General features: G+C 65.6%; 45 protein-coding genes and 3 tRNA genes (1 of these 48 only partly in view). 38 read left to right on the top strand and 10 right to left on the bottom strand.

Going from position 1 to position 57,671, the window contains the following annotated elements; translation table 11 throughout:
- The first annotated feature begins 11 nt into the window (after nucleotides 1–11).
- Nucleotides 12–1,514 (top strand): NAD(P)H-hydrate dehydratase, encoded by a 1,503-nt coding sequence (locus J2S73_RS13840; RefSeq protein ID WP_306886325.1) that lies wholly within the window; start codon nucleotides 12–14, stop codon nucleotides 1,512–1,514.
- A 20-nt stretch (nucleotides 1,515–1,534) separates the two neighbouring features.
- On the opposite strand, the gene J2S73_RS13835 is transcribed toward J2S73_RS13840, so the two are convergent.
- The gene (locus tag J2S73_RS13835; RefSeq protein WP_306886135.1) at nucleotides 1,535–3,142 is read right to left on the bottom strand and encodes a hypothetical protein; all 1,608 of its coding nucleotides are present in this window, start codon (nucleotides 3,140–3,142) and stop codon (nucleotides 1,535–1,537) included.
- Nucleotides 3,143–3,577: 435 nt separating this feature from the next.
- A complete protein-coding gene (locus J2S73_RS13830; RefSeq protein ID WP_306886134.1) occupies nucleotides 3,578–5,254 on the bottom strand; it encodes a methyl-accepting chemotaxis protein in 1,677 nt (558 codons plus the stop codon).
- 226 nt (nucleotides 5,255–5,480) lie between these two features.
- Here J2S73_RS13830 and J2S73_RS13825 point away from each other — a divergent pair.
- From J2S73_RS13825 to J2S73_RS13785, 9 genes are all read left to right on the top strand, one after another.
- Nucleotides 5,481–5,565: transfer RNA gene (locus tag J2S73_RS13825), tRNA-Leu, on the top strand.
- 132 nt (nucleotides 5,566–5,697) lie between these two features.
- The gene (gene tig, locus J2S73_RS13820; protein ID WP_306886133.1) at nucleotides 5,698–7,080 is read left to right on the top strand and encodes a trigger factor; all 1,383 of its coding nucleotides are present in this window, start codon (nucleotides 5,698–5,700) and stop codon (nucleotides 7,078–7,080) included.
- Between the two features lie 99 nt (nucleotides 7,081–7,179).
- On the top strand, nucleotides 7,180–7,803 hold the full coding sequence (locus J2S73_RS13815) for an ATP-dependent Clp protease proteolytic subunit (RefSeq protein ID WP_306886132.1): 624 nt from the start codon (nucleotides 7,180–7,182) through the stop codon (nucleotides 7,801–7,803).
- Between the two features lie 245 nt (nucleotides 7,804–8,048).
- Nucleotides 8,049–9,317, top strand: a complete 1,269-nt coding sequence (clpX, locus tag J2S73_RS13810; RefSeq protein WP_306886131.1) for an ATP-dependent Clp protease ATP-binding subunit ClpX — start codon at nucleotides 8,049–8,051, stop codon at nucleotides 9,315–9,317.
- A gap of 401 nt (nucleotides 9,318–9,718) precedes the next feature.
- On the top strand, nucleotides 9,719–12,154 hold the full coding sequence (gene lon, locus J2S73_RS13805; RefSeq protein ID WP_306886130.1) for an endopeptidase La: 2,436 nt from the start codon (nucleotides 9,719–9,721) through the stop codon (nucleotides 12,152–12,154).
- A gap of 235 nt (nucleotides 12,155–12,389) precedes the next feature.
- The gene (locus J2S73_RS13800; protein ID WP_306886324.1) at nucleotides 12,390–12,665 is read left to right on the top strand and encodes an HU family DNA-binding protein; all 276 of its coding nucleotides are present in this window, start codon (nucleotides 12,390–12,392) and stop codon (nucleotides 12,663–12,665) included.
- Between the two features lie 457 nt (nucleotides 12,666–13,122).
- A complete protein-coding gene (locus J2S73_RS13795) occupies nucleotides 13,123–14,607 on the top strand; it encodes a SulP family inorganic anion transporter (protein WP_306886129.1) in 1,485 nt (494 codons plus the stop codon).
- Nucleotides 14,608–14,697: 90 nt separating this feature from the next.
- A complete protein-coding gene (locus tag J2S73_RS13790) occupies nucleotides 14,698–15,552 on the top strand; it encodes a universal stress protein (RefSeq protein WP_306886128.1) in 855 nt (284 codons plus the stop codon).
- A gap of 656 nt (nucleotides 15,553–16,208) precedes the next feature.
- Complete coding sequence (locus J2S73_RS13785; RefSeq protein WP_306886127.1) at nucleotides 16,209–24,203, top strand: autotransporter domain-containing protein; 7,995 nt, start codon at nucleotides 16,209–16,211, stop codon at nucleotides 24,201–24,203.
- A gap of 25 nt (nucleotides 24,204–24,228) precedes the next feature.
- Here J2S73_RS13785 and J2S73_RS13780 read toward each other — a convergent pair whose 3' ends face one another.
- The 4 genes from J2S73_RS13780 to J2S73_RS13765 form a co-directional block, all read right to left on the bottom strand.
- The gene (locus J2S73_RS13780; RefSeq protein WP_306886126.1) at nucleotides 24,229–24,699 is read right to left on the bottom strand and encodes a c-type cytochrome; all 471 of its coding nucleotides are present in this window, start codon (nucleotides 24,697–24,699) and stop codon (nucleotides 24,229–24,231) included.
- Nucleotides 24,696–27,143 (bottom strand): heavy metal translocating P-type ATPase, encoded by a 2,448-nt coding sequence (locus J2S73_RS13775; protein WP_306886125.1) that lies wholly within the window; start codon nucleotides 27,141–27,143, stop codon nucleotides 24,696–24,698. The genes J2S73_RS13780 and J2S73_RS13775 overlap by 4 nt, the downstream gene beginning before the upstream one ends.
- Before the next feature lie 90 nt (nucleotides 27,144–27,233).
- A complete protein-coding gene (locus tag J2S73_RS13770) occupies nucleotides 27,234–27,983 on the bottom strand; it encodes a glutaredoxin family protein (RefSeq protein WP_306886124.1) in 750 nt (249 codons plus the stop codon).
- 41 nt (nucleotides 27,984–28,024) lie between these two features.
- Nucleotides 28,025–28,909: a DUF305 domain-containing protein gene (locus J2S73_RS13765; protein WP_306886123.1), complete on the bottom strand. Its 885-nt coding sequence runs from the start codon at nucleotides 28,907–28,909 to the stop codon at nucleotides 28,025–28,027.
- Nucleotides 28,910–29,032: 123 nt separating this feature from the next.
- Here J2S73_RS13765 and cueR point away from each other — a divergent pair, with 123 nt between their 5' ends.
- The 4 genes from cueR to J2S73_RS13745 all read left to right on the top strand — a co-directional run bounded on the left by cueR (nucleotide 29,033) and on the right by J2S73_RS13745 (nucleotide 32,245).
- Entirely contained in the window at nucleotides 29,033–29,434 is a 402-nt protein-coding gene (cueR, locus tag J2S73_RS13760) for a Cu(I)-responsive transcriptional regulator (protein ID WP_306886122.1), read from the top strand.
- An 85-nt stretch (nucleotides 29,435–29,519) separates the two neighbouring features.
- A complete protein-coding gene (locus J2S73_RS13755; protein WP_306886121.1) occupies nucleotides 29,520–29,888 on the top strand; it encodes a copper resistance CopC family protein in 369 nt (122 codons plus the stop codon).
- Nucleotides 29,889–29,894: 6 nt separating this feature from the next.
- Nucleotides 29,895–30,857, top strand: a complete 963-nt coding sequence (locus J2S73_RS13750) for a CopD family protein (protein ID WP_306886120.1) — start codon at nucleotides 29,895–29,897, stop codon at nucleotides 30,855–30,857.
- Entirely contained in the window at nucleotides 30,854–32,245 is a 1,392-nt protein-coding gene (locus J2S73_RS13745; protein WP_306886119.1) for a multicopper oxidase family protein, read from the top strand. Before J2S73_RS13750 ends, J2S73_RS13745 begins: the two co-directional genes overlap by 4 nt.
- Nucleotides 32,246–32,275: 30 nt before the next feature.
- On the opposite strand, the gene J2S73_RS13740 is transcribed toward J2S73_RS13745, so the two are convergent.
- Nucleotides 32,276–32,352 (bottom strand) — tRNA-Val (locus J2S73_RS13740).
- A 468-nt stretch (nucleotides 32,353–32,820) separates the two neighbouring features.
- On the opposite strand from J2S73_RS13740, the gene J2S73_RS13735 reads away from it, so the two are divergent.
- From J2S73_RS13735 to J2S73_RS13620, 24 genes are all read left to right on the top strand, one after another.
- A tRNA-Asp gene (locus J2S73_RS13735) sits at nucleotides 32,821–32,897 on the top strand.
- 414 nt (nucleotides 32,898–33,311) lie between these two features.
- The gene (locus tag J2S73_RS13730; protein WP_306886118.1) at nucleotides 33,312–33,677 is read left to right on the top strand and encodes an NADH-quinone oxidoreductase subunit A; all 366 of its coding nucleotides are present in this window, start codon (nucleotides 33,312–33,314) and stop codon (nucleotides 33,675–33,677) included.
- Nucleotides 33,668–34,249 (top strand): NuoB/complex I 20 kDa subunit family protein, encoded by a 582-nt coding sequence (locus tag J2S73_RS13725; protein WP_306886117.1) that lies wholly within the window; start codon nucleotides 33,668–33,670, stop codon nucleotides 34,247–34,249. The genes J2S73_RS13730 and J2S73_RS13725 overlap by 10 nt, the downstream gene beginning before the upstream one ends.
- Before the next feature lie 48 nt (nucleotides 34,250–34,297).
- Complete coding sequence (locus tag J2S73_RS13720) at nucleotides 34,298–34,897, top strand: NADH-quinone oxidoreductase subunit C (RefSeq protein ID WP_306886116.1); 600 nt, start codon at nucleotides 34,298–34,300, stop codon at nucleotides 34,895–34,897.
- A gap of 11 nt (nucleotides 34,898–34,908) precedes the next feature.
- Nucleotides 34,909–35,322, top strand: a complete 414-nt coding sequence (locus J2S73_RS13715) for a GFA family protein (protein ID WP_306886115.1) — start codon at nucleotides 34,909–34,911, stop codon at nucleotides 35,320–35,322.
- 4 nt (nucleotides 35,323–35,326) lie between these two features.
- Nucleotides 35,327–36,511 carry an NADH-quinone oxidoreductase subunit D gene (locus J2S73_RS13710; RefSeq protein WP_306886114.1) on the top strand — a complete coding sequence of 395 codons (1,185 nt, stop codon included), beginning with the start codon at nucleotides 35,327–35,329 and terminating at the stop codon, nucleotides 36,509–36,511.
- A 105-nt stretch (nucleotides 36,512–36,616) separates the two neighbouring features.
- Nucleotides 36,617–37,858: an NADH-quinone oxidoreductase subunit NuoE gene (nuoE, locus tag J2S73_RS13705; protein ID WP_306886113.1), complete on the top strand. Its 1,242-nt coding sequence runs from the start codon at nucleotides 36,617–36,619 to the stop codon at nucleotides 37,856–37,858.
- A 2-nt stretch (nucleotides 37,859–37,860) separates the two neighbouring features.
- Entirely contained in the window at nucleotides 37,861–39,162 is a 1,302-nt protein-coding gene (gene nuoF, locus J2S73_RS13700; protein WP_306886112.1) for an NADH-quinone oxidoreductase subunit NuoF, read from the top strand.
- A gap of 9 nt (nucleotides 39,163–39,171) precedes the next feature.
- Complete coding sequence (locus J2S73_RS13695) at nucleotides 39,172–39,504, top strand: pentapeptide repeat-containing protein (RefSeq protein WP_306886111.1); 333 nt, start codon at nucleotides 39,172–39,174, stop codon at nucleotides 39,502–39,504.
- Nucleotides 39,505–39,507: 3 nt separating this feature from the next.
- The gene (nuoG, locus tag J2S73_RS13690) at nucleotides 39,508–41,607 is read left to right on the top strand and encodes an NADH-quinone oxidoreductase subunit NuoG (RefSeq protein WP_306886110.1); all 2,100 of its coding nucleotides are present in this window, start codon (nucleotides 39,508–39,510) and stop codon (nucleotides 41,605–41,607) included.
- A 34-nt stretch (nucleotides 41,608–41,641) separates the two neighbouring features.
- On the top strand, nucleotides 41,642–42,349 hold the full coding sequence (locus J2S73_RS13685) for an aspartate/glutamate racemase family protein (RefSeq protein ID WP_306886323.1): 708 nt from the start codon (nucleotides 41,642–41,644) through the stop codon (nucleotides 42,347–42,349).
- Between the two features lie 22 nt (nucleotides 42,350–42,371).
- Nucleotides 42,372–43,421 carry an NADH-quinone oxidoreductase subunit NuoH gene (nuoH, locus tag J2S73_RS13680; RefSeq protein WP_306886109.1) on the top strand — a complete coding sequence of 350 codons (1,050 nt, stop codon included), beginning with the start codon at nucleotides 42,372–42,374 and terminating at the stop codon, nucleotides 43,419–43,421.
- A 1-nt stretch (nucleotide 43,422) separates the two neighbouring features.
- Nucleotides 43,423–43,854, top strand: coding sequence for a GFA family protein (locus J2S73_RS13675; RefSeq protein ID WP_442320079.1), 432 nt, complete (start codon nucleotides 43,423–43,425; stop codon nucleotides 43,852–43,854).
- Between the two features lie 108 nt (nucleotides 43,855–43,962).
- Nucleotides 43,963–44,454, top strand: coding sequence for an NADH-quinone oxidoreductase subunit NuoI (gene nuoI, locus J2S73_RS13670; RefSeq protein WP_306886107.1), 492 nt, complete (start codon nucleotides 43,963–43,965; stop codon nucleotides 44,452–44,454).
- 79 nt (nucleotides 44,455–44,533) lie between these two features.
- Complete coding sequence (locus J2S73_RS13665; RefSeq protein ID WP_306886322.1) at nucleotides 44,534–45,148, top strand: NADH-quinone oxidoreductase subunit J; 615 nt, start codon at nucleotides 44,534–44,536, stop codon at nucleotides 45,146–45,148.
- Nucleotides 45,149–45,197: 49 nt separating this feature from the next.
- Complete coding sequence (gene nuoK, locus J2S73_RS13660) at nucleotides 45,198–45,506, top strand: NADH-quinone oxidoreductase subunit NuoK (protein WP_306886106.1); 309 nt, start codon at nucleotides 45,198–45,200, stop codon at nucleotides 45,504–45,506.
- A 7-nt stretch (nucleotides 45,507–45,513) separates the two neighbouring features.
- Nucleotides 45,514–47,454 (top strand): NADH-quinone oxidoreductase subunit L, encoded by a 1,941-nt coding sequence (gene nuoL / locus J2S73_RS13655; protein ID WP_306886105.1) that lies wholly within the window; start codon nucleotides 45,514–45,516, stop codon nucleotides 47,452–47,454.
- The gene (locus J2S73_RS13650; protein ID WP_306886104.1) at nucleotides 47,454–48,965 is read left to right on the top strand and encodes an NADH-quinone oxidoreductase subunit M; all 1,512 of its coding nucleotides are present in this window, start codon (nucleotides 47,454–47,456) and stop codon (nucleotides 48,963–48,965) included. The genes nuoL and J2S73_RS13650 overlap by 1 nt, the downstream gene beginning before the upstream one ends.
- 37 nt (nucleotides 48,966–49,002) lie before the next feature.
- On the top strand, nucleotides 49,003–50,436 hold the full coding sequence (nuoN, locus tag J2S73_RS13645; protein ID WP_306886103.1) for an NADH-quinone oxidoreductase subunit NuoN: 1,434 nt from the start codon (nucleotides 49,003–49,005) through the stop codon (nucleotides 50,434–50,436).
- A 3-nt stretch (nucleotides 50,437–50,439) separates the two neighbouring features.
- A complete protein-coding gene (locus J2S73_RS13640; protein ID WP_306886102.1) occupies nucleotides 50,440–51,255 on the top strand; it encodes a biotin--[acetyl-CoA-carboxylase] ligase in 816 nt (271 codons plus the stop codon).
- Between the two features lie 2 nt (nucleotides 51,256–51,257).
- Nucleotides 51,258–52,925, top strand: a complete 1,668-nt coding sequence (locus J2S73_RS13635) for a ribonuclease J (protein WP_306886101.1) — start codon at nucleotides 51,258–51,260, stop codon at nucleotides 52,923–52,925.
- 35 nt (nucleotides 52,926–52,960) lie between these two features.
- A complete protein-coding gene (gene mce / locus J2S73_RS13630; protein ID WP_306886100.1) occupies nucleotides 52,961–53,365 on the top strand; it encodes a methylmalonyl-CoA epimerase in 405 nt (134 codons plus the stop codon).
- A 318-nt stretch (nucleotides 53,366–53,683) separates the two neighbouring features.
- Nucleotides 53,684–53,971, top strand: a complete 288-nt coding sequence (locus J2S73_RS13625; protein ID WP_306886099.1) for a DUF1467 family protein — start codon at nucleotides 53,684–53,686, stop codon at nucleotides 53,969–53,971.
- Between the two features lie 46 nt (nucleotides 53,972–54,017).
- A complete protein-coding gene (locus J2S73_RS13620; protein ID WP_306886098.1) occupies nucleotides 54,018–54,995 on the top strand; it encodes a linear amide C-N hydrolase in 978 nt (325 codons plus the stop codon).
- Nucleotides 54,996–55,032: 37 nt separating this feature from the next.
- On the opposite strand, the gene J2S73_RS13615 is transcribed toward J2S73_RS13620, so the two are convergent.
- From J2S73_RS13615 to J2S73_RS13605, 3 genes are all read right to left on the bottom strand, one after another.
- Nucleotides 55,033–55,347, bottom strand: coding sequence for a DMT family transporter (locus J2S73_RS13615; protein ID WP_306886097.1), 315 nt, complete (start codon nucleotides 55,345–55,347; stop codon nucleotides 55,033–55,035).
- 96 nt (nucleotides 55,348–55,443) lie between these two features.
- Nucleotides 55,444–57,372, bottom strand: a complete 1,929-nt coding sequence (locus tag J2S73_RS13610) for an ABCB family ABC transporter ATP-binding protein/permease (protein WP_306886096.1) — start codon at nucleotides 57,370–57,372, stop codon at nucleotides 55,444–55,446.
- A gap of 253 nt (nucleotides 57,373–57,625) precedes the next feature.
- Nucleotides 57,626–57,671: the final stretch of an efflux RND transporter permease subunit gene (locus J2S73_RS13605; protein WP_306886095.1), read on the bottom strand. The gene runs 3,206 nt beyond the window's last position; only the last 46 of its 3,252 coding nucleotides appear in the window; its start codon lies off the right edge, out of view; the stop codon is at nucleotides 57,626–57,628.

Genomic DNA, 57,671 nt, shown 5'->3' with positions numbered 1-57,671 from the left:
GCCGGACAGTGATTGAGCTTTTGACGCCGGCGGAGATGGCACAGGCGGACCGGTTCGCGATCGAGCGGGGCACGCCCGGGATCGTTCTGATGGATCGGGCCGGTCGGGCGGTCGCCGACGTGGTGGCCGCGCGGGCGTCCGCCGACGCCCGGATCCTGGTGATTTCCGGACCCGGCAACAACGGGGGCGACGGGTTCGTAGCCGCCGCCGACCTGCGTCGGCGCGGCTATGACGTACGTCTGCAACTGCTCGGTGCCCGGGAGAAGCTGACCGGGGATGCCGCTCTCGCAGCAGACGCCTGGGAGGGGGCGGTCGAAGCGGCCGATACCGAGGCGCCCGGCCAGTGCGATCTGGTCGTGGATGCTCTGTTCGGGGCCGGGCTGGCCCGACCGCTCGAAGGTCTCGCGGCCGATATCGTGGCGGCCATCAACGCATCGCCTGCCGACGTGGTGGCCGTTGATCTGCCGAGCGGCGTCTCCGGCCGCTCCGGACGCGCGCTGGGGCCCGCGGTCGAGGCCGATGCGACCGTCACCTTCTTTCGTCTCAAGCCCGGGCATCTTCTCCTGCCCGGACGAACGCGATGCGGGGAGGTGACGCTCGCGGACATCGGAATTCCGGAGGCGGCCCTCGGCGTCTTGGAGCCGGCCGCGTTCCGCAATGCTCCCGCTCTCTGGCACGGGAGCTGGCGGCCTCCGTCGGTCGACGGCCACAAATACGCGCGCGGTCATGCGGTGGTGGTGTCGGGCCCGATGGCCCAGACCGGCGCGGCGCGCCTCGCTGCCGGGGCTGCGCTGCGGGCCGGAGCCGGGCTCGTGACGGTGGCCTCGCCTCCGTCGGCGCTGATGATCAACGCGGCGCATCTGACGGCCGTGATGGTGCGATCGGTGGACGGCGCGGAAGGCCTGGCCACGCTTCTCGCCGACCGGCGGCTCAATGCCGTGGCGATCGGTCCGGGCGCCGGGGTGGGGCCCGACACGGCCGCCTCGGTACGAGCGATTCTCGACGGCGATCGCGGGGTGGTTCTGGATGCCGATGCGCTGACCAGTTTAGCCGATGCGCCGGCGGAGCTGTTTTCGGCGATCGCCGCCCGACCGGATCGTCCCGTGGTGCTGACCCCGCACGAGGGCGAGTTCGCCCGGCTCTTCCCGGATCTGGCGGAAGGGTCATCGGCTGATGACGGTAGCGACGAGGAGGCGCCATCCAAGCTGGATCGCGCAAGACTCGCGGCGGCGCGCAGCGGGGCGGTCGTGATCCTGAAGGGGCCGGACACGGTCGTTGCCGCACCGGACGGCCGGGCCGCCATCGCCGACAATGCGCCGCCCTGGCTCGCCACGGCGGGGGCGGGGGACGTCCTGGCCGGGATCGCCACGGGCCTGCTGGCGCAGCTGCTCCCCGCCTTCGAGGCGGCCGCCATGGCGGTCTGGATGCACGGCGAGGCCGGGCGGGTCGCCGGGCCGGGCCTGATCGCTGAAGATCTGGCACCGGCTCTCAAGGCGGTGATCGCCCGGATGTGATCATCCGAGCGGAAACGTCGCTAGCAGGAGGGAAGGGAGGCGTCGGGCGGCAGCCGATAGATTGCCCGCTCCTCGCGTGCCCGCAGGGTTCCCGCCTCTTCGAGACGGGTGGATGCTCCGAGCCGGTCGACGAGGCGCTGCATGGAGTCGCTGTCGACGACAATGAACTGTTGCCGTCCGGTGTCGGCGACTGCCTGTATCAGCCTGTTCTGCTCGCATTCCCCGGTGAAGATGACCTTGGCGGCATATTTTCCGGTGTAGAAATAGATCGTGCCGCTGGTCATGTCGGCCCAGACGACCGCCTCGGGCGCAAGCAGGGCGGCTGGAGCGTCGACCGAGTACGAATGGCGCTCCAACTGGACGGTCTGGCCGATGGCAAGCGCTGCCGTGAACGCGGTCACGACACCGGCGGCCCGAAGCGTGAAGCGGTCAGGGGTGGATGCCGCCGCCGATTGGGCGAGCGCGAAGACACAGATGCTCACGCAGAACGCCGCCGTCGGTATCAGATAGGGTGATGCGGCGATCTGATGGGTCGCGAAGAACGCCACCGATACGCCGAAGGACAGTGCCCCGCCGATCGCCGCGGCTGCAGATCGGCGTCTGCTGTGGGCGGGTCCCCACAGCGCCATGGCTGTCGCCGCCAGGATTGCTGCGACAGCAGCCCAGGCGATGGGCCAGGCAGGCGTCTCCAGGAAATAGTAGTGCAGGTTGCGGGCGATCAGCGCCGTGCTGAGATTCGGTCCGGCGGAATCGGCGTCGCCATAGGTTGAGACCAGCGGCGACCCGGCATTGATCGCGTTGGCTGCAAGATGGGGGAGGACGGCAACCGCGAATGCGGCGAGCCCGGCGAGCACGAACGGGAGCCGGCGCGCCAAACCACCGGGCGACAAGGTGCCCATTGCGACCACGATGTAGGCCGCCATCCCCAGGACGATGAAGACGCTGGCCACCCGAATGTCGATCAGGACGCCCGCCGCCAGGCCAATGAGCGCGCCTCCCCACCAGGACGGACGGTCCGGCACACGGGTCGCCCAAAGCAGAACCGCGGTGAAGAGGGCCACGAAACCGATGGTTGGCGGCATGGACGCGCTGACCATCAGTGCGGAGTTGGACAGCGCCATCGCGATCGGAACGAGGCCTGCGATAACCAGGCCGCTCGTCCACATCATCGGCAGGCCAACGACGGCAAAGACACCGAAGACGCCGACCAGCAAGAACAGCGAAAGGACATGAAGAGCCTGAACTTCGCGTTCAGCCGGAAGCAGGGAGAGGAGAAACCCGGTGCCCGGCGGATACTGCAGAATGACGCTGTCCGTACCGGCTTCGTAGTGGTGGCAGTGGGGGGCGATCATTTCGCCGAACTGCTTCGGTGTCAGGCCCGCTTGCTTCGCAGTCTCGATCAGGAACCCGGCCTCCGGGGCTTTGACCCTTGTGTCCAGGCCATCGACCAGGCCGTCGGTCCGGAACAGCTGCTGCTGGCGGGCGTAGCCGAACGGGTCGCAGCCGAAAGGATAGTCGGGCGTGCTGGGCCGGGATGTCAGCGAATAGACCGCGGCGAGGCAACCGAGCAGCACCACGACGGCGACCGCATGAACTCTCGCGTCGTGCAGAATTCTCTTTCCAATCATTTACGCCGCCTGATTTCAGTCCCGGTGCGGACCTCGAACGCGCGTTCTTGACCCGACCCGTTTCGGAAGGGCAAGGGCCGTGATTGAAAAAGGTGGAGAGGCGAGCGGGCCGGAGACCTCCGTCGGCGCACTGGGGCGGCCTCTGCCAGCCGGTTCCGTGGGTTGAGAACCCCTTGTCGCGAAACCCCGGTGGCATTGCCGGAAGCGAAAGTTCCGGTGCGATCGGGCCGTGGTCTCGGCGCCGCGATGGCGGTCTGAATGCAGGGAGAGGCGCTGTGCGTCGCGCGGCGGACCAGACCATGCGCACATTGGCCGGTCGGCGGCGGGGCAGGTGAAAAAAACAAGGGCCGCACGCGCCAATGCGCGATGCGGCCCGGTATCAGGCAATGGTGAGGGGGCGCATTCGTCCGCTCACCGGCGATGACCTCCCAGCTCTTACGAGGCCTTTCGCAGCGAGGTGATGAAGCTGTCGACCTCGGTGCGGAGATCCTCCGACTGCCCCGCGACATGATCCGAGAGACGGAGCAGGTCGACAGAGGATTTGCCGGTCATCTCCGCCGCTTCGCCGACGCCGAAGATGTTGTTGGTGACCTCTGTGGTGCTGGAGGCTGCCAGCTGGGTATTGGAGGCGATCTCTCCGGTTGCCGCCCTTTGCTGGTCGACGGCATCCGCGATGGCTTTGGAGTATTCCTGGATCGACACGATCGTCTGGATGATCGTCTGCATGTGGCCGACCGTCGTGGTCGTTGCGGACTGGATCTCGCCGATCTTGTGGCTGATCTCGTCGGTCGCCTTCGTCGTCTGCTCCGCAAGGCCTTTGACCTCGGCGGCGACCACGGCAAACCCCTTGCCCGATTCACCGGCGCGGGCGGCTTCGATCGTGGCGTTCAGCGCAAGGAGGTTCGTCTGCGAGGCGATGTTGGTGATCAGGTCCACGACTTCACCGATCTGCTGCGCCGCGTCCGCGAGGTTCTGGATGTAGCTGGAACTCTGCTCCGCACCCTTCACCGCCTCCTCGGCGACATGGTTGGCAGACGCAACCTGTTCGGAGATCGCCATGATCGATGCGGAAAGCTCCTCGGTTCCGGCAGCGGCCGTCTGAACGTTCGAGGCGGCCGATTCGGCAGCTCCCGCCACGGCGCTGGCCTGGCGCGTGGTCTCTTCCGCCGCGACCGAGAGGCTGCGCGCGGCGTCTGCGACGCTCGTGGAGGATTCTCCGAAGGTGGAGACGAAATTCTGCATGCGGCCGGCGAAGCGTTCTGCGAGTTCGGCACGGTTGCGGGTGGACGCGGCCACGGCTTCCCGCTCGGCTTCCTGCCGCTTGCGCAGCTCGACTGCCTCGACCAACTCGTCGCGGAACTGGACGAGGGCGTCGTTCATCTCGCCGATTTCGTCGCTGCGATCCGTGTTTCCGATCGCCACGTCATAGTTCCCCTGGCGCAGCGCGTTCATGGTCTCGGTGCTCCGGCGCAGCGGCCGTGCGATGCGGCGGTTGACGAAGAGGCCAGAGGCGATCGTCACCAGAAGGGTCACCAGGATCGAGCCGAGGAGCACCAACACGATCCGCTGCTGCATGGCATCTCGTCGCTCCTGACGAACCGACAGAAGCGACTGCTCCTCCGAGGCGAAGGCCGCGATGTCCGCGCGGAGCGCGTCGAAATATGCCTTGCCGCGGCCCTCGCGCTCGATGTCGCGCGCAGCCTCCTGCGTGGCCGGATTGGACATCAGGGAGATCGCGGTCTCGGCGATGTCCTCGCGCCAGCTCTGCGCCCCGGTCTCGATCTTGGCCAGGCGCTGCTGCTGGGCCGGATTGTCGCTGGTCAGGTCCTTCGCGTCCGCAAGCGCGGTCTGAAACTCCGTGATGCCGGCCTTGTAGGGATCGAGGCTCGCCTCGTTGGCGGTCACCAGATATCCGCGCAGTCCGGTCTCCTGATTGATCATGCTTTCCAGGATCGTGTCCGCCTTGTCCAGCACCTCGTAGGTGTGGATCGTCCAGTCGACGTTCCGCGAAAGGGAGTTGTTGGTGGCGAAGATGATGCCGCCGCCGCCAATCGAAACGATCGTCAGGAGGCAGAAAACGGCCAGCAGTTGCTGGGTGATCTTGAGTTTCATTTTTTCTCTCTCGTGGCGCAAGGAGACTGCAGCGTCCGGTTGCGCAGCCAGCCGGAGTTCTGTTCCGACAAGCTTGCTCGGAGCTTGTTCCGTCCACAGGCATCATTCCGGAGATCTGCGACTGCCCAGCGCCTTCGGAAATTGCGCGAGAACAGTGTCGCCACGGCGTAATTTCTGTGCGAGAAGCGACCGAAGCTGGCGTGGATGTGCGCGAGTAACGAGCCGCGCGGGCGTGGTGGAATTGGTAGACACGCCAGGTTTAGGTCCTGGTGGCGCAAGCCGTGGGGGTTCAAATCCCTCCGCCCGCACCACCTCATTTGGGCGGCTGCCCTTGCAAAAGCGCTTGGGCATCTCTTATGTCACCGCCACTGTTTGCGCGCACATGTCCGCTGCGAACGCCGCTTAACCCGACATTTTGATAGCTCCTAGCGAAGAAGAACAGCATGCAGGTCAAAGAGACGCTCTCCGATGGACTCAAGCGCGAGCTCGAGGTCATCGTACCGGCAACCACGCTCGACGAGCGGCTCGACCGGTATCTGTCCGACATGAAGGACAACGTGAAGCTCAACGGCTTCCGCCCGGGCAAGGTGCCGCTGGCTCATCTGAAGAAGATGTACGGCAAGCGCGCCATGAGCGAGATCGTCGGCGAGGTTCTCAACGAATCCGTCCAGCAGGCGATGCAGGAGCGGGAAGAGCGTCCCGCCACCCAGCCCCAGGTCGACCTGATGGAAGGCACGACCATGGAAGGCATCGTCGAAGGCCAGGCGGATCTGGCGGTGAAGGTCTCCTACGAAATCCTTCCGGAGATCGAACTCGGCGGGTTCGAGAAGATCGAGATCGAGAAGCCGGTCGCCGAGGTGACCGAGGACGAGATCGAGAAGGAGCTCAAGCACCTCGCCGAGCACAACAAGGCCTATGACGCCAAGGGCGCCCCGGCCGCGGACGGCGACAAGGTGAAGCTCTCCTTCGTCGGCAAGCTGGAAGGCGAGCCGTTCGAGGGCGGTTCGGCCGATGACGTCGAACTCGTTCTGGGCGAGGGCCGCTTCATCCCCGGCTTCGAGGAGCAGCTGGTCGGCGTCAGCGACGGCGACGAGAAGGAGATCGCGCTGTCGTTCCCGGAGGACTATCCGGCCGAACAGCTCGCCGGCAAGTCGGCGACCTTCGACGTCAAGGTGACCGAGGTCACCACGCCGCAGGAAGCGGTCGTGGACGACGCCTTCGCCGAACGGCTCGGTATGGAGTCGCTGGAGAAGCTCCGCGAGGCCATGAAGGAGCGCATGGAAACGGCCTACGCCGGTGCAAGCCGGGAGAAAGCCAAGCGTGCTCTGCTCGACGAGCTCGATGAACGCTACAAGTTCGAGGTGCCGGAAAGCCTCGTTCAGAGCGAGTTCGATTCCATCTGGCAGCAGGAGCAGCAGGACCGCGAGCGATCCGGCCGGTCTTTCGAGGACGACGACACCACCGAGGAGGCCGTTCGCGAGGACTATCGCAAGATCGCCGACCGCCGGGTGCGTCTCGGTCTGCTCCTGTCCCGCATCGGCGAGAACGCCGAGGTGCAGGTGAGCGACGAGGAGATGCAGCGGGCGCTGATCGAGCGCGTGCGCCAGTTCCCGGGCCAGGAGCAGCAGGCCTACGAGTACTTCACCAAAACGCCGGAGGCGATGGCGACGCTGCGTGCGCCCCTATATGAGGACAAGGTGGTCGACTATCTGCTCGAGCTCGTGACCGTCACCGAGAAGCCGGTGAGCCGCGAGGAGCTGATGACCGATCCGGACGGTCACGACCATGACCACGATCATGATCACGACCACGATCACGAACACTGAGGCGGCTGCCGGGCGGTAACCATCGACGTTCGATCGGAGCGGCCGCCGGCCGCTCCCAGCCACTATGCGAATTGGGCTTAGCCCTGAACGGGACCTGGCATGAAAGATCCGATTGATACCTACATGAGCACGCTGGTGCCGATGGTTGTCGAGCAGACCAATCGGGGCGAGCGCGCCTACGACATCTTCTCGCGGCTCCTCAAGGAGCGCATCGTGTTCATCACCGGTCCGATCGAAGACAGCGTCGCCGCGCTGGCGTGCGCGCAGCTGCTCTATCTGGAGGCGGACAATCCGAACAAGGAGATCGCCCTCTACATCAACTCGCCCGGCGGCATCGTCACGTCCGGGCTGGCGATCTACGACACCATGCAGTTCATCCGTCCGAAGATCTCCACGCTTTGCATCGGCCAGTCGGCCTCGATGGGCTCTCTCCTGCTTGCTGCCGGCGACAAGGACCTGCGATTCTCCCTGCCGAACGCGCGGATCATGGTGCATCAGCCCTCCGGCGGCTTCCGCGGGACGGCCGCGGACATCGAGCTCCATGCACAGGAAATCCTGGCTCTGAAGAAGCGGCTCAATCAGATCTACGTGAAGCACACCGGTCGTGCGCTCGACGAGATCGAGGAAGCGCTGGAGCGCGATAACTATATGACTCCTGAGAAGGCTCAGGAGTTCGGGCTGGTGGATCAGGTGATTTCCAGCCGCACTGCGCTGGAATCGTAAGACGGCCGGACGGCCGGCCGGATTGCGGGCGGTCGACGGGCAAAGAGGTCCCGTTTCCGCGGTTCTTAAGGATTTCTAAGCCCCGAGCAGGCTTGATTTGCCGACGGGCACCGTGATTGCATGGCTAACAACGGTGCGGTCGAATCCGCAGGTTGAGTTTCGCACCCGATTGCTGTGCGATAGGGACCGGGGGGAAATGGGGCATCGCTCGGTGAGCGGTGCTGATGGACACGAAGAGGTACTGGATGAGCAAGGTCAGCGGCAGCAGCGACAGCAAGAATACCCTCTATTGCTCGTTCTGCGGCAAGAGCCAGCATGAGGTGCGGAAGCTGATCGCAGGGCCGACCGTGTTCATCTGCGATGAATGCGTCGAGCTGTGCATGGACATCATCCGCGAGGAGAACAAATCCTCGCTGGTGAAGTCGCGTGACGGAATTCCGACCCCGTCCGAGATCCAGAAGGTGCTCGACGACTACGTGATCGGCCAGCCGAGCGCGAAGAAGGTGCTGTCGGTCGCCGTCCACAACCACTACAAGCGGCTGAACCACGCCTCGAAGAACAACGACGTCGAGCTGTCGAAGTCGAACATCCTTCTGATCGGCCCGACTGGCTGTGGCAAGACGCTGCTCGCCCAGACGCTGGCCCGCATCCTCGACGTGCCGTTCACCATGGCCGACGCCACCACGCTCACCGAGGCGGGCTATGTCGGCGAGGATGTCGAGAACATCATCCTGAAGCTGCTGCAGGCGGCCGACTACAACGTCGAACGCGCCCAGCGCGGCATCGTCTATATCGACGAGGTCGACAAGATCAGCCGCAAGTCCGACAACCCGTCGATCACGCGCGACGTGTCGGGCGAGGGCGTGCAGCAGGCGCTTCTGAAGATCATGGAAGGCACGGTCGCCAGCGTGCCGCCCCAGGGCGGACGCAAGCATCCGCAGCAGGAGTTCCTCCAGGTCGACACGACCAACATCCTGTTCATCTGCGGCGGCGCCTTCGCGGGCCTGGAGAAGATCATCTCCGATCGCGGCCGGACCACGTCGATCGGCTTCGGGGCCCAGGTGATGGCGCCGGAGGACCGCAAGACCGGCGAGCTGTTCCACGCGGTGGAGCCGGAGGACCTCCTGAAGTTCGGTCTCATTCCGGAGTTCGTGGGTCGCCTGCCGGTGATCGCCACTCTCGAGGATCTCGACGAGGAGGCCCTGGTCCAGATCCTTCGCGAGCCGAAGAACGCGCTGTCCAAGCAGTACGCCCGTCTGTTCGAGATGGAGGGCGTGGAGCTGAACTTCCACGAGGATGCGCTGGCGGCCATCGCGCGGCGGGCCATCGAGCGGAAGACCGGTGCCCGCGGCCTGCGCTCGATCATGGAAGAGATCCTGCTCGACACCATGTACGAGCTTCCGGGCCTGGAAGGCGTGCGCGAGGTGGTGATCTCCCAGGAGGTCGTCGAGGGCAAGGCGCGGCCGCTCTACATCTATGCCGACCGGGCCGAGAGCTCGTTGACATCGGCCTAGGCGGATACGATCGGACGTTTTCGAACAGGCCGCATTTCGCGGCCTGTTTGCGTTCCGGGGCAAACCCGGCGAGGACCCGTTTCCGGCTGCGACTTGAAACACCTAACCGGGTTGTCCACCTATTCGATAAAGCCTGCGGCGTCGGGCGGACGGCATGCCGAATTCGGGTGCCATCCGACTGAGAGTGTCGGGAGCGATCCACAGGAAAGCGTCCCCGTCGAGAATGCCGCAGATCCGGTGGCGCGACTCGTGCATTGTTATCGAAGTGGCGAGTTCGTCTCCGGGATCGACCTGCAATCAGACCCTCTTTCTGGTTCCAGCTCTCGGTCGATGGAAAATGGCTAGAGCGGCGGTCGGGCGTGCCTCCACCCCTGCCGTCCGCTCTGTGAAAGGACGGATGCATGAGCAGCATGGAAAATCAGGATACACGGCGCGGGGACACGGATCAGGTCTATCCGGTGTTGCCACTTCGCGACATCGTCGTGTTCCCCCACATGATCGTGCCCTTGTTCGTGGGACGGGAAAAGTCGATCCGCGCGCTCGAAGAGGTGATGCGGAACGACAACCAGATCCTGCTCGCCACCCAGAAGGAAGCCGGTGACGACGATCCGGAGCCGAGCGCGATCTTCGACGTCGGCACTCTGGCGACGGTGCTTCAGCTGCTGAAGCTGCCCGACGGAACCGTGAAGGTTCTGGTGGAGGGCAACGCCCGTGCGCGGATTTCCGGCTTCAACGACAGCGAAGGCTACTTCGAGGCCGAAGCCGAGCTGATCGAGGAGGAGATCCCCGATGCGGTCGAGGCGCAGGCGCTCGCGCGCTCGGTCGTCAGCGAGTTCGAGAACTATGTGAAGCTGAACAAGAAGGTTTCACCGGAGGTGATCGGCGCGGTCTCTCAGATCGAGGACTATGCCAAGCTCGCCGACACGGTGGCCTCGCATCTCGCCGTGAAGATCCCGGAGAAGCAGGAGATCCTGGGAATCTCCTCGGTCAGCGACCGCCTGGAAAAGGTGCTCGGCCTGATGGAGAGCGAGATCTCCGTGCTTCAGGTGGAGAAGCGGATCCGCTCGCGGGTCAAGCGTCAGATGGAGAAGACGCAGCGCGAGTATTACCTGAACGAGCAGATGCGGGCGATCCAGAAGGAGCTGGGCGACGGCGAGGACGGCAAGGACGAGCTGGCCGAGCTGGACGAGCGGATCAAGAAGACCAAGCTGTCCAAGGAAGCCCGCGAGAAGGCCAATGGCGAGCTGAAGAAGCTGCGCCAGATGAGCCCGATGTCGGCCGAGGCGACGGTCATCCGCAACTATCTGGACTGGCTGCTGGGCCTTCCGTGGAAGAAGCGCTCGCGGGTGAAGCACGACCTGAGGCACGCCGAGGAGGTTCTGGAGACGGATCACTACGGCCTGGAGAAGGTCAAGGAGCGGATCGTCGAGTATCTCGCCGTGCAGAGCCGGGCCAACAAGCTGAAGGGTCCGATCCTGTGCCTGGTGGGTCCGCCCGGCGTCGGCAAGACCTCGCTCGGCAAGTCGATCGCCAAGGCGACCGGACGTGAGTTCGTGCGCATGTCGCTCGGCGGCGTTCGCGACGAGTCGGAGATCCGCGGTCATCGCCGGACCTATATCGGCTCGATGCCCGGCAAGGTCATCCAGTCGATGAAGAAGGCCAAGAAGTCCAACCCGCTCTTCCTGCTCGACGAGATCGACAAGATGGGCATGGACTTCCGCGGCGATCCGTCGTCGGCGCTTCTGGAGGTGCTGGATCCCGAGCAGAACTCGACGTTCATGGACCACTATCTGGAGGTCGAGTACGACCTGTCGGACGTGATGTTCATCACCACGGCCAACACCCTCAACATCCCGGGGCCGCTGATGGACCGGATGGAGATCATCCGGATCGCCGGCTACACCGAGGACGAGAAGGTGGAGATCGCCAAGCGGCATCTTCTGCCGAAGGCGATCCGCGACCACGGCCTAAAGGACGGCGAGTTTTCGATCGACGACGAGGCGATGCGCACGACGATCCGCCGGTACACTCGGGAAGCCGGCGTCCGCAATCTCGAGCGGGAGCTGGCGACGGTGGCCCGTAAGGCCGTCAAGGAACTGGTGATGGCCAACGGGGAGAAGACCTCGGTGACCGTCACCGACGAGACCCTCGAGGACTATCTGGGCGTGCCGCGCTATCGCTACGGCCAGGCAGAACTGGAGGATTCCGTCGGTGTGTCGACCGGTCTGGCGTGGACGGAGGTCGGTGGCGAACTGCTGACGATCGAAGGCGCCATGATGCCCGGCAAGGGCAAGATGACGGTCACCGGCAACCTTCGCGACGTGATGAAGGAGTCCATCTCCGCCGCCGCGTCCTACGTCCGCTCCCGGGCGGTCGACTTCGGCATCGAGCCGCCGATGTTCGACAAGAAGGACATCCACGTGCACGTGCCGGAAGGCGCGACGCCGAAGGATGGTCCGTCGGCGGGCATCGCGATGGCCACGGCTGTCATCTCCATCATGACCGGGATCGCCGTGAAGCGCGACGTGGCCATGACCGGCGAGATCACGCTCCGCGGCAGGGTGCTGCCGATCGGCGGTCTCAAGGAGAAGCTGCTGGCCGCCCTCAGGGGCGGGATCAAGACCGTGATCATCCCGGAAGAGAACGCCAAGGATCTGGCCGACATTCCGGACACGGTGAAGAACCAGCTCGAGATCGTTCCGGTCTCGCGGATGGACGAGGTCCTCGCCAAGGCGCTGGTGCGTCAGCCGGAGCCGATCGAGTGGGACGAGGCAGCGCACGCCAACGATCCGGTCGCGGTGCCGGACGACGACGGCGCCACCATGCGCGCTCACTGAGTCGCGCGGACGCGGTGGAGCCGGCCCGAATCGGCCGGTTGTACCGTCAATGTCCGGAGATCAAGCGCCCGCGGATGAGTCCGCGGGCGTTTTTTTGTGCGCTCGGGCCTCAAGAGTGTCGGATTTCCGGGAAAAATCGTGAGAATACGGTTGCGCCCGGCCTTGATTCGCAGCACCAAGGATGGTGGCTGGGGCGTCCGAATTTTCATGGCTGTCCAATTGGAAAGGGAACGATATGAAGAAGAATGATCTGGTTGCCGAGGTAGCCGAGAAAGCCGAACTCACGAAGCCCGCTGCTCAGAAGGCGGTCGACGCGATGTTCGACACCATCTCCGCAGCCCTGAAGAGCGGCGACGAAGTCCGTATCGTCGGCTTCGGCGTGTTCGCGGTGAGCGAGCGTGCCGCCTCCGAGGGCCGCGATCCGCGCACCGGCAAGTCGATCAAGATTCCCGCCGCGAAGGTGCCGAAGTTCCGCGCCGGCAAGCCGCTCAAGGAACTGGTCAATAGCTGATCGGTATCGGAGACGAGAGTCGCCGGCTTGTCCGCGACTCTCGCCCGTATCCGTTCAATGCCTCGGGATCGATCCGATCCCTCCCAAGGCTTCCGGCCGCCCCACGGGCGGCTTTTTTATGTCCAGCCTTCGTTCTGGCCGACCACTGCCACCGGGATCCTTCGGCTGGTCCCTGAGCCTTCCGTGCGGTTGGAACCTCGGCGCAACAGGATATGGCTTCCGGTTCGATGACCGCAGGGAGCGGCCACTGAGGTCGCTGTGGCGGGGACTGTGTGCTGCGGACATGGTGGCCCACCCTTCATGCATCAGAGCGCTGGCGATGTTGCATTGCAGCATCGAGTTCCTTTAGAACCGTGCGCAACGGCGTTCGCTGATCAGCACCCCGTTTCGCCCTTCTTCTTCCTCGTGACGGTCGCGATCCGCGTGGGCGCGAGGCTCGTTCGCACCCGGATTTCGTATGCATTCTTTCCATGCCTATCGCCGCGAATGGTTCGGCAACATTCGTGCCGACGTCCTTGCCGGCCTGGTGGTCGCGCTGGCGCTCATTCCCGAGGCGATCGCCTTTTCGATCATTGCCGGCGTCGATCCCCGCGTCGGACTGTACGCGTCGTTCTCCATCGCGGTGCTGACGGCGATCTTCGGCGGGCGCCCGGGCATGATTTCCGCCGCCACGGCCGCCACCGCCGTGCTGATGGGCGCGGTCGTTCGCGACTACGGCCTGGAGTATCTGCTGGCGACGACCGTGCTGGCGGGCGTCCTGCAGGTGGCGGCGGGCTATCTGCGGCTGGGCAATCTGATGCGCTTCGTGTCGCGCTCGGTCATGACCGGGTTCGTCAACGCGCTCGCCATCCTGATCTTCATGGCGCAGATCCCGGAGCTCGTCGGCGTTCCGTCGCTCACCTACGTGATGGTCGCCGCCGGTCTCGCCATCATCTACCTGTTTCCGCGGATCACGACGGCGATCCCGTCGCCGCTGATCTGCATCCTCGTGCTGACCACGGTGTCGATCGTGTTCGGCTTCGATCTGAGGACGGTCGGCGATATGGGCGAATTGCCCTCGACCCTGCCGGTGTTTCTGATTCCGGACGTGCCGCTGACGCTGGAAACGCTCTGGATCATCCTGCCCTATTCGGCAGCGATCGCGGCGGTCGGGCTGCTGGAATCGCTGATGACGGCGTCCATCATCGACGAACTGACCGACACGCCCAGCGACAAGAACAGGGAGTGCGTCGGCCAGGGCATCGCAAACTTCTGTACCGGCTTTATCGGCGGCATGGCCGGCTGCGCGATGATCGGACAGTCGATGATCAACGTGAAGTCGGGCGGGCGGGGGCGGCTGTCCACCTTCGTCTCCGGCGTTTTCCTGATCTTCCTGATTGTCGTGCTCGGTGACTGGGTTCGGCAGATCCCGATGGCGGCCCTGGTGGCGGTGATGATCATGGTCTCGATCGGCACCTTCTCCTGGTCCTCGGTGAAGCAGCTGCGGACCCATCCGCGCTCGTCGTCCATCGTGATGCTCGCGACGGTCGCGTGCGTGGTTTTCACCCACAATCTCGCCATCGGCGTGCTCGTCGGCGTGCTTCTGTCCGGGATCTTCTTCGCCTGGAAGATCGCGCAGTTCCTGCGGGTCACCTCGTCCATCTCGGAGGACGGCACCCACCGCACCTATCTGGTCGAGGGCCAGGTCTTCTTCGCCTCCGCCGACGCCTTTTCCGCGTCGTTCGATTTCAAGGAGGCGCTGGAGAAGGTGACCATCGACGTGAGTCGCGCGCATATCTGGGACATTTCCAGTGTGGCGGCGCTGGACATGATCGTGCTGAAATTCCGGCGCGAGGGCGCTGACGTGGAGATCGTCGGTCTCAACAAGGCGAGCGAGACCATCGTCGACAAGTTGGCCGTCCACGACAAGCCGGGCGCGATGGACAGCCTGCTCGGGCACTAGCTCCCGTAAAAAAGCGAAACGGGCTCTGGTTCCGCGCACACCGATGTCTCAGGCTGTCCGCGCCGGAAAGTTGGATTGGGAGAACGCTCAATGAGCAAACTGGTAGCGCTGGTCGATGGCTCGATCTACGCCCACAGCGTCTGTCAGCATGCGGCCTGGATCGCGGCGCGGACGGATGCCTCCGTGGAGATCCTCCATGTGCTGGGCCGGCGCGAGATCTCCGGGTCGCAGCAGGACTATTCCGGTTCGATCTCGCTGGGCGCGCGGACGGCGCTTCTGGAAGAGCTGAGCAGTCTCGACGAGCAGCGTGCCAAGCTTGCCCAGAAACGCGGGCGGGCGATCCTGGAAGACGCCAAGGCGATCGTGGAGAGCGCCGGGGTTCGCTCCGTGACCACGCGGCTTCGCATCGGCGACATCGTCGAGACCGTCGCGGAGAGTGAGGCAGACGCCGATCTCGTCGTCATCGGCAAACGGGGCGAGGCGGCCGACTTCGCTAAGGGCCACCTGGGGTCGAATCTCGAACGGATCGTCCGCTCCAGCACGAAGCCGGTGGTCGTCGCCGCGCGGGCCTTCACGCCGATCGAGCGCATCCTGATCGCCTATGACGGCGGCACGTCGGCCATGAAGGCGGTCGACCACATCGCCCGCAGTCCGCTGTTCGCGGGGCTGACATGCCGGGTTCTTCTGGTCGGCGATGAAAGCGTGGAGCACAAGCGGCAACTCGCAGATGCGCGCGCGATGCTGGAAGGCGCCGGCTACGAGGTCTCTGCCGATATCGTCAAGGGACAGCCGGACAGCGTCATTGCCGACGCGGTGAAATCGGAAGGCATCGGGCTTCTTGTGATGGGGGCCTATGGCCACTCGCGGATCCGAAGCTTCGTCATCGGGTCGACAACCACGGAGATGGTCCGCTCCTGCAAGATCCCGGTCATGCTGTTCCGGTGACGCATCCTGCATGCGGCGGTTTTGCCATTGGCGGACTGGCAGCCGGGCTCTCTGCGCTGTCCCAGCGGGCAGGCGAAGGCTGGCCCAGTCATCTGACGGCCGCTCGGAACACTCTGACCGGTTGCAGACGGCTCAGTCCGAAGCTTGCGGGACGGGGCCACCTCCTTTCCGATCGCTGACCCGACCCGTGAAGGCGTTCGGAGACGTGTAATCGCTCTTCCGCGGCGCGCCGCCGCGTCTTCAAGCACGTGCTATTTCAAGCGGTTGCGGTTGTTAACTGTTTTCAAGTTGCAACCATAGGACGCGAGTGCTAATGCTGAGCAATCGGGTGAGGTTTTTGCGAATCGACCCACCCCGGATTCATGTCGGGCGCGTGCCGGGGGAGCGGCATTTCCGCTCGACATATTGCTGGCAAGCACGATTGCCGGAGCCTGCTCCCGGCGTTTGCAAGTACACCTAGCGTCAGAATTTTTTCTGTGTTGGTTCCGTCTCAATAGAGACGTGTGGATTGCGCTTGATCGCCTGCGTTTTCGGGCCAGTTGTCGAGATTTGATTTCTGACGTCCCGGGTCAATAGGACCTGCGCCGTTAGAAAGTCGACGGCATTCCGGTACCACGTTTTGACATAATTCTTTTGGTGACCTTGGGGAGATCACCATGAAAGCAGTGGATCAAGTCCGGGTGGGGCGGGCTTGTCGTGCGTTCGAGTGCCATCTGTCCGGGCTCCGGGCGATGGCGTTTCTTGAGAATCCGGCGCGGAACCCTGTGGGGACGGTCGCCGCCATCATCGTTGTCTCGCTGGTTCTTGTTGCGCCGCCCGCATCGAGCGGTGCCCAGGCGCAAGACCTGAACGGAAGCGGTCAGTCCGGTTTCGATACGCTGGTTCCGCAGGCGCTCCAGCCGGGCCGGACGGATGTCGTCAACATCACGATCGGCGGCAGCGCCGGCGATGTTGCGATGAGTTCGGATCTGGCCCTTCCCGGGCCGGCCCAGTCCATAGGACTCAACTTCCTCGGTGGCCCGGGCGCGCCCGGACGGTTTGCCGTCCGTGACGGTGCGACGCTGACAATCGAGAGCGGGGCCAACATCGACTTCGACGAGAACGGTCGCTTCGACGTGGGCCGGAAAGCCAGCGGTTCGGTGCTGATGAACGGCGGCGAGGTGTCTCTCAGTTCGGTCGGGGGCCGCTATTCTCTTCTGGGTGTGGGAAACGACGGCACCGGGACGTTTACCCAGAACGCCGGTACCGTGCGGATCCAGGGGAGCGCGCTGGACGTCGGTTTCAACGGCGGGTCCGGTACGTACGACATGCGCGGCGGAGAGATCGCGCTCACGCCCGGAGCGACAATCTATGTGGGCGAGGATCCGGGCGCTTCGGGCACGCTTTCGATCTCGGGAAATTCCCGGATCACGTCATCGACAGTGAACCCGTCCAGCACCGGAACCCAGATCTTCATCGGCACCGACGAAGGCGTGGGGCGTGTGGTCCAGAATGGCGCCGGTTCGCTCGTGTCGATCGATTCCGGTGCCAACGCTTTCTGGTTCGGTCACAGCTTCGCCTCTGACAAGGAAGGCGGCCGGGGGACGTATGAGCTCCAGGCCGGAACGTTCGAAGTGAAGGGGCGGGATGGCCCGCGGTTTGGCACGGCGGAGGGAGGCACCGGCGAGTTCATCCAGAGCGGAGGTGCGTTTTCGTCCGAAGGTGGGGTGATCTTCGGCGAGAGGGGAACGGGGATCTACACCCTGTCCGGCGGAACCGCAGCCTTCGATGGCGGACTGCGTCTCGCCGTGCGCGCTGGCAGTTCGGGTACGATCGACCAGACCGGCGGGACACTCGCGATAGGTGCCGGCAGTGATCTCTATCTCGGTGGCGGCGGAGCTGGCATCTACAATCTGACTGGCGGAACGCTCGCGATTGGCGGGTCGGATCTGAGGGGGCGCGCGCCCGGCGGCGGTTCGGGGGGCTCGTACGCCTTCAATCTGGGTGGCGGCACGATCCGGGTGACCGGCAGCGACCTGACGACGTCGGTGAACGCCACCCTGACGGGAGGATCCACGTCGGCGATCGACACCAACGGTTTGAACGCGACCTGGAACGGCGTGTTGTCCGGCGGCGGCGGTCTGGCGAAGGCCGGCACGGGGACCCTAACGCTCGCGTCGGCCAACACGTTCACCGGCGGCGTGTCGCTACAGGGTGGCACGCTGGCGCTGGGCCTCACCAATGCCTTGAGCGGCAACGCGCTTGCGACGATGTCCGGCGCAGCGCTCGACCTCACCGGGCTGTCCAACACCGATGTCGTCAATCTGGGCGCGGTGTCGGGGGACGGGACCATCAATCTCGGCGTGGCGAATCTGGTGACGACCATCGGGTCCGGCCAGAGCGCGGCCTTCTCCGGCACCATCAATTCCGATGGCTGGCCGTACGATTCGGAGATCGGCACGTTCACCAAGACCGGCGCCGGCGATCTGGTGATCAACGGCTCGACGATGAACCGGGGCGAGAGCTTCATCGTGCAGGGGTCGATGACCCAGAGCGGCGGGACGACCGCCTGGTCGAACATCAATCCCGGCAGCGGGGCCGGTGCGAACGGCACGCTCAATGTGAGCGGCGGCACCCTGACGGTGAATGTCGGGATGCGGGTCGGTGATTTCGGCGGCACCGGGTTCGTCAATCAGACCGGGGGCACGGTGCGGCTCGAGCCGACCTGTTCCGACACCAGCCGTTGCGTCTCGCTGAACGTTGGCAATCAGGGCGGTACGGGCACCTACACGATCAGCGGCGGATCGCTGATCCTGGAGGGCGGCGCGCACTCTATCGGCCGCACCACGGGCGCGCGGGCTTCGAGCAGCGGCACCCTGAACATCGGCGGCACCGGGCTGGTCGAAGTGCGGCCGTCGGCTTTCAGCAGCGGCTTCCTGGTGATCGGCGACCGGGACAACAGCACCAACGACGGCACCGGGACCCTGAATCAGACGGGCGGCACGCTGCGCATCGTGGATACCTCGCGCCTTTATCTGGGCGGCTATGGGGGCAGCACCTACAACCTGACCGGAGGCGCGCTGGAGATTGGCGGAACCAGCCTTCAGGGTCTTTATGGCGGTGGCGGCGCGGATGGCTCGTACGCCTTCAATCTGGGTGGCGGCACGATCCGGGTGACCGGCAGCAACCTGACGACGTCGGTGAACGCCACCCTGACCGGAGGCCGCACGTCGGCAATCGACACCAACGGTCTGAACGCGACCTGGAACGGCGTGTTCTCCGGTGGCGGCGGTCTGGCGAAGGCCGGCGCGGGCACGCTGACGCTGGCGTCCGCGAACACGTTCACCGGAGGCGTGTCGCTGCAGGGGGGCACGCTGGCTTTGGGCCTCACCAATGCCTTGAGCGGCAACGCGCTTGCGACCTCGTCGGGCGCGGTGCTCGACCTGACCGGGCTGTCCAACACCGATGTCGTCAATCTGGGCGCAGTTTCCGGCGCGGGAACCATCAATCTCGGCGTGGCGAATCTGGTGACGACCATCGGGTCCGGCCACAGCGCGGCCTTCTCTGGCACCATCAATTCCGATGGCTGGCCTTACGATTCGGAGATCGGTACCTTCACCAAGACTGGCGCCGGCGATCTCGTCATCAACGGCTCGACGATGAACCGGGGCGAGAGCTTCATCGTCCAGGGCTCGATGACCCAGAGCGGCGGGACGACCACCTGGTCGAACATCAATGTCGGCAGCGGTACCGGAGCGAACGGCACCCTGAACGTGAGCGGCGGCAGCCTGACGCTGAATGTCGGGATGCGCGTCGGCGACTTCGGCGGCACCGGGCTCGTGAATCAGACCGGTGGTACGGTGCGGCTCGAGCCGACCTGTTCCGACAACGATCGCTGTGCGTCGCTGAACATCGGCAACCAGGGCGGGACGGGCACCTACACGATCAGCGGCGGGTCGCTGATCCTGGAGGGCGGCAGCCACACCATCGGCCGCAACGCCGGGACGCGGCCGGTGAGCAGCGGCACCCTGAACATCAGCGGCACGGGTCTGGTCGAGGTCCGGCCCTATGGGGCGAGCCGCGGCTTCCTGGTGATCGGAGATCGCGATGCGACGGCGCAGACCAGCACCGGCGTGATCAACCAGACCGGCGGCACGCTGCGCATCGTCGACACCTCCGAGCTCTATCTCGGGGGCTACGGCTCCGGCACCTACAACCTCAACGGGGGCACGCTGGAGATCGGCGCCGACAATCTGCGCGGCCTCTACGCCAACAACGGAACCGGCTCCTATGCGTTCAACCTTGGCGGCGGCACGATCCGGGTGACCGGGAGCGATCTCGCGACCTCGGTGGATGCGACCCTGACCGGCGGGAGCACGTCGACCGTCGATACCAACGGGCTCAACGCGACCTGGGGCGGTGCCTTTTCCGGCGGCGGCGGTCTGGCCAAGGCTGGAGCCGGAACGCTGACTCTGGCATCCGCCAACACGTTCACCGGCGGCGTCTCTCTGCAGGGCGGGACGCTGGCGCTGGGTGTAGCGAACGCGCTGAGCGGCAATGCGCTTTCGGCTGCCGGCGGAGCGATCCTCGATCTCACGACCCTGACCGACTCCGATGCGGTCAATCTGGGTGCGGTCTCGGGCGGAGGGACGATCAATCTCGGCGTGGCCAATCTCGTGACGTCGGTTGCCGGCGGCCAGATGTCGGCCTTCTCGGGCATCCTCAACTCCGACGGCTGGCCCTACGATTCGGAGATCGGCACGTTCACCAAGACCGGCGCCGGCGATCTCGTCATCAACGGCTCGACGATGAACCGGGGCGAGAGCTTCATCGTGCAGGGGTCGATGACCCAGAGCGGCGGGACGACGGCCTGGTCGAGCATCAATGTCGGCAGCGGTACCGGAGCGAACGGCACCCTGAACGTGAGCGGCGGTAGCCTGACGCTGAATGTCGGGATGCGGGTCGGCGACTTCGGCGGCACCGGGTTCGTCAATCAGACCGGGGGCACGGTGCGGCTCGAGCCGACCTGCTCCGACAACGATCGCTGTGCGTCGCTGAACATCGGCAACCAGGGTGGGACGGGCACCTACACGATCAGCGGCGGCTCGCTGATCCTGGAGGGTGGCAGCCACACCATCGGCCGCAACGCCGGCTCGCGGCCGGTGAGCAGCGGCACCCTGAACATCAGCGGCACGGGTCTGGTCGAGGTGCGGCCGTCCAGCTTCAGCGGCGGCTTCCTGGTGATCGGCGATCGCGACGCCACAGCCCAGACGAGCACCGGCGTGATCAACCAGACCGGCGGCACGCTGCGCATCGTCGACACCTCCGAGCTCTATCTCGGGGGCTACGGCTCGGGCACCTACAACCTCGATGGGGGCACGCTGGAGATCGGCGCCGACAATCTGCGTGGCCTCTACGCCAACAACGGAACCGGCTCATACGCCTTCAATCTGGGTGGCGGCACGATCCGGGTGACCGGCAGCAACCTGACGACGTCGGTGAACGCCACCCTCACGGGCGGATCCACGTCGGCAATCGACACCAACGGTCTGAACGCGACCTGGAACGGCGTGTTCTCCGGTGGCGGCGGTCTGGCCAAGGCCGGGGCGGGAACGCTGACTCTGGCATCCGCCAACACGTTCACCGGTGGCGTCTCTCTGCAGGGCGGGACGCTGGCGCTGGGCGTCGCGAACGCGCTGAACGGCAATGCGGTGGCGACGTCGGCGGGATCGGTGTTCGACATCACCGGGCTCGGGGCGGCCGACGTGGTCCGGATTGGCGCGCTGTCGGGTGGCGGCACCGTGCAACTGGGCGACAGCAGCCTGACCTCCACCATCAACGCGGGCCAATCCGCCACGTTCTCCGGAACCCTTTCGTCGCCCGCCTTCAGCTATGAGGCGAACCCGGGGCAATTCATCAAGGCCGGGTCGGGCAACCTGACCATCAACGGCTCGACGATGAGCCGGGGCCAGGCGTTCATCGCCGGCGGATCGATGACGCAGAGCGGCGGGACATCGAACTGGTCGACCCTCAATGTCGGTCGCGGGGCCGGCGCCGACGGCGCGCTCAACGTCACCGGGGGCAGCCTGACCTTGGCTGTCGGCCTCCGCGCCGGCGCAAGCGGCGGACGGGGGACCATCACCCAGACCGGCGGCACGCTCCGGATGGCGAGCGGATCGACGTTCCATCTGGGAGGACCCGGCGGCGGCGTCTACGATCTGAACGGTGGTGCACTGGAAATCGGCGGCACAAGTTTGCAGGGCCTGTCCGGCGGCACCGGCTCCTACGCGTTCACTCTCGGTGGCGGCACGATCCGGGTCACCGGAAGCGACCTGGCGACGTCGGTGAATGCGACATTGACCGGCGGGCGGACGTCGACGGTGGACACCAACGGCTTCAACGCGCGCTGGGGCGGCGTGTTCTCCGGGGGCGGATCGCTGCGGAAAGCCGGCCAAGGAACGCTGACGTTGCCGGGCGTGAACACCTATTCGGGAACCACCTATCTCGCGGGCGGCACGGTGCGTGCCGTGGAGGGCGCGCTTGGAACCGGCGCCCTCGTCTTCGAAGCCGCAAGCACCTATGCGTTCGCCGGCAGCTTCACGCTGGCCAAGGAGGTGACGTTCGGGCCGGGCGCGGTCGGCAGCTTCCAGGTCGATGCCGGATCGACCGGGACCCTCGGCGGCCGGCTCTCCGGAACCGGCGGGCTCGCCAAGACGGGGCTCGGAACGCTGGTGCTGGCGGGGACCGCAAACAGCTATTCCGGGCAGACCCGGGTGCGGCAGGGCACGCTGATCGTCGGCGCCACCGGCGCGCTTCCCGACGCCTCGGAACTGCTCGTCGACACCGGGGCATCGTTCCAGCTGCGCGGCGTGGCGCAGAAGCTGAAGAAGCTGGAAGGCACGGGCAATATCGTGCTCGGCGAAGCGTCCACCCTCGACATCGCCACCGATACGTCCGACTCCGTCTTCGATGGCAATCTGTCCGGGACCGGCGGCGTCAGCAAGTCGGGCGGCGGGACGCTGACCTTCAACGGCGTGAACGACTATACGGGGCCGACCTCGATCGACTCCGGGTCCCTGGTGGTCAACGGGGAGGTGACGAACTCGCCGATCACGGTGAACCCGGGCGGATCGCTTGCGGGACGGGGCCGTGTGAACACCGTCAATCTGCAGGGCGGCGCCAACATCATGCCGGGCAATTCGCCTGGAACGCTGACCGTGATCAGGGACATCACGTTCCGGCCGGGCTCGACCTATGTCGCCGAGATCGAGAACGGGATCAGCGACAACATCGTGGTGCAGGACGGCGTGGCGACGATCATGGAAGGGTCGAACCTCAGCCTGCAGCTCACGGGTACGCCAACGCTGGGCGAAGCCTACACAATTCTGGAAGCCCGGACGGCGACCGGCGGCTCGATCGTGACGATGGGGCGCGGGTTCACCGTCTCCAGCAACTTCACCCGGCCGCTTTTGGAACAGGACGTGACCTATTCCCCAAGTGCGGTGACGGTGACCTACGACGGCCTTTCTGCCCCGTGGTCGACCGTGGTCTCCGGTGCGAACGCGGGGGCTGCGGCCGACGGCGTTCAGTCGCTCGGTCTTGAGAACTCCCTCTATGAGGATGCGGTGTTCCTGACGGAGGATCGCATCGATGGGGCCTTCGCGCTTCTGTCCGGAGAGATCAACGCCTCCGCCAAGAGCGTGCTGATCAACGACAGCCGGTTCGTGCGGACGACAGTGTTCGATCGGCTGGCGACGTTGGACGGTCAGTCCGGTGCGGCGACCCGTTTTGCGTCGGCGCCGCTCTCCTACGCATCTTCGGGTGGGGCAGGGGATCCGGAGCCGGTTCGCACGAACGCGACCGTTTGGGCCACCGGCTTCGGATCCTGGGGATCGAGCGACGGGGGCGTTGCCGGTGATCTCGATCGCGACAGCAGCGGCGTCTTCACCGGCGCCGACGTGCTCCTCGGATCCTGGCGGGTCGGCGTCCTCGGTGGCTACAGCCACACTGGCTTCTCCGTCGATTCGCAGCGGTCCTCAGGCGACACCGACGCCTATCATGCCGCGCTTTATGCCGGCACCAGCTGGCACGCCGTCAACGTCCGCGGCGGTGCCGCCTACAGCTGGGACGACGTTTCCTCCTCGCGCATCGCCTCCTTCCCGACGACGCAGACGCTGAAGGCGGATTACGATGCCGGCACCACCCAGCTGTTCGGCGAGGTCGGGTATGGCGTCGATGCGGGCCCGGTCGGTTTCGAACCCTTCGCGGGGCTGGCCTATGTGAACCTGAACACCGACGGGTTCACCGAGACCGGCGGCGTTGCCGCGCTCACCAGCCAGGGAGATGCGACCGACATCACCTATTCGACATTGGGGCTGCGCGGGTCGGCAAGCGCGGCCATCGGAGCCGGGATGAACGCGACGGTGCAGGGAATGGTCGGCTGGCGGCACATGTACAGCGCGTCCACCCCGACCAGCGCGTTCGCCTTCGCCGCCGGCGGCACGCCCTTCACGGTGGCGGGTGTGCCGTTTGCCAAGGACACCCTGCTTCTGGACGCCGGTCTCAACGTCTCCGTGAGGAACAGCCTGAGCCTCGGGGCCGCCTACAGCGGCGAATTCGGCGATGGATCGGCCGATCAGAGTGTCGGCGGGACACTCGCCTGGACGTTCTGAGAGGCCACCGTCCGGACGGGTCAGGTCAGCGGGTCGCTTCGTCCCGGGCGGTGATCTCCGCCTGGGCCTGACGCTCCCGTTCCGGCCACTGGGTCTTGATCCATTCCAGCACGTCTCGCAGCTCCGCATCGGAATAGGTCTCCCCGAAGCCGGGCATGTCGCTCTGATAGCCGTCGCCGACATAGGCGGCGGTTCCGACCCGGGTGATGCCCAGCAAGACCCGGTCCGGATGATGCCAGGTGTGCCCCGTCTCGTCGTGCGGCGGGGCCGGCAGCCGGCCGTCGGGTTTCGGTGTTCGCCAGTTGGGCTGGCCTTCAAGGTCGGCGCCGTGGCACGAGGCGCAGGCTTCGGCGTAGATCGCCGCGCCGCGCGCAAGATTCGGTGTGTAATGCCCGGCAGGCGTGTCGCCGGCATCCCGGCCGACAGCGAACCAGATCGCGGCGGCGGCCGCGCCGGCGAGGACCAGCGCTCCGAGGGCCAGTTTCCCGATCTTCACAGACGGATCTTCCGCAGCCGCAGTGCGTTGCCGATCACCGAAACCGACGAGAGGCTCATCGCGGCCGCGGCAATCATCGGCGACAGCAGCACACCGAAGAACGGGAACAGCACCCCGGCCGCGATCGGCACGCCGACCGTGTTGTAGACGAAGGCGAAGAAGAGGTTCTGCCGGATGTTGCGCATCGTCGCCTGGGCCAGCGTGCGGGCCCGGACGATGCCGCGCAGATCGCCCTTCACCAGGGTGATGCCGGCGCTTTCCACGGCCACGTCTGCCCCGGTCCCCATGGCGATGCCGACATCAGCGGCCGCAAGGGCAGGGGCGTCGTTGACGCCGTCACCGGCCATCGCGACGGACCGGCCCTTGCCTTTCAGCTCTGCGATCAGGTCGGCCTTCTGTTTCGGCGAGACGCCTGCGCGGACCTGGTCGATGCCGAGCTCGCGGGCGACCGCCATGGCGGTGGCTTCGCTGTCGCCGGTTGCCATCACGATGGTCAGGCCGGCCTCGTGGAGATCGCGGATTGCCCGGGGCGTGGTCTCCTTGATCCGGTCGGCGACCGCGAGAAGGCCCACCAGACGGCCATCGGCCGCCAGCGCCATCGCCGTCTTGCCGGCCTCCTGAAGCGGACGCATCCGCGTCTCGACCTCGGCAGGATCGAGGCCGAGATCGGCCATCAAGCCGCTGTTGCCGAACGCGACGTCGGCGCCGTCGATGGTCCCCCGGACGCCCTTGCCGGTAACGGCATCGAAGTCGGCGGCGTCCAGCCGATCCACGCCGCGCTCCTCCGCTCCGTTCAGGATCGCTTCGGCGAGGGGATGTTCGGATCCGCGTTCAAGGGCAGCCGCAAGCGCCACCACACGGTCCTCGGGAAGATCGCCGAGCGCCACCACGTCGGTGAGGCTGGGGCGGCCTTCCGTCAGGGTGCCCGTCTTGTCCAGCACCAGAACGCCGACCTTCGAGAACCGCTCCAGCGCTTCCGCATCGCGGATCAGCACGCCCGCCTGGGCCCCGCGGCCGGTCGAGACCATGATCGACATAGGGGTCGCCAGCCCCAGCGCACACGGACAGGCGATGATCAGCACACTCACGGCCGCGACCACCGCGTAGCCGAATGCCGGCGACGGTCCGACCGCCAACCATGCGATGAAGGCGACGATGGAAACGGCGATCACCGTCGGTACGAAGTAGCCGGCGACGCGGTCGGCCAGCGCCTGGATCGGCGCGCGCGACCGCTGGGCCTGGGCCACCATTGCCACGATGCGCGAGAGCACGGTGTCGCTGCCCACCGCCCTGGCTTCCATCACGAAGGAGCCGGTCTTGTTGAGGGTGCCGCCGGTGACGCTGTCGCCGGACTGCTTTTCGACCGGCACCGGCTCGCCGGTGATCATGCTTTCGTCGATCGGGGAACGGCCCTCGACCACGACACCGTCGACGGGAACGGCCTCTCCCGGACGGACCCGGAGCCGGTCACCGGCCTTGACGGCGTCGAGGGAGACCTCTTCGTCGCCGTTGTCCGTCACCCGGCGCGCCGTCTTCGGCGACAGGTCCATGAGCGCACGGATCGCGTCACCCGTCCGGTCGCGCGCCGTGAGCTCCATCACCTGGCCGATGAGGACGAGGATCAGGATCACCGCCGACGCCTCGAAATAAAGTGGCGGTCCGTGGTCGCCCTGGAGGGTCGGCGGGAACACGCCGGGGGCAAGCAGCGAGACCAGACTGAATGCGTAGGCAGCGCCCGTGCCAAGCGCGATCAGCGTCCACATGTTGAGGCGGCCGGTGACGATCGACGACCAGCCGCGCTTGAAGAAGGGCTGGGCCACCCAGACGACAACGGGCGTCGCCAGCAGGAACTGCAGCCAGCGCACGATTCCGCCGCCGAACCAGTGGGCCCAGGGCAGCCCCAGCATGCCGCCCATTTCCAGAAGGAAGACCGACAGGGCGAGCGGCGCGCCGATCCAGAGCCGGCGGCGGAAGTCGATCAGCTCGGGGTTCGGTCCGGCGTCGGCCGACGGCATCATCGGCTCCAGCGCCATTCCGCAGATCGGACAGTCGCCGGGGCCTTCCTGGACGATCTCGGGATCCATCGGGCAGGTGTAGAGCGTGCCTTCCGGCATCGGTTCCGGGGCAGGGCGGTCGCCGAGATAGTCACCGGGCGCCGCTTCGAACTTCTCCTGGCACCGGCCGGAGCAGAAATAGAAGCGTTCGCCCTCGTGCTTCGACATGTAGCGGGCCGTCGCGCGATTCACCGACATGCCGCAGACCGGGTCCGTCGCCTCCACGTACGCATCGGGATCGGCCGCGAATTTGTCGCGGCAGCCTTCCCGGCAGAAATGATAGACGTGCCCGCCGTGCTCCGTCTGCGGTTTGCCGGCGTTGGGGTCGACGGTCATGCCGCAGACCGGATCGCGGGTCACGACGGTGTCCATGGTGGCGCTGTCGGACATGGGAACCTCCTGAGTCGACCGGACCATAGGGCTTCCTGTCACTGGAAGGTCAAGACCATCCGGTCGCGATCCCGAGAAGGGCCTGACGGCTTAGAGAAGCAGCGTCTTCAGGGGCATCCAGATGCCCATCGCCACCATCATCAGGCTCTCGGTCAGCGACACGAACCCGAGCGGCACCGAGGACGACCCGCCGACGCAGGCGCATTTCAGCTCGCGCTTGTCGATATAGACCGCCTTGAAGATGGAAACGGCGCCGACGATGCCGATGAACAGCGCGACCGGCGACGAGATCCAGACCAGCGCGCCGGCGGTCATCAGGATACCGGCCAGCGCCTCGCCGAACGGATAGACCTTGCCGTAGCGGACCCAGCGCCGGGCGAGCAGGTCGTAGTTCAGGAACATGGTGGAGAAGCTCTCCACATCCTGGAGTTTCTGGATCGCAAGCACCGTCATCGACAGCGAGATGAACCATTCCGCAGCCCGAACGGTCAGCACGGTGCCGTACTGGTGCCAGGAGAGGCCGAGCGCCAAGAGGAACGCGACCGAGAAAATGGCGATGACGGGCTGGTAGGTCGTGTCGCTTCGTTCCTCGGGCGGAGCATCGATCCCGAAGAACACGCGCAATTCGTCATAGCCGCCGATGCGCTCGCCCTCGATGAAGGTCTGCGGCGTCGTCTCGACGCCGTGCTTGGACATGAACGCATCTGTTTCGTCGCGCGTGGTGAGGTGGTGGTCCTCGACCTCGTAGCCCTTGCGCTCAAGCAGCGCTTTCGACTTCAGGCCGTAGGGGCACAGATGGTCCGGCATGACCATGCGATAGAGTTCTGCGGATTTCGTCATGAGATCCTCTTGTCGTTGGAGCCGCGCGGTTGGGGCCGGGGTCAGGCTGTACACTGGTAGTAGCCCCGGTATCCGACGCTCAGCCCGCGATCGAGTTCGAGAATGAGATCTGCCGGCTTCCGTCCGCGATCCGCTTCAGCGGTCAACTCCGCTCCGTCGGGTGCGTTCAGATTCACGGAGATGCCGGAGGCCCGATAGGCGGCAGGCGACGCCGTCGCGGAAGCGGACCCAGCGGCGAGAGGGACGAGATCGCCGCTGATCTTCAGGCCGGCGGCAGCCGATCCGTCCCGTTCGCCAAAAGCGAGCACGGGCGGACTGTCTTTCGTGTAGCGGAACGTGCAGGCCGCGCCGTCCGGAAACAGGCGTGCCATCTCTTCGCTGCTCATGAACTGCGGATCGAGGGTGGCGATCTCGGCGGACGACAGTGCTTCGTCCAGCGAGGTGACAGCCGCCGGGTCCGTGGGACCCTCGCTCCCGTCGCCCGATTCGCCGATATCGGCAATCAGGTACCGCATCTCGGCAATTTCCTTGTCCTGGGCGAAAATGATCTCGTCCGCCAGCTTCCGAACGCGCGGATCGGAGATATTGGCCCGGCTGGAAGTCATGATCGCGATCGAATGATGCGGGATCATGGCCTTCATGTAGGAGCGATCCTGAACCGTCACCTGGCTGCGGACGAGCCAGAGGGACGCCCCGAACAGGACGATCGCGCCCGCGAAAATCGCAATATTCACGGCGCGATTGGTATACATCGACAGCATGAAGGCGAGCATGATCACCGCCATCGTCGCGCCCATCACCAACGCCATGTAGGCGCGTGTCTCCGACCAGAAGACGTGCGAGAGCAGGTAGGTGTTGAAGTACATCAGCGCGAACATCACCACCGTCGACGTGGCGATCATTGCGAAGAAGCGGCCATAATTCATAGGACCCTCCGATATCTTTCGGCTCGAAGGGAACGACCTTCCCGGGCTGGAAGGTTCCAGCCAGGCTGATCTTGACATTCCAGTTGGTGGAAGCTGCATCAGGGGCGATCGAGGAGTGAAGCGATGAACATCGGAGAGGTGGCCGAAGCCATCGGTCTTCCGGCCAAGACGATCCGTTACTACGAGGACATTGGCCTGGTGCGGCCGTCACGCGGCGAGAATGGCTATCGCGACTTCAGCCAACGCGACGTCCACAAGCTCGCCTTTCTGGGAAGGGCCCGCTCGCTGGGCTTCTCCATCGAGGACTGCCGCACGCTCGTGTCGCTTTATGAGGATCGCAGCCGGGCGAGCGCGGACGTCAAGGCGCTGGCTCGCGAACACCTGACCCGGATCGAGCAGAAGATCGCCGAGCTGCAGGCCATGCGGGGCACGCTCGAGGATCTCGTCACCCGCTGCCATGGCGACGACCGGCCGGACTGTCCGATTCTGGATGATCTGGCGGGGACGGCGGAACCGGCCGGCTAGGCCATGACCTGGGGCGTAGCCTCGTCCGGCAAGCTGCGCCATCCAGAGACCCGACGCTCGACCAAGCTAGGAGAAGACGATCGATATGACATCCTTCCGCAATGGCGCCCTGGGCGCATTCGCCGCCGCCGCGATGAGTGTCGCGGTGCTATCCGGCGCATCGGCACACTCCAAGAAGGAAACCACCACGCCCCCGGACGGTGCCGTGCTTGAAGCGGCCCCCCAATCGATCGGGATGAGTTTCGACAAGCCGATGCGGATCACGCTGATCCGGCTGACCGGCGCCGACGGGGAAAGCCACGATCTCGAGCGGACGGACGATATGGCGCCGGTCCGGGAGTTCGAGGCGACGCCGGGTGACCTCGCTCCCGGGACCTACACCGTCGACTGGCGGGGGCTGTCCGACGACGGACACCCGATGGAGGGCAGCTTTTCCTTCGAGATCGGGAACTGACGCGGCGTGTTTCAGGCGCTGGCCGCAGCTGACGTGCTCACCTGGGTGTCGATCCTGGTCAAGGCGTCTGCCTACGCGGCGACGCTTCTTGCCGCGGGCAGCGTGCTTGCCGGTGTATCTCTGCGTGCGCTCGAGCCGGCCGGTCGGGCGGCGCTGAACCGCACCGCGGCCCTTTCGGCGCTGATTGCCGCTCTGTTTACCGGCCTGCGGTTGCCGCTCAGAGCCGGATTCCTGATGGGCGGGGATCTCGCCGGCGCCACGGATCCGATGATGCTCGGCGTCGTGGCCGACAGTCCGCTCGGCACGAGCATCGTCCTCCGGCTGGTCGGTCTGGTTCTGGTCCTTGCGGTTCTCGCGCCAGGACGCATCGCGTCCGCGACCGCGGTCCTTGGCGCCGTGCTCGTCGCGATGTCCTTCGCCTTCCGGGGCCACGCACTGGAAGAGCCTCGCGTCCTGCTGGGCGCGCTGGTGACGCTGCATATTCTCGGGCTTGCATTCTGGGTGGGAGCGTTCGCGCCGCTCGCACGGGCGGCCCGACGGCAATCCCCCGCCGAGGCCGGGGATCTCTCTCATGAATTCGGCTTGAAGGCGCTCTGGGTCGTGGCCGCGCTGGTCGTCTCGGGCGGGCTCATCCTTCTGGTGCTCGGAGCGGCGAGGCCCGCAGCCCTTGCCACACCCTATGGACAGGCGTTCGCGGTCAAGCTGACGCTGTTCGCCGGCGTGCTGGCGCTGGCGGCGCTCAACAAGCTGCGCCTGACGCCCGCATTGCGGGCGGGCAGGGCCGGCGCGGCCGATCGCCTGCGCGGCTCGATCCGCCTGGAGGCGGCGCTCATCGCCCTGATCCTGCTGACCACCGCCGCCCTGACGACTGTTACATCGCCACCGGCCGCCACGACCGCTGAAACTGCCCCCTCGCCGGGCCCTGTTCCCACGTCGGCGAGGGCCCTCGAACCCGGAATGCACACATGACCGATGTCACCCGCCGCGGCTTCAACACGCTTCTGGCCGGAGGCTTGACCGCCGCCGCCTTGCCCACACCCATTCTCGCGGCGCCTTCTGCTGTCGACCTGACGGCAGAGCCCGGCATGGCCCGACTTGTGCCGGACGATTTTCCGGAAACGGCCGTCTGGGGCTACGGCGGGACGGTGCCGGGGCCGACGATCCGTGTGAGACAGGGCGAGACGATCTCCCGGCGCTTCCTCAACCGGTTGCCGCAGCCCTCGACGGTCCACTGGCACGGGGTCCGCATCGACAACGCGATGGATGGCGTGCCGGACCTGACGCAGAGCCCCGTCGCCTCGGGCGAGGCCTTCCATTACGACTTCCGTGCGCCGGATGCGGGCACCTACTGGTACCATCCGCACAATCGAAGCTGGGAGCAGATGGCCCGCGGTCTCTCGGGCGCGCTGATTGTCGAGGAGCCGGAGGGAGCCCCCGAGGTCGATCTCGACGAGGTGCTTCTGATTGACGACTGGCGCCTGACGGACACCGCCCAGATCGCCCAGGATTTCGACAACATGCACGACTGGGCCCATCTGGGCCGGGTCGGTAACTGGATCACGGTCAACGGCAGTGGTCGCTGGCGCAAAGCCGTCGAGCGCAACGCCCGGCTTCGCCTGCGCCTGGTCAACACGGCGAACGCGCGGATCTTCGAATTGAACACACCTGGCCTGGAAGGCTGGGTCGTCGCCCTGGATGGCATGCCTCTGGAGACACCGCGCCCGCTTGGTGGACTGGTTCTCGCACCGGCTCAGCGGGCCGATCTCATCGTCGATGTCGTGGCCGAAGACAGTAGTGAGGCGCTTCTGACGAGCCGGGACCGGGACGGGGAGTACAAGATCGCGACCTTCGTGGTTGAGGGCGAATCGCGGCCTGAGCGCATGTCTTCTCCGGACCCGCTTCCGGCGAATCCCGTTGCTGCGCTCGGCCGGCTCGACGATGCCCGCAAGGTGGACCTGACGATGGAGGGCGGTGCCATGGGCGGCATGCGGGGCGCCATGATGGGTGGCCGCATGATGGGCATGCGCGAGATGGCGCGTGCCGGGAAGGTCTGGGCGTTCAACGGCCGTGCCGACATGCCAGCCGATCCCCTGGTGGCGGCCGATCGTGGTGAAACCATCCGGATCGCGATGGTCAACGACACCGGGTGGCCCCATGCCATGCATCTCCACGGCCACCATTTCCGGCAGATCGGAGCGGGCGGGGCACCTGGTCCGCTTCGCGACACGCTGCTTGTGGAACCAGGCGATACGGCGGAAATCGCATTCGTCGCCGACAATCCCGGCGACTGGCTGCTTCATTGCCACATGCTGGAGCATTCGGCGGGTGGCATGATGACCTGGCTTCGGGTGACCTGAACGACGAACGTTCCCGGGAACCGAAGGCAATGGTGGGCGGTGAGAGATTCGAACTCCCGACCCCCTGGGTGTAAACCAGGTGCTCTAACCAGCTGAGCTAACCGCCCCGGCGCCCGATTGCGCGGTATATATGCGCGCGACGCCGGACCTTTGCGGATCGGCGGGATCAACGCGCTCGCGCATGTGCTTATTGGAACGGCGGATGCCGCGCAACAGGCGCCGTGTGCGCCTCGCACCTGGCGAGACGGCCTTGCCGGAGCGCGTATGGGCGATTCGATCGCTTCGCGGGCCAGAGCCGGGTCCGGGAGACCGGGGCGGGCGAGGGGATGCCGATGACCTGGCGGCCCAAGCCGCACCCCGGAAGCGGCCTTCAGGCGGGCGTTGCCGTCTCGGCACGGGTGCCCGATCCGCGAGCGCGAAGGGCGCTCTGCGGCGCTGTGGACGGACCTGAAGCGGGCGCGGCTTTTCCCGGGCTTGCTTTATCCCCGAATTCGTATGTGACCGCCGCTTGACACCTGCCCGGCCGGATCGTATCTCCCTGTGACCTTGGCGCCGGCCACTTGCCAGCGCGCCACGGGGGTGTAGCTCAGTTGGTTAGAGTGCCGGCCTGTCACGCCGGAGGTCGCGGGTTCGAGCCCCGTCACTCCCGCCATTCCTCCGCACGGGCGGCGGAATGGTACGTTCGTTTTCCCACACAGAAAGTCTTTGCGACCCGACCGCTCGGCCGCGCCGAGCCTTGATCGCATTGCCATGCCGCGGGCTGCTGCAGACCGACGCAGGCACGACGGGCCACAGCGGTTCGTGCCGGTTTGATCTTGTCTAAACAGACACCCTCCGCTAAGGCTCCCTCAACGACGGTGATGCTGCAGTGCAGTCGGACAGGGTCCGTTGACCCGGGGCCGCCGCACCATAGGTCTTCACCAAGGATCAGGTCATTGGCCGGGCCGGGCCTGGAAGCGTAACATGCTCCCGCGGCAGGCGTTTCGGTCGGTGTCCCGTTGCAAGGCGGGCCAGTGGTCGCGCCGCCGGCGGTGCCCTCAAAGCCGCGCATAGGAGGCTTGCGGAAATGGAAGATCTCCTTCGGGAATACGTTCCGATCGTCGTCTTTATCGGCGTCGCGGCTTTCATCGGCCTGGCGCTGCTCGTCTCGCCGTTCCTGATCGCCTACAAGAATCCGGATCCGGAAAAGCTTTCGGCGTACGAGTGCGGCTTCAACGCGTTCGACGACGCCCGTATGAAGTTCGACGTCCGGTTCTACCTGGTCGCCATCCTGTTCATCATCTTCGATCTGGAAGTGGCCTTCTTGTTCCCGTGGGCGGTGTCCTTCGGCGAGGTCGGCTGGTTCGGATTCGTGTCCGTGATGCTGTTCCTCGCGGTGCTGACGATCGGGTTCATCTATGAGTGGAAGAAGGGAGCACTGGAATGGGATTGAGCGCTGAAGAGCGTCCGCTCGTCGCCCATGGTGCAACCGGCCGGATCGACCCCGATACCGGCCGCCCGGTCGGCGCGGACGATCCGTTCTTCGTCGAGGTCAACGCCGAGCTGGCGGACAAGGGCTTCCTGGTCACCTCGACCGACAGTCTGATCCAGTGGGCCCGCACCGGCTCGCTGATGTGGATGACGTTCGGTCTGGCCTGCTGCGCTGTGGAAATGATGCAGGTGTCGATGCCGCGCTACGACGTGGAGCGGTTCGGCTTCGCGCCGCGCGCGAGCCCGCGCCAGTCGGACGTGATGATCGTCGCCGGCACGCTGACCAACAAGATGGCGCCGGCCCTGCGGAAGGTCTACGACCAGATGCCGGAGCCGCGCTACGTCATCTCGATGGGCTCCTGCGCCAACGGCGGCGGCTACTATCATTATTCCTATGCCGTCGTGCGCGGCTGCGACCGGGTGGTTCCGGTCGACGTCTACGTGCCCGGCTGCCCGCCCACCGCGGAAGGGCTTCTGTACGGCATCCTGCTGCTGCAGAAGAAGATCCGTCGCACGGGCACCATCGAACGCTGACGGCCGACCGAGGGTCGCCCGATACCACACGCCGGTAGGCGAGGAGCCATGGACGAGACGCTGAGCGAGCTTGGGGACTATCTGGCCCAGAAGCTGGGTGACCAGATGATCGGGTGGCGCGTCGACCGCGACGAGCTGACCGTCGACGTCGTGTCGGCGCAGATCCAGCCGGTGATCCGGTTTCTGCGCGACGATGCGCGCTGCCAGTTCGTGTGCTTCATCGATCTGTGCGGCGTCGACTGGCCCGCCCGCGAGCGCCGTTTCGATGTGGTCTACCATCTGCTGTCGCCGAAGCAGAACCTGCGCATCCGGGTGAAGGTGGCGACGGACGAGACGACGCCGGTTCCGTCGATCACCGAGGTCTTCCCCGCCGCCGACTGGTTCGAGCGCGAGGCCTACGATCTCTACGGGATCCTGTTCTCCGGTCATCCCGACCTGCGCCGGCTCCTCACCGACTACGGTTTCGAGGGGCATCCGCTGCGCAAGGATTTCCCGCTCACCGGTTTCGTCGAGGTCCGCTACGACGACAGCCTGAAGCGGGTGGTCTACGAGCCGGTGAAGCTGACCCAGGAGTTCCGAGATTTCGACTTCCTCTCGCCCTGGGAGGGGACCGACTACGTCCTTCCCGGCGACGAGAAGGCGAATTGAGGGAGACTGTTGTGACCGAGGCAAAGTCTGGCGGATGCTGCTGCGGCGCGGTGCGCTTCACCGCGCGCGTGAAGGGCGGCCACATGGACGCCTGCCATTGCACGACCTGCCGGCAGTGGTCGGCAGGCCCGTTCATGGGCGTTGAAGTCAGCGATCTCGTGATCGAGAAGGACACCGGTCTCGGCGTCTGGGAATCGTCGGAGTGGGCCGAGCGCCTGTTCTGCAAGCTGTGCGGCAGCTCGTTCGGCTACCGCACGAGGGATGGCAGCTTCGTCACGCTGTCCGCGTTCGCATTCGATGAGCCGCTGTCGGAGCCGCTCGGCGTGGAGGTCTATATCGACTCCAAGCCGGCGACCTATGCGTTCGCCGGCGAGACGAAGAAAATGACCGGCGCCGAGCTCATGGCGATGTTCGGAGGAAACTGAGGCAATGGCCGAAGCTCAGGTCCGCAATTTCAACATCAACTTCGGCCCGCAGCATCCGGCTGCGCACGGCGTGCTGCGTCTCGTCCTGGAACTGGACGGCGAGGTGGTGACCCGCGTGGATCCGCACATCGGGCTGCTCCATCGCGGCACCGAGAAGCTCATCGAGCACAAGACCTACCTGCAGGCGGTGCCCTATTTCGATCGGCTCGACTACGTGGCGCCGATGAACCAGGAGCACGCCTTCTGTCTGGCCGCCGAAAAGCTTCTGGACATCACCGTGCCGCCGCGCGGCCAGCTGATCCGGGTGCTCTACTCCGAGATCGGACGTCTCCTGTCGCATCTTCTGAACGTCACCACGCAGGCGATGGACGTGGGCGCGCTCACGCCGCCGCTGTGGGGCTTCGAAGAGCGCGAGAAGCTGATGGTGTTCTACGAGCGTGCCTCGGGAAGCCGCATGCATGCGGCCTATTTTCGCCCCGGCGGTGTGCATCAGGATCTGCCGCAGCAGCTCATCGACGACATCTACGCGTTCTGCGATCCGTTCCTGAAGGTCTGCGACGACATCGAAGGCCTGCTGACGGAGAACCGGATCTTCAAGCAGCGCAACGTCGATATCGGCGTCGTGACGCTCGAGGAATGCTGGGCGAACGGCATGTCCGGCGTGATGGTGCGCGGCTCGGGAGCGGCCTGGGACCTGCGCAAGTCGCAGCCCTACGAGTGCTACGAGGATCTCGAGTTCGATATCCCGATCGGCAAGAACGGCGACTGCTACGACCGCTATCTCATCCGCATGGAAGAGATGCGCCAGTCGGTCTCGATCATGAAGCAGTGCTGCGAGAAACTCGGCGCGACGACCGGCCCTGTTCACAGCCGGGACGGCAAGGTTGTGCCGCCGACGCGCGGCGAGATGAAGCGCTCGATGGAAGCGCTGATCCATCACTTCAAGCTCTATACCGAAGGCTATCACGTGCCGGAAGGCGAGGTGTACGCCGCCGTGGAAGCGCCCAAGGGCGAGTTCGGCGTCTATCTGGTCTCCGACGGAACCAACAAGCCCTATCGCTGCAAGATCCGCGCCCCCGGGTTCGTGCACCTGCAGGCGATGGATATGGTCTGTTCGGGTCATCTGCTCGCCGACGTCTCGGCGGTGCTGGGCTCGCTTGACGTGGTGTTCGGCGAAGTCGACCGCTGACGGTCCGACAGGCCGAAATGACGGCCGGGCATCTGCCCGGATGTGTGTGTTCGAAGTTGCGCGTGGTCCCACGCGCACCCGCAATGCGGAGGTTTGCGACAGGTCATGGCCGTTCGTCGTCTCGCCGAAGTGCAGCCCGACAGTTTCTCGTTTACGCCCGAGAACCTGGAATGGGCCAAGAAGACGATCGCGAAGTATCCGGAAGGCCGGCAAGCTTCTGCGGTGGTTCCGCTGCTCTGGCGCGCCCAGGAGCAGCACGGCTGGCTTCCTGAGCCGGCGATCCGTCTGGTCGCCGACATGCTGGACATGCCGTATATCCGCGTTCTGGAGAACGCCACGTTCTACACCATGTTCCAGCTGAAGCCGGTGGGCACCACGGCGCACATCCAGGTGTGCGGCACCACGCCGTGCCAGCTGCGCGGCGCGGAAGAGCTGGTGGCGATCTGCAAGCGCCGGATCAACGGTCATGCGTTCGAGGTCTCGGAGGACGGCCGGTTCTCGTGGGAGGAGGTCGAGTGCCTCGGGGCCTGCGTCAACGCGCCGATGGTCCAGGTCGGTCCCGACACGTTCGAGGATCTGACGCCGGAAACGTTCGAGGCGCTCATCGACGGCTATGCCGCCGGCAAACCGCCTGAGCCCGGCCCCCAGAGCGACCGCAAGTCGTCAGAGCCGGTCACGGGGGCGACCTCGCTGACCGATCCCGCGCTCTACGACGGCAGCCGGTATCGGGACGACACGTCGAAGACGTCCGCTGCGGCAGACCCGGAAGCAGACACGTCGGTCGATCCGTCGTCGCCAGAGGCTGCCGGCAAACAGAAGGGGCGGCCTCAGGGCGAGGACGACGCCGAGGCGGCGGCTGCGCGGAAATCCGGTCTGGCCACGAGCGACGAGAAGGGCGCGCCGTCCACCTCCACGGTCCATGCGGCCGATCAGGAGCGATCGGAGACCGGACCCGATCCGGAAGCGCCGCCGAAGGTCAAGGCTCAGCAGGAAACGCCGGAGCAGGCCGCGGAGGCCGATGCCGACCGTCGCGAGAAGAAGCTGGCCACGCTTCCCACCGACGCCAGCCCCGAAGACCGCGCGGACGCTGTCGGCACGAAGCCGGAACTCCGCTCCGCGGAGGCGGGCGAAACCGACGATCTGCAGCAGATCAACGGCATCGGCCCGAAGATCGAAAGCACGCTGAAAGACCTCGGTATCCACGAGTTCGGACAGATCGCGGACTGGACGCCGGACAACGTGGCCTGGGTCGAGACCTACCTGAAGTTCAAGGGTCGCGTTGAGCGCGAGGATTGGATCGAGCAGGCCAAGACGCTCGCCGCCAAGAAGACCGACAAGGAGAGCTGACGATGCTCGCCGACAAGGACCGCATCTTCACCAATCTCTATGGCTTCCACGACTGGGGCCTGGAAGGCGCGCGCAAGCGTGGCCAGTGGCATCGCACGAAGGAATTCGTGGACAACGGCCGCGAGTGGATCGTCGAACAGATGAAGGCGTCCAATCTGCGCGGGCGCGGCGGCGCGGGCTTCCCGACCGGCCTGAAATGGTCGTTCATGCCCAAGGAAGTCGATCCGCAGCGGCCGCACTACGTGGTGGTCAACGCCGACGAATCCGAGCCGGGAACCTGCAAGGACCGGGAGATCATGCGGCACGATCCGCATCTCCTGATCGAGGGCTGCCTGATCGCCGGCGTGGCGATGGGCGCGCATACCGCCTTCATCTATGTGCGCGGCGAGTTCATCCGCGAACGCGAGCACCTGCAGGCGGCCGTCGACCAGGCCTACGAGGCCCGGCTGATCGGCAAGAACAACGTCCACGGCTGGGACATGGACATCCTCGTCCACCACGGTGCCGGGGCGTATATCTGCGGCGAGGAGACGGCGCTTCTGGAAAGCCTGGAAGGCAAGAAGGGCCAGCCCCGCCTGAAGCCGCCGTTCCCGGCGAATGTCGGCGTCTACGGCTGCCCGTCCACGGTGAACAACGTGGAATCGATTGCGGTTGCGCCGGAAATCCTGCGGCGCGGCCCGTCCTGGTTCGCCGGTCTCGGCAAGCCGAACAATGCCGGCACCAAGCTCTTCTGCATCTCCGGCCATGTCGAGCGGCCGTGCACGGTGGAAGAGGAGATGGGCATTCCCTTCCGCGAACTCGTGGAGAAGCACTGCGGCGGCATCCGGGGCGGTTGGGACAACCTGCTCGCGATCATTCCGGGCGGCTCGTCGGTTCCGTGCCTGCCGGCGTCGGAATGCCAGGACCTGCCGATGGACTTCGACACGCTGCGCGACAAGAAGTCGGGCCTCGGCACGGCCGCGGTCATCGTCATGGACCGGTCGACCGACATCGTGAAGGCGATCGCCCGTCTGGCGCACTTCTACAAGCACGAATCGTGCGGCCAGTGCACGCCGTGCCGCGAAGGCACCGGCTGGATGTGGCGGGTGATGGAGCGCCTGGTCGAGGGCCGCGCCGACCCGGCCGAGATCGACATGCTCCTGGAGGTGACCAAGCAGGTCGAGGGCCACACCATCTGCGCCCTCGGCGATGCGGCGGCGTGGCCGATCCAGGGCCTGATCCGGCATTTCCGCCCCGAGATCGAGAACCGTATTGCCAAGCGGCGCGCCGCCGATGCCGGCCGCCCGGCCGTTGCGGCGGAGTAGGGGCGTACGATGGAGATCCACGAGGTCCGTGACGAACTCAGCGTCAAGAACGCGATCGTTTCGAACTCTGTGTTCGACGACGTCAACATGTCGAACACCTGCTTCACCAACGTCAATCTGTCGGTGGCGAAGATCACGCGCGTAAACCTGACCAACGCCCGGATTGCGGACGCGAACCTCTCGAACGCGACGTTCTCGGACGTCAATCTGAGCAACGTCCGGATCGAGGACGCTCAAATTGCGGGCATGCAGATCAATGGCGTGCTGGTGAGCGATCTGTTCGCGGCCTTTGCCGGACACAGCGACGGCGGTTTTTCCGCCGCGACGAACGAGGGAAACTGATCGATGGCCAAGCTGATCGTCGACGGATCCGAGATCGAAGTTCCGGATCACTTCACGCTCCTGCAGGCCTGCGAGGAGGCGGGTGCCGAGGTACCGCGCTTCTGTTTCCATGACCGGCTTTCGATCGCCGGTAACTGCCGCATGTGCCTCGTCGAGGTCGTCGGCGGTCCGCCGAAGCCGGTGGCGTCTTGCGCCATGGGCGTGCGCGATCTGCGCCCCGGCAAGGACGGGTCTCCGCCCCAGGTGAACACCCGCACGCCCTTCGTGAAGAAGGCGCGCGAAGGGGTGATGGAATTCCTGCTGATCAATCACCCGCTGGATTGCCCGATCTGCGACCAGGGTGGCGAGTGCGACCTGCAGGACCAGGCGATGGCCTACGGCGTCTCCGGCTCGCGCTTCCACGAGAACAAGCGCGCCGTCGAGGACAAATATATCGGCCCGCTGGTCAAGACGATCATGACCCGGTGCATCCACTGCACCCGCTGCGTGCGCTTCACGACCGAGGTGGCCGGCGTGCCGGATCTCGGTGCGATCGGGCGCGGCGAGGACATGGAGATCACCACCTATCTCGAGCACGCGATGGGCTCGGAGCTGCAGGGCAACGTGATCGATCTGTGCCCGGTCGGCGCCCTGACCTCGCGCCCCTATGCCTTCAAGGCGCGCCCCTGGGAGCTGTCCAAGACCGAATCCATCGACGTGATGGACGCGCTCGGCTCGGCGATCCGTGTCGACTGCCGCGGGCGCGAAGTGATGCGCGTCATGCCGCGTCTCAACGAGGCGGTGAACGAGGAGTGGATCTCCGACAAGACCCGCTTCATCTGGGACGGCCTCAGGACGCAGCGGCTCGATCGGCCCTACGTCAAGAAGGACGGACGGCTGACGCCGGCGAGCTGGAACGAGGCGTTCGCTGCAATCGCGGAGAAGGCCAAGGCGAGCGCGCCGGAGAAGATGGCAGCGATCGGCGGCGATCTGGCTTCGACGGAAGAGCTGTTCGCGCTGAAGGACCTGATGGACCGGCTCGGCGTTGCGAACGTCGATGCGCGCCAGGACGGGACGAAGCTCGATCCGGCCATGGGCCGCGCAAGCTACCTGTTCAACACGACCATCGAAGGTATCGAGGGCTGCGACGCGCTGCTGATCGTCGGCGCCAACCCGCGCTGGGAGGCCGCGATTCTCAACGCGCGGATCCGCAAGCGCTGGCGGATGGGCCCGCTGCCGGTCGGCGTCATCGGCGAGCGTCCGGACCTCACCTACGACTACGAATATCTCGGGGCCGGCCCGGACACACTCAAGGAAATCGCTGACGGGACCCATTCCTTCGCCGAGATCCTGAAGTCCGCGCAGAACCCGGTCATCCTGATCGGCCAGGGCGCTCTGACCCGTCCCGACGGGGCGGCGGTGCTGTCGCTCGCGGCCAAGGCGGCGGATGCCGTCGGTGCGGTCAGCGACACGTGGAACGGGTTTTCCGTCCTGCATACGGCGGCGTCCCGCGTTGGCGGCCTCGATGTCGGCTGCGTGCCGGGCGAGGGCGGCAAGGACGTCGCGGGCATCCTGGACGCGGCCAGTGCCGGCGATCTCGACCTGGTGTTCCTGATGGGCGCCGACGAGATAGACATGTCGCGGCTCGGCAATGCGTTCGTCGTCTATGTGGGCACCCATGGCGATGCCGGCGCCCACCGGGCCGACGTCATCCTGCCGGGTGCGGCCTACACCGAGAAGCCGGGCACCTGGGTGAACACCGAAGGGCGGCCGCAGCGCTCTAACCGGGCTGCGTTCCCGCCTGGTGACGCGCGCGAGGACTGGGCGATCCTTCGGGCCCTGTCGCCGCATCTTGGCCAGCAGCTGCCCTACGATTCCCTGGGCCAGTTGCGCGCGGCCATGGTGGAGAAGCATCCGCACCTGGGCGACGTCGATGCCATTGAGCCGGCGGACATCGCTGCGCTGAAATCGCTTGCCGATGTCGGCGGGACTGTCGACAGCGCGCCGTTCGCCTCTCCGATCACCGATTTCTATCTGACCAATCCGATCACGCGCGCCTCGGCCGTCATGGCCGAATGCTCCGCGCTGGCGCGCGAGCGGACGTCGGTCGAGGCGGCGGAGTAGGGCAATCGGCATGACCGTCCACCCTCAGGCCATGATGACACCGATCGGCCTCATCGGCGGGATGAGTGCGGAATCGACGGCGCTCTACTATGCGCGGCTGAATCAGCTGGCGCGCGAGCGGTTCGGCGGTCTGCATTCCGCCGAGATCGTCATGTGGTCGGTGGACTTCGCGCCGGTGGCGGAGTGGCAGGCGGATGGCGACTGGGCGCGGGCAGGGGCTCTGCTCGCCGACTTCGCCGGCCGGCTCGAACGGGCCGGGGCGGGGGTGATCGTCCTGGCCACGAACACGATGCACAAGGTCGCCCCGGAAATCGAGGCGGCCATCGGCGTGCCGTTCGTACACATCGCCGATGCGACGGGCGAGGCGGTCCGGCGCGCCGGATTCAGCCGTCCTGGCCTGATGGCGACCCGGTTCACCATGGAAGAAGACTTCTATGTCGGACGGCTGGCGAAGGCCCATGGGCTTGACGTCATCGTCCCGGAGGCCGAAGACCGCGCACAAACGCATCGCGTCATCTATGACGAGCTGTGCAAGGGCGAGATCCGGGAGGCTTCCCGCGAAGCCTATCAGCGGATCGCGGAGCGGCTCGTGGAGCGCGGGGCCGACTGCCTGATTCTCGGCTGCACGGAAGTCGGACTGCTGCTCGACCAGTCGAACGCGCCGGCTCCGGTTTTCGACACGACATCCATTCATGCGGCTGAGGCATTCGATGTCGCATGCGGCCAAAAGGTGACGGCATGACGAGCGAGGGGGCCGAAAGGTCATGAGCGACTTCTGGTCGACCTATTTCATTCCGTTCTTGATCATGCTCGGCCAGAGCCTGCTGCTGCTGGTGCTCCTGCTCGTGATCATCGCGTACATCCTGCTGGCGGACCGCAAGATCTGGGCCGCCGTCCAGATGCGGCGCGGCCCGAACGTGGTCGGCGCCTACGGCCTGTTGCAGTCGTTCGCCGACCTGGGCAAGTTCGCCCTGAAGGAGCCGGTCGTGCCGGCCGGGTCCGACAAGACGGTCTTCCTTCTCGCGCCGCTGGTCACCGTAATCCTGTCGATGGCCGCGTGGGCCGTCGTTCCGGTCGCCGAAGGCTGGGTGATCGCCGACATCAATGTCGGCATCCTCTACATTTTCGCGATTTCCTCGCTGGGCGTGTACGGCGTCATCATGGGCGGCTGGGCGTCCAACTCGAAATACCCGTTCCTCGGCGCGCTCCGCTCGGCGGCCCAGATGGTCTCCTACGAGGTCTCCATCGGCTTCGTGATCATCACGGTGCTCCTGTGTGTCGGCTCGCTGAACCTGACGGAGATCGTGGCCTCCCAGCAGACCGGGCTGGCAACCATGCTCGGCCTGCCGTGGCTGTCGATCCTGAACTGGTACTGGCTGCCGCTGTTCCCGATGTTCGTGGTGTTCTTCATCTCCGCGCTGGCCGAGACGAACCGGCCGCCGTTCGACCTGCCGGAAGCGGAATCGGAACTCGTTGCCGGCTTCATGGTCGAGTACGGCTCGATCCCGTACATGATGTTCATGCTCGGTGAGTACGTCTCCATCGCGCTGATGTGCGCGCTGATGACGATCCTGTTCATGGGCGGCTGGCTCCCCCCGATCGACGTTGCGCCGTTCACCTGGATCCCGGGTGTCATCTGGTTCGCACTGAAGTGCCTGCTGGTCTTCTTCATGTTCGCCATGGTGAAGGCGATGGTGCCCCGCTACCGCTACGACCAGCTGATGCGGCTCGGCTGGAAGGTCTTCCTGCCGATCTCGCTGGTTGCGGTCGTCGTGGTCGCGCTGGTGCTGAAGCTGACGGGTTGGTACGCCTGATATGGAAACGGCGGTCGGACATACGGGCGGCTGTGCCTGCGGCGCCATCCGGTTTTCCGCGGAAACGGATCCGGTGTGGGCCGCCTATTGCCACTGCTCCGACTGCCGGCAGGCAACCGGTGCGCCGGTTACGCTCTGGGTCGGGTTCCGCGCTGCGGAGGTGACCTGGACGGGCGCACCTCAGTCGCGACCCGGGTCTGCGGGCGGCACGCGGCGGGAATGGTGCGGTCGATGCGGGTCGCCGATCGGCTACCGGGATCCGACCATTCCCGATGACGAGATCTATCTGGCGATCGGGACCTTTGACGCTCCCGATCGGATCACGCCGGAGGCACATGCGTTCTGGAGCACGAAGCTTCCGTACGTGACGTTCGACGATGGCCTTCCGCGCCACGAGACGTTTTCGCGGGCCCGCAAGGCCGCTGTGAACTGACTGGACCGCGCCCGTCCGGAAGTGCCGGGCGGAAGCGACTGACGACACCGGGTGCGGCGGCCCTCCGAGGGCCTTCCGTGCCAAACTTGGACGACGAGGACGAGAGCAATGGCAGCCCTGGACCGTGCAGCGAAGTCGATGCTGCTGTCGGAGTTCGTATCGGCGTTCTTTCTGTCGATGCGCTACTTCTTCAAGCCGAAGTCGACGCTGAACTATCCCTTCGAGAAGGGGCCGATCTCGCCGCGCTTTCGCGGGGAGCATGCCCTGCGCCGCTATCCCAACGGCCAGGAGCGGTGCATCGCGTGCAAGCTCTGCGAGGCAATCTGTCCGGCCCAGGCGATCACCATCGAGGCGGGGCCGCGGCGCAACGACGGAACGCGCCGCACCACCCGCTACGACATCGACATGGTGAAGTGCATCTACTGCGGCTTCTGCCAGGAGGCGTGTCCGGTGGACGCCATCGTGGAAGGGCCGAACTTCGAATTCGCCACCGAAACGCGCGAGGAGCTCTACTACGACAAGGAGCGCCTGCTTGCGAACGGCGACCGCTGGGAGCGAGAAATCGCACGCAATATCGCACAGGACGCACCGTTCCGGTGATGCTGTGGACGCTGAACGAGGGCTCGGCTATGAGACGACGCGGGCAGACCACCACTCCGGCCACGGGGCGGGCAAGGCGATGATCCTTCAGACAATCTTCTTCTATATTTTCGCCGCTGTGACCGTCGCGTCCGCCTTCATGGTGATCTCGTCGCGCAACCCGGTCCATTCGGTGCTGTTCCTGATTCTCGCCTTCTTCAACTCGGCCGGGCTGTTCCTGCTTCTGGGGGCCGAGTTCCTGGCGATGATCCTTGTGGTCGTCTACGTCGGTGCCGTCGCGGTCCTGTTCCTGTTCGTGGTCATGATGCTCGATGTGGACTTCGCCGAACTCCGGCAGGGTGCACTTCAGTATCTGCCGGTTGGCGGGCTGATCGGCCTCGTTCTGCTGATCGAGCTGCTGCTCGTGCTGGGGTCGTGGGTGATCGCGCCCGACGTGTCGGCCCAGGCGACGGCGCCGATCCCGCCGATCTCCGAGACCACCAATATTGCGGCGATCGGCGACCTCCTCTACACCCGCTTCGTATACTTCTTCCAAGCTGCTGGGCTGATCCTGCTCGTCGCGATGATCGGCGCCATCGTTCTGACGCTGCGCCACAAGGAAGGCGTCAAGCGGCAGGACATCAGTCAGCAAGTTGCACGCACGCGTGAACAGGCGGTCGAGATCAAGAAGGTTCCCTCCCGTACGGGAATCTGACCGGTCTCGATCGACCCAACGATCACACTCGAAAGGGGCAGCACCGAAAATGGCGGTCGGTCTGGCGCACTATCTCACGGTTGCGGCGATCCTGTTCACCCTCGGGGTGTTCGGCATCTTCCTCAATCGCAGGAACGTCATCGTCATCCTGATGGCGATCGAGCTCATCCTGCTTTCGGTCAACCTCAACTTCATCGCCTTTTCCGCTTTCCTCGGCGATCTGGTCGGGCAGGTGTTCGCCCTGTTCGTTCTGACCGTGGCCGCGGCGGAGGCTGCGATCGGGCTCGCCATCCTGGTCGTCTTCTTCCGCAACCGCGGCTCGATCGCGGTGCAAGACATCAACGCCATGAAGGGCTGACGGCGCGATGTATGCTGCAATCGTCTTCCTGCCGCTCGTCGGCTTCCTCGTTGCGGGCATCTTCGGCCGTCTGATCGGCGCGCGCGCCAGCGAGGTCGTGACGACGAGCCTGCTCCTGGTCTCCGCGGTGCTGTCCTGGGTGGCCTTCATCCATGTCGGCTTTTCCGACGTGGAGACCATCAAGGTTCCGATCGCGCCGTGGATCGTGTCCGGGTCGCTCGAGATCGACTGGTCGCTCCGGATCGACACGCTGACCGTGGTGATGCTGATCGTGGTGACGAGCGTGTCCTCGCTCGTGCACCTCTACTCGATCGGCTACATGTCCCACGATCCGGACCGGCCGCGCTTCTTCGCCTACCTGTCCCTCTTCACCTTCGCCATGCTGATGCTGGTGACGGCGGACAACCTGGTGCAGATGTTCTTCGGCTGGGAGGGCGTCGGTCTCGCCTCCTATCTTCTGATCGGGTTCTGGTACACGCGCCCGTCGGCGGTCGCCGCGGCGATCAAGGCCTTCGTCGTCAACCGGGTCGGCGACTTCGGCTTCATGCTCGGCATCTTTGCGCTGTTCGTGCTGGTCGGCTCGGTCGATCTGGACACGATCTTCGCCGATGGCCAGACGCTGTCGACGACGACGATGACCTTTCTCGGCTACCAGCTGAACGCCGCCGAGACGATCGGCTTCCTCCTGTTCATCGGCGCCATGGGCAAGTCGGCGCAGCTCGGCCTGCACACCTGGCTGCCGGACGCCATGGAAGGCCCGACCCCGGTCTCCGCCCTGATCCACGCCGCCACCATGGTGACCGCCGGCGTGTTCATGGTCGCGCGGATGTCGCCGGTCTACGAGTTCGCGCCGAGCGCGCTGACCTTCATCACCTTCATCGGCGCCACGACGGCGTTCTTCGCCGCCACGATCGGCTGCGTCCAGAACGACATCAAGCGCGTCATCGCCTATTCGACCTGTTCGCAGCTCGGCTACATGTTCGCCGCGCTCGGTGTGGGGGCCTATTCGGCCGGCATCTTCCACCTGATGACCCACGGCTTCTTCAAGGCGCTCCTGTTCCTCTGCGCCGGCTCCGTCATCCATGCGATGCACGACGAGCAGGACATGCGGCGGATGGGCGGCCTCATGAAGAAGATCCCGCTGACCTATGCGGGCATGGTGATCGGTACCCTGGCCATCACCGGCTTCCCGTACACGTCCGGCTACTTCTCCAAGGACGCGATCATCGAGGCGACCTTCGCAGCCGATAATCCGTTCTCGTCCTATGCCTTCTGGCTGACGACGCTGGCCGCGCTGCTCACCGCCTTCTATTCATGGCGCCTGATCTTCATGACCTTCCACGGCAAGACGCGGGCCTCTGCGGACGTGTTCAAGCACGCCCACGAAAGCCCGCCTGTGATGCTGATCCCGCTGGCGGTGCTGTCGTGCGGCGCCCTGTTCGCGGGCTTCATCCTGCACGGCTACTTCATCGGTCACGAGTACGAGCATTTCTGGCGCACGTCGCTGTATCTCGGCGAGGAGAACCACATCCTCGAAGAGATGCATCATCTGCCGGGCTGGGTGCCGCTCGCGCCGACCGTGATGATGATCCTCGGCGTGGCCTGGGCCTACTGGTGGTACATGGCGTCGCCGAAGACCCCGGCGTCGCTCGCCCGCGAGCATCCCGGCCTGTACCAGTTCCTCCTGAACAAGTGGTACTTCGACGAGCTCTATGACTGGATCTTCGTTCGTCCGACGAAGTGGATCGGCCGCTTCTTCTGGAAGAAGGGTGACGGCTGGCTCATCGACGGCTTCGGTCCCGACGGGGTCTCGCATCGGGTGCTCGACGTCACCCAGCGGGTCGTGAAGCTGCAGACCGGCTACATCTATCACTACGCGTTCGCGATGCTGATCGGCGTCGCGGCACTCGTCACTTGGGCAATGCTGGCAGGCGTGGGGGCTCCGTGATGAGCGATTGGCCGCTGATTACGATCGTCACTTTTCTTCCGCTTGTCGGCGTTCTGTTCATTCTCCTCGTCCGCGGGACGGACGAGGCCGCGCTGACCAATATCCGCCGTGTCGCGATGATCACGACGGTGTTCACCTTCCTGGTGTCGCTGCTGATCATCCTCCAGTTCGACCCGAGCAATCCGGGCTTCCAGCTGGTGGAGCGCTACGAGTGGATCGGCGGGCCGTTCACCTATCACGTGGGCATCGACGGCATCTCCATCACGTTCGTCATCCTGACGACGCTGCTCATGCCGTTCTGCATCCTCGCCTCCTGGCGGGCGATCGACGTGCGCGTGAAGGAGTACATGATCGCCTTCCTCGTGCTGGAGACCCTGATGATCGGCGTGTTCACCGCGCTCGACATCGTCGTCTTCTACGTCTTCTTCGAGGGCGGCCTGATCCCGATGTTCCTGATCATCGGCATCTGGGGACACGACCGGCGCGTCTACGCGAGCTTCAAGTTCTTCCTCTACACTCTGCTCGGCTCGCTGTTCATGCTCCTGTCGATCATGGCGATCTACTGGGAGACGGGCACCACGAGCGTGCCGGAACTCGTCCAGCACGATTTCCCCACCCACATGGAGTACTGGCTGTTCCTCGGCTTCTTCGCCTCGTTCGCGGTGAAGATGCCGATGTGGCCGGTCCATACCTGGCTTCCCGACGCGCACGTGGAGGCTCCCACCGCGGCGTCGAGCGTGCTGGCGGGCATCCTTCTGAAGATGGGTGGCTTCGGCGTCCTGCGCTATTCGCTGCCGATGTTCCCGGTCGCGGCCGACTTCTTCGCGCCGTTCATCTTCGGCCTGTCGGTCATCGCCATCATCTACGCCTCTCTCGTGGCGCTGATGCAGGACAACGTGAAGAAGCTGATCGCCTACTCGTCGGTGGCCCACATGGGCTTCGTGACCATGGGCATGTTCACGGCGACCACCCAGGGCATCCAGGGCGCGATCTTCCTCATGCTGTCCCACGGCATCGTGTCGGCGGCGCTGTTCCTCTGCGTGGGCGTGATCTACGACCGGACCCATTCGCTGGCGATCGCGTCCTATGGAGGCCTTGCCAACCGGATGCCGTGGTATGCCTTCGCCTTCATGGTCTTCACCATGGCGAACGTCGGACTTCCGGGCACCAGCGGCTTCGTCGGCGAGTTCCTGACCATGGTCGGCGCCTTCCAGGTGAACACCCTGGTCGCGTTCCTGGCTGCGACCGGCATCATCCTCTCTGCGGCCTACGCGCTCTGGCTCTATCGGCGCGTAATCTTCGGACCGCTCGAGAAGGAGAGCCTGAAGGCGCTGCCGGATCTCAACCTGCGTGAGAAGTTCGTGCTGGTGCCGCTGATCGTACTGACGATCCTGTTCGGCGTGTGGCCCGGGCCGGTGCTCGACATCACGGCCGCCTCGGTCGACAGCATGATCCAGCAGTACAACTCGGCGCTGGAGATCGCCCATCAGACAGCGGGGGTCCAGCATTGACCCCGGTGCTCCTTTCCCCCTGCGCGAGGCTTAAGGGATGACGAATTTGCCCGACCTCATGCCGCTTCTTCCCGAGCTGATCCTCGCGGTCGGCGCGCTCGTGTTGCTCATGGTGGGCGCGTTCGGCGGAGACCGGACCGTCAACACCGTGACGCTCGGCGCCGTGGGCCTGATCGTGCTCGCCGCGTTGGCGCTGCTGTTCCTCTCCGGTCCGCCGACCACGGAATTCGGCAATGCGTTCGTGCTCGACCCGTTCGCGCGGTTCATGAAGATCCTGGCGCTGATCGGATCCGGGTTCGCCATCGTCATGACGACCGCCTACGCCCGGGCGGCCAAGTTCGAGCGGTTCGAGTATCCGGTGCTGGTGGTTCTCGCGACGCTCGGCATGATGATCATGATCTCGGCCGGCGACATGCTCGCCCTCTATCTGGGTCTGGAGCTGCAGTCGCTCGCGCTCTACGTCGTCGCCTCCATCAACCGGGATTCGGTGCGCTCCACCGAGGCGGGCCTGAAATACTTCGTGCTGGGCGCGCTCTCGTCGGGCATGCTGCTCTACGGCATCTCGCTGACCTACGGCTTCTCCGGCACGATCTCGTTCGACGGCATCGCGACGGTGCTCGACACCGATGGCGCCAGCCTGGGCATGATCTTCGGCATCGTGTTCGTGCTGACCGGGTTGGCCTTCAAGATCTCCGCCGTGCCGTTCCACATGTGGACGCCCGACGTCTATGAGGGCGCGCCGACCCCGGTGACCGCCTTCTTCGCGGCCGCCCCCAAGGTGGCGGCGATGGCGCTCCTGATCCGTATCGTTATCGAGGCGTTCGGACCGGCCCAGTTCGAGTGGCAGCAGATCATCGTGTTCATCTCGATCCTGTCGATGGCGCTCGGCGCGTTCGCCGCGATCGGCCAGCGCAACATCAAGCGCCTGATGGCCTATTCGTCGATCGGCCATATGGGGTATGCGCTCGTCGGCCTCGCGCCGGGGACGGCCCAGGGCGTGCAGGGCGTGATCCTCTACATGACGATCTACGTCGCCATGACGCTCGGCGTGTTCGCCTGCATCCTCGCCATGCGGCGCAAGGACGGCATGGTCTACGACATCGATCAGCTGGCCGGGCTCGCGCGTTCACGGCCGGTCATGTCGTTCATCCTGTCCATGCTGATGTTCTCGCTGGCAGGCATCCCGCCGCTCGCCGGCTTCTTCGGGAAGTTCTACGTCTTCCTGGCGGCGATCGAGGGCGGTCTCTATGCGCTGGCGATCATCGGTGTCCTCGCCTCGGTGGTGAGCGCCTTCTACTATCTGCGGATCGTCAAGCTGATCTATTTCGACGAGCCGGCGGAGCCGTTCGAGCCGATGCCGGGCGAACTGCGCGTGGTTCTCGGACTGAGCGGCGTGTTCATCCTGTTCTTCGTGTTCGTCGCAGCCCCCCTCGAGGCCGTTGCGACGGCTGCCGCCAGAAGCCTCTTCTAGCGGATGGGATTCCGCCTCGGCCCGAAGGCGGAATCCGCCGGCATCCGGCTCGTCAGCTTCCCGGAGGTGGGATCCACCAATGCGGTTGCAATGGAGCGGCTGCAGGCGGGGGATCGCGGCCCGCTCTGGGTTGTTTCCAGCCGGCAGACGTCCGGAAAGGGACGGCGCGGCAACAGCTGGGCGACGCCGGAAGGCAATCTGGCCGCATCGCTGCTCCTGTCGGTGCCGACGGAGCCCGTTACCACTGCGACGCTGGGGTTCGTTGCCGGGCTTGCCCTGACCGATGCGCTCTCGGTGCTCTTCGGGCAGGCAACGGCCGGCGTGCCGGCAGAAACGGACGCGGGAGCGCATTCCTTTCGCTTGAAATGGCCCAACGACGTTCTCTACGGGGGCGCCAAGGTCGCTGGGATACTCCTCGAATCGCGGGTGGGCGAGGGCGGAGCCGCAGTCGTGATCGGGATCGGCGTGAATGTCGCGACCGCGCCCGATGGGCTTTCTTATCCGGTTGCGGCCCTTGCGGACATCGATGCCTCGGTGACTGCGGACCGGCTGTTCGAGGCGCTGGCCGAGGCCTGGACCGAACGTTATGAGATGTGGGCATCCAACCCGGGGTTTGCCCGCATGCGCGAGACGTGGCTTCGGCGGGCGAGCGGAATCGGATCGGAGATCGCGGTTTCACGGGGAGACGACGTCGTGCGCGGCGTGTTCGAGACCGTCGATGAGGATGGCCAGCTTGTCCTGCGAACGGATGACGGCCGGCAGGAACGGATCGCGGCGGGCGAGGTTCACTTCGGATCCGCTGCGACAGTCAGGAGTTGAGTATGGCCGATCGGGACGAACTCGTCTTTCTTCCGCTGGGTGGAGTGGGCGAGATCGGGATGAATCTTGGCCTCTACGGGATCGGCCCGGCCCATGACCGCTCGTGGTTGATGGTGGACCTCGGGATCACGTTCGGCGACGAGACGACGCCGGGCGTGGACCTGATCTATCCCGACATCAGCTTCATCGAGGAAGAGCGGCACAATCTGGTCGGGATCGTGCTCACCCACGCCCATGAAGATCACTACGGCGCGGTGCTGGATTTGTGGCCGCGGCTGCAGGTGCCGGTCTACGCGACCGCGTTCACGGCGGGCCTTCTGGAAGCGAAGGCGCTGGAGAACCGGGTCGGTCACACCGTGCCGGTGACGACCGTTGATCAGGGCGCACGCCTGTCGCTCGGTCCTTTCGACGTCGAATTCGTCGCGATGAGCCACTCGATCCCCGAGCCGAACGCGCTGGTCATCCGGACAAGGCACGGAACCGTCGTGCATTCGGGCGACTGGAAGATCGATCTGACGCCGGGCCTCGGCCGGCCCATCGATATTGAGCGGCTGAAGGCGGTGGGCGACGAGGGCGTTCGGGCGCTCGTCTGCGATTCCACCAATGCTGTCCGCAGCGGGCGCTCACCGTCCGAGGCGGAAGTCGGTGCGCGGCTGACGGAGATCGTCAAGGCTGCACCGAACCGGGTGGCCGTGACGACGTTCGCTTCCAACGTCGCGCGTCTGAAGGCCGTGGCGATGGCGGCACAGGCGGCGGGCCGCGAGGTCGTCGTCATCGGCCGGGCGATGAAGCGGGTGATCGATGTCGCCCGGGAACTGGGCTATCTCGAAGGCGCCCCGAACTTCCTCGACGAGGAGGCATACGGCTATCTCCCGCGGGACAAGGTGGTGGCGCTTCTGACCGGCAGCCAGGGAGAATCGCGCGCGGCACTGGCCCGGATCGCCGCCGACGATCATCCCAGGGTGGCGCTCTCCAAGGGCGACCTGGTGATCTTTTCCTCCCGCACCATCCCCGGCAACGAATCCTCGGTCATTTCGATCGTGAACCAGCTTGCCGAGCAGGGGATTGAGATCCTCACCGATCAGGACGATCTGGTGCACGTCTCCGGCCATCCGCGCCGCGACGAACTGGCCGATCTGTACAGCTGGATCCGTCCCGAGGTTCTCATCCCGGTCCACGGAGAGCCGTTCCACCTGGAACAGCACGCCCGTTTCGCCAAGGCCCAGGGCATTCCGGAAGTGGTGAAGGGCGGCAACGGCGACGTGTTCCGGCTGGCGCCCGGTCCGGCCACCGTCGTCGACGAACTCGACACGGACATCCTCTACAAGGACGGCCACCTGATCCTTGCTCCGGCCGTGTCGGGCGCGGACGAGCGGCGCAAGCTGTCCTTCGCGGGCTGCGTGATCGTCAACATCGTGCTCGACGGCAAGGGCAATCTGGCGACCGATCCGGCGGTGGCCGCGTTCGGAATCCCGTCGGTCGACAGGGACGGGGACCCGTTCCCGGTCCTGCTTCAGGACGCGGTGGAAGAGGCGCTCGACGGCATTCCGCGCCCGCGCCGGCGGGATCGGGAGCTGGTCGCCAAGGCAGCCCGCCGCGCGGTGCGCAGCCTGATGAATGCCAGGTGGGGCAAGAAGCCCCTTTGCCGGGTGGAGGTCACGGCCCTATGACTGGAAGCGCAACGCCGTAAACGGGAGAGGGAACCATGATCGGGCGTCTCAACCACGTGGCGATCGCCGTGCCGGACATCCAGGCAGCGACCGCGGTCTATCGTGAGCAACTGGGGGCGGCCGTCTCCGAGGCGGTGGAGCAGCCCGATCACGGGGTGACGACGGTCTTCGTCGAGCTTCCCAACACCAAGATCGAACTCCTCGAGCCGCTGGGCGAGGACTCCCCCATCGCCAACTATCTGGCCAAGAACCCGGTCGGGGGCATCCACCACATCTGCTACGAGGTGCCGGACATCCGGGCGGCGCGCGATACGCTGGTGGCCGCCGGCGCGCGGGTGCTCGGCGACGGGGAGCCGAAGATCGGGGCCCACGGCAAGCCGGTCCTGTTCCTTCATCCGAAGGATTTCTGCGGCACCCTCACGGAGCTGGAGGAGGCCTAGAGCAAAGCCAGCGAAAGTGGGAACCGGTTTCGCGTCCGGCTTTGCGAAAAAAGAGCTGCAAAGCCAGCGAAAGTGGGCACCGGTTTCGCGTCCGGCTTTGCGAAGAAAGAGCGGCAAAGCCAGCGAAAGTGGGCACCGGTTTCGCGTCCGGCTTTGCGAAGAAAGAGCGGCAAAGCCAGCGAAAGTGGACACCGGTTTCGCTGGCTTTGTGCGGAGAGGGGGCGAAGCCGGCTGAGGTGCGGCCGCTCCGCGCGGGGAGGCATCGCTGGCCAGCGATACCGTCCGCATGGCATCCGAATTGAGGACAACCGATCCGACATGTCCGTTACGAGTCTCGTCGCCATCTACTTCATCGTCTGGTGGCTGGTCTTCTTCGCCATCCTGCCGTGGGGCAATCGGGCCCAGGCCGATGTCGATGGAGACAACATGGCCCCGGGCACTGCTCCGAGCGCGCCGGCCCGGCCGCGGCTGATCCTGAAGGCGCTGATCACCGCGGTGATCGCCGCGGCGGTGGTCTACGCCGTCAATGTCGCGATGACCTCCGGTCTGACCCTCGACGACATTCCGCTGCCCAATCCGCTCGATCACACGGTCGAAAGCGGCTAGATCCGGAACCGATCGGTTCAACACGGGACAGGATTGGGGCGAGCGCATGTGTACCCGCATTCTCTACGAGACCGGCAGCGGCAGCTACATCACCGGCCGTTCGATGGACTGGAGCGACGTGGAAATGCCCACGGACCTCTGGGCGTTTCCGCGCGGCATGAAGCGCGATGGAGGAACGGGTCCGGGGACGGTCGAATGGACCTCCGCGCACGGCTCCGTGGTGCTCTCGGTCTACGGGCTTGCGACGACCGACGGGATCAACGAGGCAGGTCTTGCGGGCAACCTGCTCTATCTCGTGGAGTCGGATTTCGGCGATGCGTCCGATCGCGGCAAGCCGACCATGTCCGTCGGGGCCTGGCTGCAGTACACCCTCGACAGCTTCGCGACCGTCGCCGAGGCGGTCGGCGCGATGGCCGACGATCCGATCACCATGATCACGGCCAATGCCCCGAACGGAAAGCCGGCAACCGTTCATCTGGCGCTCTCGGATGCCAGCGGCGACTCGGCGATCTTCGAGTTCGTCGGTGGCCGCCTGACGGTCCATCACGGGCGCGACTATCGGGTCATGACCAATTCGCCGACCTACGATCAGCAGCTTGCCATCAACGCCTATTGGGATCTGATCGGCGGCCAGCACTTCCTGCCCGGCACGATCAACGCGGCCGACCGCTTCGCGCGCGCCAGCTACAATCTCAAGTCCAGCCCGAAATACACCGATCGGCGCGCCGCGCTCGCCGCGGTGTTCTCGCAGATGCGGGCGATCAGCACGCCGCTGGGCATGAACGACCCCGAGAAGCCGAACATCTCCTCGACGCTCTGGCGCACGGTCATCGAACACGACGCACGGCGCTACTATTTCGATTCCGTCATCAACCCGGCGGTGCTCTGGGTCGATGTCGACAAGCTGGACCTCTCGCCGGGCGCTTCGGCGCGCACCCTGCGGCTCAACGATCCCGCGGACGAGGGCGGCGACATCACCGCCCGCCTGTCACCGGCGGAGCCGTTCCCCTTCCTGGTGCCGTAAAGCGTGCCCGTACGGAAGAACCGGCCCGTTGGGGCGGTCAGGCGAGCTTGAGCGTGACCACGCCGGCGATGATCAGGAAGATCCCGGCATACCGCATCGCCGTGGTCGGGTCGCCATAGACCAGAACGCCGAACATGAAGGTTCCGGCGGCGCCGATCCCCGTCCAGACGGCATAGGCGGTGCCCATCGGGATCGTCTTCTGGGCGAGCCACAGAAATGCGCCGCTGAGGGCCATGAAGAAGATGGCAATGGCGATCCCGCTCCATCGGGTCGACGGCGTTTGCGCCATCTTCAGGCCGACCGGCCAGCCGATTTCCAGTATTCCCGCGACAACCAGATAGATCCAGCCCATGCTGCAGCCCCTCCGACGATCCTCAGCCCCGGCAGATTAAGGCCCGGCCGGCCCCGCGAGTCCATCCGGTTTGCCGCAGCCGCGGAGGAGACAGCCTTACCGGTTGCTGGCCAGGACTTCCTCGGCCGTCGGCTCGATGGATTCGTCGTCGTCGCCGTCCGGTTCCATACCGTTCGCGTCGGGCTGCGGCCGTTCCTCCCAGTCGCCTTCCTCGCGCTGACGGTTCCACATCTGGGCATAGAGGCCGCCGTGGTCGATCAGCTCCAGGTGGGTGCCGCGCTCCACGATCCGCCCGCCGTCCAGCACGAGAATTTCATCGGCGCGCACGATGGTCGACAGGCGGTGGGCGATGACCAGGGTCGTCCGGTTCTCCGAGACCCGGTCGAGGGCGGCCTGGATCTCCTGCTCGGTGCGGCTGTCGAGGGCGGACGTCGCCTCGTCGAGGATCAGGATCGGGGGGCCCTTCAGGATCGTCCGGGCGATGGCGACGCGCTGCTTCTCGCCGCCGGACAGCTTCAGGCCGCGCTCGCCGACTTCGGTGTCGTAGCCTTTGGGCAGGCTCGCGATGAAGTCGCCGATCTGGGCCATCTCGGCGGCCTCCCGGACCTCCGCATCGGTCGCGTCGGTCCGGCCGTAGCGGATGTTGTAGGCGATGGTGTCGTTGAACAGGACCGTGTCCTGGGGAACGATCCCGATCGCCGCGCGCACGGATTCCTGAGTCACGGTGCGCACGTCCTGTCCGTCGATCAGGATGCGGCCGTCGGTGACGTCGTAGAAGCGGTAGAGCAGGCGCGAGATCGTCGATTTGCCGGCACCCGACGGTCCGACCAGGGCGACCGTGCGGCCCGGCGGCACCTCGAAGGAGATGTCCTTCAGGATCTCTCGGTCGGGGTCGTAGTTGAAGAAGACCCGGTCGAAGGCGATGGCGCCGTTCTTGACCGCGAGCGGCCCGGCGTCGGGCGCGTCGCGCACCTCCGGCTCCACGTCGAGGACGCCGAACATCGCCTCGATGTCGGCGAGCGCCTGCTTGATCTCGCGATAGACGAACCCGATGAAGTTCAGCGGGATGGAGAGCTGGATCAGAAGCGCGTTGATCATGACGAAGTCGCCGATCGACTGCGTTCCGGCCATGACGGCGCGGGCGGACATCACCATGCAGGTGGTCATGCCGATTGCGAAGATGACGGTCTGGCCCAGATTGAGCCACGCCAGCGAGGTCCAGATACGGATCGCAGCGCTCTCGTAGCGCTCCATGGAGCGGTCGAAGCGCGCCGTCTCCATCTCCTCGTTGTTGAAATATTTCACCGTCTCGAAATTGAGGAGCGAGTCGATCGCCTTCGAGTTCGCCTCGGTGTCGGAATCGTTCATCTCGCGCCGGATGCGGATGCGCCAGTCCGAGGCGAGCAGCGTGAAGGAGATGTAGGCGGTGACCGTCAGCGCGATCACCAGAAGGTACCAGAGGTCGAACTGGTAGGTGACGACGCCGGCGACCAGGATGAACTCCAGCACGGTGGGCAGCGAGTTCAGGATCGTGAAGCGGACGATCGTCTCGATGCCCTTGGTGCCGCGCTCGATGATCCGCGACAGGCCGCCGGTCCGGCGCTTCAGGTGGAAGCGGAGCGAAAGATTGTGCAGGTGGACGAACGTCCTGCGCGCCATCCAGCGGACCGCGTTCTGCCCGACCCGGGCGAACAGCGCGTCGCGGAGCTGGTTGAACGTCATCATCAGGATCCGGCCCATCCCGTAGGCCAGAACCAGCATGATCGGGACGGTGACGAATCCCGGCGCTCCAGCGCCGCCTTCCGACTGCGGGGCGGTGAGCGCATCCGTTGCCCACTTGTAGGTGTAGGGCACCAGAACCGTGATCACCTTGCCGAGGACGAGCGCGGTCAGCGCGATCAGGACCCGACGTTTCAGGTCCGGCCGATCGGACGGCCACATATAGGGCCACAGCGCCAGGATCGCCCGTCCGAGCTGGCCGCGATCCGCCGTCACGCGTCGCTGGGTCTGGGGTGCGGGTGCCATGCGGGGATGTGTGCTTTCGTCAGCGCGGCCGTGACGCCCGGTACCGAAGGCAGGGACGGGGGAGACCACTGGATGGTGGAACATGCGGCCGGAAAATCACCGGCCGAACCGGGACTGGGCGGGCATGCCCGTCCGGATTGGGAGCCGGGCCGCTCCGATCTCCGATAAACCGATGGCCGGCCCGACCGACGTCGCTACGAGATATACGGCACCGCGCTCTCACATCAAGAAACGCGGCGCCGTACGGGATCTGCTATTCCGCCGGCTGGGGATAGCTGGGGCCTTGGCCCGACGGCTCC

Origin of the sequence: Amorphus orientalis (assembly GCF_030814015.1) — a bacterium.
Lineage (GTDB): Bacteria > Pseudomonadota > Alphaproteobacteria > Rhizobiales > Amorphaceae > Amorphus > Amorphus orientalis.
This window is presented reverse-complemented; position numbering and strand designations above follow the sequence as displayed.

Coding starts and splice junctions, on each gene's coding strand:
- nuoF (WP_306886112.1), top strand. CDS start 37,861: ATGCTCGCCGACAAGGACCGCATCTTCACCAATCTCTATGGCTTCCAC.
- J2S73_RS13675 (WP_442320079.1), top strand. CDS start 43,423: ATGGAAACGGCGGTCGGACATACGGGCGGCTGTGCCTGCGGCGCCATC.
- J2S73_RS13800 (WP_306886324.1), top strand. CDS start 12,390: ATGAAGAAGAATGATCTGGTTGCCGAGGTAGCCGAGAAAGCCGAACTC.
- J2S73_RS13685 (WP_306886323.1), top strand. CDS start 41,642: ATGACACCGATCGGCCTCATCGGCGGGATGAGTGCGGAATCGACGGCG.
- J2S73_RS13620 (WP_306886098.1), top strand. CDS start 54,018: ATGTGTACCCGCATTCTCTACGAGACCGGCAGCGGCAGCTACATCACC.
- nuoH (WP_306886109.1), top strand. CDS start 42,372: ATGAGCGACTTCTGGTCGACCTATTTCATTCCGTTCTTGATCATGCTC.
- J2S73_RS13695 (WP_306886111.1), top strand. CDS start 39,172: ATGGAGATCCACGAGGTCCGTGACGAACTCAGCGTCAAGAACGCGATC.
- J2S73_RS13815 (WP_306886132.1), top strand. CDS start 7,180: ATGAAAGATCCGATTGATACCTACATGAGCACGCTGGTGCCGATGGTT.
- nuoN (WP_306886103.1), top strand. CDS start 49,003: ATGACGAATTTGCCCGACCTCATGCCGCTTCTTCCCGAGCTGATCCTC.
- J2S73_RS13745 (WP_306886119.1), top strand. CDS start 30,854: ATGACCGATGTCACCCGCCGCGGCTTCAACACGCTTCTGGCCGGAGGC.
- J2S73_RS13610 (WP_306886096.1), bottom strand. CDS start 57,372: ATGGCACCCGCACCCCAGACCCAGCGACGCGTGACGGCGGATCGCGGC.
- J2S73_RS13615 (WP_306886097.1), bottom strand. CDS start 55,347: ATGGGCTGGATCTATCTGGTTGTCGCGGGAATACTGGAAATCGGCTGG.
- J2S73_RS13770 (WP_306886124.1), bottom strand. CDS start 27,983: ATGACGAAATCCGCAGAACTCTATCGCATGGTCATGCCGGACCATCTG.
- tig (WP_306886133.1), top strand. CDS start 5,698: ATGCAGGTCAAAGAGACGCTCTCCGATGGACTCAAGCGCGAGCTCGAG.
- J2S73_RS13775 (WP_306886125.1), bottom strand. CDS start 27,143: ATGTCCGACAGCGCCACCATGGACACCGTCGTGACCCGCGATCCGGTC.
- J2S73_RS13635 (WP_306886101.1), top strand. CDS start 51,258: ATGGCCGATCGGGACGAACTCGTCTTTCTTCCGCTGGGTGGAGTGGGC.
- J2S73_RS13835 (WP_306886135.1), bottom strand. CDS start 3,142: ATGATTGGAAAGAGAATTCTGCACGACGCGAGAGTTCATGCGGTCGCC.
- cueR (WP_306886122.1), top strand. CDS start 29,033: ATGAACATCGGAGAGGTGGCCGAAGCCATCGGTCTTCCGGCCAAGACG.
- J2S73_RS13640 (WP_306886102.1), top strand. CDS start 50,440: ATGGGATTCCGCCTCGGCCCGAAGGCGGAATCCGCCGGCATCCGGCTC.
- J2S73_RS13665 (WP_306886322.1), top strand. CDS start 44,534: ATGATCCTTCAGACAATCTTCTTCTATATTTTCGCCGCTGTGACCGTC.
- J2S73_RS13765 (WP_306886123.1), bottom strand. CDS start 28,909: ATGAATTATGGCCGCTTCTTCGCAATGATCGCCACGTCGACGGTGGTG.
- nuoG (WP_306886110.1), top strand. CDS start 39,508: ATGGCCAAGCTGATCGTCGACGGATCCGAGATCGAAGTTCCGGATCAC.
- J2S73_RS13720 (WP_306886116.1), top strand. CDS start 34,298: ATGGACGAGACGCTGAGCGAGCTTGGGGACTATCTGGCCCAGAAGCTG.
- J2S73_RS13795 (WP_306886129.1), top strand. CDS start 13,123: ATGCATTCTTTCCATGCCTATCGCCGCGAATGGTTCGGCAACATTCGT.
- J2S73_RS13830 (WP_306886134.1), bottom strand. CDS start 5,254: ATGAAACTCAAGATCACCCAGCAACTGCTGGCCGTTTTCTGCCTCCTG.
- J2S73_RS13710 (WP_306886114.1), top strand. CDS start 35,327: ATGGCCGAAGCTCAGGTCCGCAATTTCAACATCAACTTCGGCCCGCAG.
- nuoL (WP_306886105.1), top strand. CDS start 45,514: ATGTATGCTGCAATCGTCTTCCTGCCGCTCGTCGGCTTCCTCGTTGCG.
- lon (WP_306886130.1), top strand. CDS start 9,719: ATGAGCAGCATGGAAAATCAGGATACACGGCGCGGGGACACGGATCAG.
- J2S73_RS13650 (WP_306886104.1), top strand. CDS start 47,454: ATGAGCGATTGGCCGCTGATTACGATCGTCACTTTTCTTCCGCTTGTC.
- J2S73_RS13625 (WP_306886099.1), top strand. CDS start 53,684: ATGTCCGTTACGAGTCTCGTCGCCATCTACTTCATCGTCTGGTGGCTG.
- clpX (WP_306886131.1), top strand. CDS start 8,049: ATGAGCAAGGTCAGCGGCAGCAGCGACAGCAAGAATACCCTCTATTGC.
- J2S73_RS13730 (WP_306886118.1), top strand. CDS start 33,312: ATGGAAGATCTCCTTCGGGAATACGTTCCGATCGTCGTCTTTATCGGC.
- J2S73_RS13725 (WP_306886117.1), top strand. CDS start 33,668: ATGGGATTGAGCGCTGAAGAGCGTCCGCTCGTCGCCCATGGTGCAACC.
- nuoK (WP_306886106.1), top strand. CDS start 45,198: ATGGCGGTCGGTCTGGCGCACTATCTCACGGTTGCGGCGATCCTGTTC.
- J2S73_RS13755 (WP_306886121.1), top strand. CDS start 29,520: ATGACATCCTTCCGCAATGGCGCCCTGGGCGCATTCGCCGCCGCCGCG.
- nuoE (WP_306886113.1), top strand. CDS start 36,617: ATGGCCGTTCGTCGTCTCGCCGAAGTGCAGCCCGACAGTTTCTCGTTT.
- nuoI (WP_306886107.1), top strand. CDS start 43,963: ATGGCAGCCCTGGACCGTGCAGCGAAGTCGATGCTGCTGTCGGAGTTC.
- mce (WP_306886100.1), top strand. CDS start 52,961: ATGATCGGGCGTCTCAACCACGTGGCGATCGCCGTGCCGGACATCCAG.
- J2S73_RS13785 (WP_306886127.1), top strand. CDS start 16,209: ATGAAAGCAGTGGATCAAGTCCGGGTGGGGCGGGCTTGTCGTGCGTTC.
- J2S73_RS13790 (WP_306886128.1), top strand. CDS start 14,698: ATGAGCAAACTGGTAGCGCTGGTCGATGGCTCGATCTACGCCCACAGC.